The sequence below is a fragment of the Mesorhizobium silamurunense genome, from assembly GCF_014843825.1.
Lineage (GTDB): Bacteria > Pseudomonadota > Alphaproteobacteria > Rhizobiales > Rhizobiaceae > Mesorhizobium > Mesorhizobium silamurunense.
On record NZ_JHQR01000048.1, the window covers coordinates 1 to 57335 of the forward strand.

At 64.8% G+C, this 57335-nt stretch carries 53 protein-coding genes, 1 pseudogene and 1 riboswitch (1 of these 55 running past the window's edge); of the genes and pseudogenes, 31 read left to right on the forward strand and 23 right to left on the reverse strand.

From position 1 onward, the window contains the following. On the forward strand, positions 1-761 hold a 761-nt coding region (locus DH10_RS05060), incomplete at its 5' end, for an MFS transporter (RefSeq protein ID WP_192384368.1). Positions 762-819: 58 nt separating this feature from the next. After that, on the forward strand, positions 820-1242 hold the full coding sequence (locus DH10_RS05065) for a GNAT family N-acetyltransferase (protein ID WP_192254585.1): 423 nt from the start codon (positions 820-822) through the stop codon (positions 1240-1242). Here DH10_RS05065 and DH10_RS05070 read toward each other — a convergent pair. Continuing rightward, the gene (locus DH10_RS05070) at positions 1239-2354 is read right to left on the reverse strand and encodes an anhydro-N-acetylmuramic acid kinase (protein ID WP_192254587.1); all 1116 of its coding nucleotides are present in this window, start codon (positions 2352-2354) and stop codon (positions 1239-1241) included. The two genes, DH10_RS05065 and DH10_RS05070, sit on opposite strands and share 4 nt — an antisense overlap. A gap of 216 nt (positions 2355-2570) precedes the next feature. Between DH10_RS05070 and DH10_RS05075 the strand changes: the two genes are divergently transcribed. The 11 genes and pseudogenes from DH10_RS05075 (at position 2571) to DH10_RS05125 (ending at position 11842) form a co-directional block, all read left to right on the forward strand. Continuing rightward, positions 2571-3260 carry an SDR family NAD(P)-dependent oxidoreductase gene (locus DH10_RS05075; RefSeq protein WP_192254589.1) on the forward strand — a complete coding sequence of 230 codons (690 nt, stop codon included), beginning with the start codon at positions 2571-2573 and terminating at the stop codon, positions 3258-3260. A 216-nt stretch (positions 3261-3476) separates the two neighbouring features. Then, positions 3477-3842: an aspartate/glutamate racemase family protein gene (locus tag DH10_RS05080; RefSeq protein ID WP_312891314.1), complete on the forward strand. Its 366-nt coding sequence runs from the start codon at positions 3477-3479 to the stop codon at positions 3840-3842. 210 nt (positions 3843-4052) lie between these two features. Further along, on the forward strand, positions 4053-4904 hold the full coding sequence (locus DH10_RS05085; protein ID WP_192254591.1) for a MetQ/NlpA family lipoprotein: 852 nt from the start codon (positions 4053-4055) through the stop codon (positions 4902-4904). Between the two features lie 83 nt (positions 4905-4987). Beyond that, a pseudogene (locus DH10_RS05090) lies at positions 4988-6072 on the forward strand (methionine ABC transporter ATP-binding protein). Next, a complete protein-coding gene (locus DH10_RS05095) occupies positions 6053-6709 on the forward strand; it encodes a methionine ABC transporter permease (RefSeq protein WP_192254595.1) in 657 nt (218 codons plus the stop codon). The pseudogene DH10_RS05090 and the gene DH10_RS05095 overlap by 20 nt, the downstream one beginning before the upstream one ends. 170 nt (positions 6710-6879) lie before the next feature. Beyond that, complete coding sequence (locus DH10_RS05100) at positions 6880-7899, forward strand: isopenicillin N synthase family dioxygenase (RefSeq protein ID WP_192254597.1); 1020 nt, start codon at positions 6880-6882, stop codon at positions 7897-7899. Between the two features lie 626 nt (positions 7900-8525). Then, positions 8526-8930, forward strand: a complete 405-nt coding sequence (gene hpaR, locus DH10_RS05105) for a homoprotocatechuate degradation operon regulator HpaR (RefSeq protein ID WP_192254701.1) — start codon at positions 8526-8528, stop codon at positions 8928-8930. Positions 8931-8982: 52 nt separating this feature from the next. Beyond that, positions 8983-9153 carry a type 1 glutamine amidotransferase family protein gene (locus DH10_RS05110; RefSeq protein ID WP_246506401.1) on the forward strand — a complete coding sequence of 57 codons (171 nt, stop codon included), beginning with the start codon at positions 8983-8985 and terminating at the stop codon, positions 9151-9153. A gap of 167 nt (positions 9154-9320) precedes the next feature. Continuing rightward, positions 9321-10586, forward strand: coding sequence for an Nramp family divalent metal transporter (locus tag DH10_RS05115; RefSeq protein ID WP_192254599.1), 1266 nt, complete (start codon positions 9321-9323; stop codon positions 10584-10586). A 142-nt stretch (positions 10587-10728) separates the two neighbouring features. After that, the gene (locus DH10_RS05120) at positions 10729-11214 is read left to right on the forward strand and encodes a flavodoxin domain-containing protein (RefSeq protein ID WP_246506402.1); all 486 of its coding nucleotides are present in this window, start codon (positions 10729-10731) and stop codon (positions 11212-11214) included. A 178-nt stretch (positions 11215-11392) separates the two neighbouring features. Continuing rightward, entirely contained in the window at positions 11393-11842 is a 450-nt protein-coding gene (locus DH10_RS05125; RefSeq protein WP_192254601.1) for a pyridoxamine 5'-phosphate oxidase family protein, read from the forward strand. Between the two features lie 77 nt (positions 11843-11919). Here the strand turns inward: DH10_RS05125 and DH10_RS05130 are convergent, their stop codons facing one another. Beyond that, positions 11920-12822, reverse strand: coding sequence for a LysR family transcriptional regulator (locus tag DH10_RS05130; protein WP_192254603.1), 903 nt, complete (start codon positions 12820-12822; stop codon positions 11920-11922). Between the two features lie 102 nt (positions 12823-12924). Between DH10_RS05130 and DH10_RS05135 the strand changes: the two genes are divergently transcribed. From DH10_RS05135 to DH10_RS36665, 9 genes are all read left to right on the forward strand, one after another. Then, positions 12925-13911 carry a zinc-dependent alcohol dehydrogenase family protein gene (locus DH10_RS05135; RefSeq protein WP_192254605.1) on the forward strand — a complete coding sequence of 329 codons (987 nt, stop codon included), beginning with the start codon at positions 12925-12927 and terminating at the stop codon, positions 13909-13911. Positions 13912-14065: 154 nt separating this feature from the next. Next, positions 14066-14716, forward strand: a complete 651-nt coding sequence (locus tag DH10_RS05140) for a glutathione S-transferase family protein (protein WP_192254607.1) — start codon at positions 14066-14068, stop codon at positions 14714-14716. A 101-nt stretch (positions 14717-14817) separates the two neighbouring features. Then, on the forward strand, positions 14818-15861 hold the full coding sequence (locus tag DH10_RS05145; protein ID WP_192384370.1) for a LacI family DNA-binding transcriptional regulator: 1044 nt from the start codon (positions 14818-14820) through the stop codon (positions 15859-15861). A gap of 40 nt (positions 15862-15901) precedes the next feature. Continuing rightward, positions 15902-17170, forward strand: a complete 1269-nt coding sequence (locus DH10_RS05150) for an ABC transporter substrate-binding protein (RefSeq protein ID WP_192254613.1) — start codon at positions 15902-15904, stop codon at positions 17168-17170. Between the two features lie 89 nt (positions 17171-17259). Next, positions 17260-18105, forward strand: a complete 846-nt coding sequence (locus DH10_RS05155; protein ID WP_192254615.1) for a carbohydrate ABC transporter permease — start codon at positions 17260-17262, stop codon at positions 18103-18105. Further along, a complete protein-coding gene (locus DH10_RS05160; protein ID WP_246506403.1) occupies positions 18102-18965 on the forward strand; it encodes a carbohydrate ABC transporter permease in 864 nt (287 codons plus the stop codon). Before DH10_RS05155 ends, DH10_RS05160 begins: the two co-directional genes overlap by 4 nt. Positions 18966-18986: 21 nt before the next feature. After that, positions 18987-20027: an ABC transporter ATP-binding protein gene (locus DH10_RS05165; protein ID WP_192254617.1), complete on the forward strand. Its 1041-nt coding sequence runs from the start codon at positions 18987-18989 to the stop codon at positions 20025-20027. 16 nt (positions 20028-20043) lie between these two features. Further along, positions 20044-20700 (forward strand): MGH1-like glycoside hydrolase domain-containing protein, encoded by a 657-nt coding sequence (locus DH10_RS36660; RefSeq protein ID WP_246811491.1) that lies wholly within the window; start codon positions 20044-20046, stop codon positions 20698-20700. Further along, complete coding sequence (locus DH10_RS36665; protein ID WP_246811492.1) at positions 20673-21320, forward strand: MGH1-like glycoside hydrolase domain-containing protein; 648 nt, start codon at positions 20673-20675, stop codon at positions 21318-21320. The genes DH10_RS36660 and DH10_RS36665 overlap by 28 nt, the downstream gene beginning before the upstream one ends. A 48-nt stretch (positions 21321-21368) precedes the next feature. Here the strand turns inward: DH10_RS36665 and DH10_RS05175 are convergent, their stop codons facing one another. The 6 genes from DH10_RS05175 to mtnK form a co-directional block, all read right to left on the reverse strand. Then, the gene (locus DH10_RS05175; protein ID WP_192254621.1) at positions 21369-22094 is read right to left on the reverse strand and encodes an MgtC/SapB family protein; all 726 of its coding nucleotides are present in this window, start codon (positions 22092-22094) and stop codon (positions 21369-21371) included. Positions 22095-22198: 104 nt separating this feature from the next. Continuing rightward, positions 22199-22357, reverse strand: coding sequence for a peptide ABC transporter permease (locus DH10_RS05180; protein WP_192254623.1), 159 nt, complete (start codon positions 22355-22357; stop codon positions 22199-22201). A gap of 200 nt (positions 22358-22557) precedes the next feature. Beyond that, on the reverse strand, positions 22558-23622 hold the full coding sequence (gene fba / locus DH10_RS05185) for a class II fructose-bisphosphate aldolase (protein WP_059185845.1): 1065 nt from the start codon (positions 23620-23622) through the stop codon (positions 22558-22560). A gap of 160 nt (positions 23623-23782) precedes the next feature. After that, positions 23783-24250: a 6,7-dimethyl-8-ribityllumazine synthase gene (locus DH10_RS05190; protein ID WP_192254624.1), complete on the reverse strand. Its 468-nt coding sequence runs from the start codon at positions 24248-24250 to the stop codon at positions 23783-23785. A gap of 76 nt (positions 24251-24326) precedes the next feature. Next, positions 24327-24471: riboswitch (FMN riboswitch) on the reverse strand. Between the two features lie 104 nt (positions 24472-24575). Next, a complete protein-coding gene (gene mtnA, locus DH10_RS05195; protein ID WP_192254626.1) occupies positions 24576-25670 on the reverse strand; it encodes an S-methyl-5-thioribose-1-phosphate isomerase in 1095 nt (364 codons plus the stop codon). Continuing rightward, a complete protein-coding gene (mtnK, locus tag DH10_RS05200; RefSeq protein ID WP_192254628.1) occupies positions 25667-26935 on the reverse strand; it encodes an S-methyl-5-thioribose kinase in 1269 nt (422 codons plus the stop codon). The genes mtnA and mtnK overlap by 4 nt, the downstream gene beginning before the upstream one ends. Positions 26936-27072: 137 nt before the next feature. Here mtnK and DH10_RS05205 point away from each other — a divergent pair, with 137 nt between their 5' ends. The 3 genes from DH10_RS05205 to DH10_RS05215 all read left to right on the forward strand — a co-directional run bounded on the left by DH10_RS05205 (position 27073) and on the right by DH10_RS05215 (position 30754). After that, positions 27073-28584 (forward strand): sugar ABC transporter ATP-binding protein, encoded by a 1512-nt coding sequence (locus DH10_RS05205; RefSeq protein ID WP_192254630.1) that lies wholly within the window; start codon positions 27073-27075, stop codon positions 28582-28584. A gap of 78 nt (positions 28585-28662) precedes the next feature. Further along, a complete protein-coding gene (locus tag DH10_RS05210; RefSeq protein ID WP_192254632.1) occupies positions 28663-29658 on the forward strand; it encodes an ABC transporter permease in 996 nt (331 codons plus the stop codon). Positions 29659-29701: 43 nt separating this feature from the next. After that, the gene (locus DH10_RS05215) at positions 29702-30754 is read left to right on the forward strand and encodes a substrate-binding domain-containing protein (RefSeq protein WP_192254634.1); all 1053 of its coding nucleotides are present in this window, start codon (positions 29702-29704) and stop codon (positions 30752-30754) included. Between the two features lie 63 nt (positions 30755-30817). Here DH10_RS05215 and DH10_RS05220 read toward each other — a convergent pair whose 3' ends face one another. From DH10_RS05220 to DH10_RS05235, 4 genes are all read right to left on the reverse strand, one after another. Then, positions 30818-31888 (reverse strand): D-alanine--D-alanine ligase family protein, encoded by a 1071-nt coding sequence (locus DH10_RS05220; RefSeq protein WP_210325249.1) that lies wholly within the window; start codon positions 31886-31888, stop codon positions 30818-30820. A 30-nt stretch (positions 31889-31918) separates the two neighbouring features. Further along, positions 31919-32533 carry a hypothetical protein gene (locus DH10_RS05225; protein WP_192254636.1) on the reverse strand — a complete coding sequence of 205 codons (615 nt, stop codon included), beginning with the start codon at positions 32531-32533 and terminating at the stop codon, positions 31919-31921. A gap of 206 nt (positions 32534-32739) precedes the next feature. Beyond that, the gene (locus tag DH10_RS05230; RefSeq protein ID WP_192254638.1) at positions 32740-34794 is read right to left on the reverse strand and encodes a bifunctional aldolase/short-chain dehydrogenase; all 2055 of its coding nucleotides are present in this window, start codon (positions 34792-34794) and stop codon (positions 32740-32742) included. 82 nt (positions 34795-34876) lie between these two features. Beyond that, entirely contained in the window at positions 34877-35842 is a 966-nt protein-coding gene (locus tag DH10_RS05235; protein ID WP_192254640.1) for a sugar-binding transcriptional regulator, read from the reverse strand. Positions 35843-36045: 203 nt separating this feature from the next. On the opposite strand from DH10_RS05235, the gene DH10_RS05240 reads away from it, so the two are divergent. The 4 genes from DH10_RS05240 to DH10_RS05255 all read left to right on the forward strand — a co-directional run bounded on the left by DH10_RS05240 (position 36046) and on the right by DH10_RS05255 (position 43327). Next, positions 36046-37686: an acyl-CoA synthetase gene (locus DH10_RS05240; RefSeq protein WP_192254642.1), complete on the forward strand. Its 1641-nt coding sequence runs from the start codon at positions 36046-36048 to the stop codon at positions 37684-37686. Between the two features lie 356 nt (positions 37687-38042). Then, a complete protein-coding gene (locus DH10_RS05245) occupies positions 38043-38648 on the forward strand; it encodes a TetR/AcrR family transcriptional regulator (protein WP_192254644.1) in 606 nt (201 codons plus the stop codon). Positions 38649-38701: 53 nt separating this feature from the next. Beyond that, positions 38702-39868: an efflux RND transporter periplasmic adaptor subunit gene (locus DH10_RS05250; RefSeq protein ID WP_192254646.1), complete on the forward strand. Its 1167-nt coding sequence runs from the start codon at positions 38702-38704 to the stop codon at positions 39866-39868. A 309-nt stretch (positions 39869-40177) separates the two neighbouring features. Further along, positions 40178-43327 carry an efflux RND transporter permease subunit gene (locus tag DH10_RS05255; RefSeq protein WP_192254648.1) on the forward strand — a complete coding sequence of 1050 codons (3150 nt, stop codon included), beginning with the start codon at positions 40178-40180 and terminating at the stop codon, positions 43325-43327. A gap of 90 nt (positions 43328-43417) precedes the next feature. Here the strand turns inward: DH10_RS05255 and DH10_RS05260 are convergent, their stop codons facing one another. The 6 genes from DH10_RS05260 to DH10_RS05285 all read right to left on the reverse strand — a co-directional run bounded on the left by DH10_RS05260 (position 43418) and on the right by DH10_RS05285 (position 48843). After that, positions 43418-43570 carry a hypothetical protein gene (locus DH10_RS05260; RefSeq protein WP_485020587.1) on the reverse strand — a complete coding sequence of 51 codons (153 nt, stop codon included), beginning with the start codon at positions 43568-43570 and terminating at the stop codon, positions 43418-43420. Positions 43571-43601: 31 nt separating this feature from the next. Then, on the reverse strand, positions 43602-44387 hold the full coding sequence (locus tag DH10_RS05265; protein ID WP_192254650.1) for a glucose 1-dehydrogenase: 786 nt from the start codon (positions 44385-44387) through the stop codon (positions 43602-43604). Between the two features lie 12 nt (positions 44388-44399). After that, on the reverse strand, positions 44400-45164 hold the full coding sequence (locus DH10_RS05270) for an SDR family oxidoreductase (protein ID WP_192254652.1): 765 nt from the start codon (positions 45162-45164) through the stop codon (positions 44400-44402). 107 nt (positions 45165-45271) lie between these two features. Next, the gene (locus DH10_RS05275) at positions 45272-46780 is read right to left on the reverse strand and encodes a sugar ABC transporter ATP-binding protein (protein ID WP_192254654.1); all 1509 of its coding nucleotides are present in this window, start codon (positions 46778-46780) and stop codon (positions 45272-45274) included. Between the two features lie 31 nt (positions 46781-46811). Beyond that, positions 46812-47741 carry a sugar ABC transporter substrate-binding protein gene (locus DH10_RS05280; RefSeq protein WP_192384372.1) on the reverse strand — a complete coding sequence of 310 codons (930 nt, stop codon included), beginning with the start codon at positions 47739-47741 and terminating at the stop codon, positions 46812-46814. Positions 47742-47856: 115 nt separating this feature from the next. Then, positions 47857-48843: an ABC transporter permease gene (locus tag DH10_RS05285; RefSeq protein WP_210325257.1), complete on the reverse strand. Its 987-nt coding sequence runs from the start codon at positions 48841-48843 to the stop codon at positions 47857-47859. A 239-nt stretch (positions 48844-49082) separates the two neighbouring features. Here DH10_RS05285 and DH10_RS05290 point away from each other — a divergent pair, with 239 nt between their 5' ends. Further along, on the forward strand, positions 49083-50045 hold the full coding sequence (locus DH10_RS05290; RefSeq protein WP_192254660.1) for a sugar-binding transcriptional regulator: 963 nt from the start codon (positions 49083-49085) through the stop codon (positions 50043-50045). A 13-nt stretch (positions 50046-50058) separates the two neighbouring features. On the opposite strand, the gene DH10_RS05295 is transcribed toward DH10_RS05290, so the two are convergent. The 4 genes from DH10_RS05295 to DH10_RS05310 form a co-directional block, all read right to left on the reverse strand. Continuing rightward, positions 50059-51552, reverse strand: coding sequence for a xylulokinase (locus tag DH10_RS05295; RefSeq protein WP_192254662.1), 1494 nt, complete (start codon positions 51550-51552; stop codon positions 50059-50061). A 19-nt stretch (positions 51553-51571) separates the two neighbouring features. After that, a complete protein-coding gene (locus DH10_RS05300) occupies positions 51572-52894 on the reverse strand; it encodes an NAD(P)H-dependent oxidoreductase (RefSeq protein WP_192254664.1) in 1323 nt (440 codons plus the stop codon). Between the two features lie 400 nt (positions 52895-53294). Continuing rightward, on the reverse strand, positions 53295-54185 hold the full coding sequence (locus DH10_RS05305) for a DUF427 domain-containing protein (RefSeq protein WP_192254666.1): 891 nt from the start codon (positions 54183-54185) through the stop codon (positions 53295-53297). A 2-nt stretch (positions 54186-54187) separates the two neighbouring features. Then, positions 54188-55843 carry an ABC transporter substrate-binding protein gene (locus DH10_RS05310; protein WP_192254668.1) on the reverse strand — a complete coding sequence of 552 codons (1656 nt, stop codon included), beginning with the start codon at positions 55841-55843 and terminating at the stop codon, positions 54188-54190. A 125-nt stretch (positions 55844-55968) separates the two neighbouring features. Here DH10_RS05310 and DH10_RS05315 point away from each other — a divergent pair, with 125 nt between their 5' ends. Next, on the forward strand, positions 55969-56877 hold the full coding sequence (locus DH10_RS05315; RefSeq protein ID WP_192254670.1) for a LysR family transcriptional regulator: 909 nt from the start codon (positions 55969-55971) through the stop codon (positions 56875-56877). Between the two features lie 6 nt (positions 56878-56883). On the opposite strand, the gene DH10_RS05320 is transcribed toward DH10_RS05315, so the two are convergent. Beyond that, positions 56884-57335, reverse strand: part of the annotated coding region (locus tag DH10_RS05320; protein ID WP_192384374.1) for an ABC transporter ATP-binding protein (this coding region is incomplete at its 5' end). Its footprint extends 596 nt past the window's final position; 452 of its 1048 annotated nt are in view.

Below are 57335 nucleotides of genomic sequence, written 5' to 3' on the forward strand. Positions count from 1 at the left end.
GTGGCACCATCGGCGTCGTGCTGACCGGCTGGACGCTCTCCATGGTGGCCGGCGTCTCGCTGTCGGCGGTGCTTGCCGACCTCATCCACTGGCGCGCCGTCTTCGCCGCCGTTGCACTTCTGGCTGCGGCAGCCGTCGCCGGGTTGGCTGTCAGTTCGCTGCGCGACATGACGAAAAACGGCCCTGCGCCTTCGCCGCTTGGCGCGCTCGCCGTGCCCGGCATCCTGCCGCTGCTGGTCGCCTGCGGCGCCTTCATGACCGCCTTCTACGGCGTCTACGGCTATCTAGGCGATCACCTTCACCAGGGCCTCGGCGAGCCGGTCAGCGCCAACGGCCTTGCGGCGGTCGCCTATGGCCTCGGCTTCGGCGCGGCAGCACTGCTCGACGGCGTCATCGACCGCCTCGGCGCGCGGTGGGTCATGCCGTTCGCCTATCTCCTGGTGGCTGCCGTCTATGTCGCCATGGCCCTGGCAAGCGGCGGCTTCGGTCCGCTGATGGCGACCATCGCCATCTGGGGCCTGGCCAACCATTTCGGGCTGAATGTCCTGGTCATGAGGCTGACCGCGCTCGACCCCGCGCGGCGCGGCACCATCATGGGCCTGAACAGCGCGGTCACCTATCTCGCCGTGACCGTCGGCACCGCGGGCTTCGGCCCGCTCTACACAAGCCTCGGCTTCGCCAAATGCGCCCTGATCGCCGCCTTGCTGATGCTGGTGGCGGCATCGGCCGCGGCATGGCGGCAAGCTAGTGCCGTGCAATAGGCTTGCGTCTGCGTTCGCTCCTTCGCTAAGGCTGGCCTCCGAACCGCACGGAGCCACGATGAAGACGACGCTCGAGATCACCGACGAGCCCCTACCGCAGGACCTCGCCCGTGTCGGCGAGGGCTTGACCGCTTTCAACGACCACGATGTCGGAGCCTCAGGCCGCAAGTCGCTGGCCGTTTTCGTTCGCGACGATGCCGGCGCGATCGTCGCCGGCATTTCCGGCTACACCGCCTGGGGCTGGCTCTACGTGCAATGGCTCTGGGTCGACGAAAAGCTGCGCGGCCGGCGCATCGCCGCCAGCATGCTGGACGCCGCCGAACGGGAAGCTCTGGCGCGCGGCTGCCAAGCCGCCTGGATCGACACTTTCAATCCGACCGCGGCCAAGGTCTATCAGCGCCAAGGCTACCAGCCGTTCGGCACGCTTCCCGACTTCCCAGTCGGCCGCAGCCGCATCTTCCTGCAGAAGAAGTTGCCTTAACCCGCGAGCTTTCCGCCGCGCATCGGCCGCGGCACCCCGGTGGTGCTCGGAAAGCTGATCGGCAGCCCGCGCAGCACGCGGACCGCCAGGAAGGCGAAGCACTCCGCTTCCACCGCGTCGCCCTTCCATCCGAGCGTCTCGGCCTGCACCACTTCGACGCCGGCGCGGCGGCCGAGCATCGCCATCATCGTCGGGTTGCGGCGGCCGCCGCCGCTCACCGCCAGCCGCTTCGGCCGGCGCGGCAACAGGTCGAGCGCCTTGCCGACCGCCGAGACCGTGAAAGCCGTCAACGTCGCCGCTCCGTCCTCCACGCCAAGCCCATCGGCCATCGCCGCCGTGAAGTCGAAGCGGTCGAGCGACTTCGGATAAGGTTTTGTCAGATAAGGATGCCGCAGCAGCCGCTCGAGCCTTGCCTCGTCGACGGTGCCCGCAGCCGCCAGCTTGCCGTCTCGGTCCATCTCGCCGAGACTCTTCGACTTGATGAAATCGTTGACCGGCGCATTGGCCGGTCCGGTGTCGAAGGCAACGATATTGTCCTTGCCGTCCCACCAGGTGATGTTGCCGACGCCGCCGAGGTTGAGCACGGCGGTGTCGCCGCTGGAGTCCGCCTCCTTGAGCAGCGCCGCGTGGTAGGCGGCGGCCAAAGGCGCGCCTTGCCCGCCGGCTGCCACGTCGGCCGAGCGGAAATCATAGGCGACCTTGGTGCCGAGAAGGGCCGCCATCAACTCGCCGTCGCCGAGCTGGCGGGTCCTGCCGATCCGTCCCGGCTGCGGGGCGCGGTGCAGCACCGTCTGGCCGTGGAAGCCGACGACGCCGATATCGGCCATGGTCAGCCCATAGCTTTCGACAAGATGCTTGACCGCGGCCGACTGCGCGCGCGTCAACGTTTCCTCGGCCTCACGGAAGATCGCTGGTTCCGGCCCATCAAAATTCCAGGCACGCGCCTGGCGCAGCGTCTCTTCCAGAAGCGTGCGGATCGATTGCGGGTAGGGGGCCAGAGTATAGGTGCCGAAGTCGGCGATGCGCTCGCCGTCGGTCTTGATCAGCGCCACGTCGATGTTGCCGTCAAGCACCGTGCCGGTCATCAGGCCGACGGCCCAGATTGGTTCCATGGTCGCTCCTCGAATCGCCGTTGGTTCACGTGTCGGACGGATCGGCCCGACAGGCAAGTCTTTAGCGGGTGCCAGGACCTCTCACCCTATACCGCCAGCTTTTTGCGTCGGACGCCGAAATTGGAGCAACGTCGTTCTTGCCTCTTGCCGCCGAAGGCGCGAGCCTGTGCGACCATCGGCATCGGCCGAACATCGAAGGACACAAGGAGGAACGAGATGGCAGCCAATGTCGCAGTGATCGCAGGTGCAGGGCAGGGCCTCAGCGCCTCGCTGGCGCGGCTCCTCGGCAAGGAAGGTTTTCGCGTCGTCCTTGCCGCCCGCAACATCGACAAGCTCGCCGCGCTGGTTCAGGAGACCGGCGCGCAGGCGGTGGAGACGGACGTGTCGGATGCCGCTTCCGTCGCACGGCTGTTCGAGGTCGCCGACAAGGCCGGCCCGCTCGAAATTGCCGTCTTCAATGCCAGTGGCCGCACGCGTGGCCCGATCGCCGAGCTCGATCCGGAGGCGGTCAAGCAGGCCCTGCTCGTCGGCGCCTATGGTGGCTTCCTCGTCGGCCAGCAGGCGGCGCGCCGGCTTCTTGCACGCGGTTCCGGCTCGATCCTGTTCACCGGCGCGACCGCAAGCCTCAAGGGGTTCTCGGGCTCGGCCGGTTTCGCCATGCCGAAATTCGGGCTCCGCGGGCTGGCGCAGTCGATGGCGCGTGAGCTTAGCCCGAAGAACATCCACGTCGCGCATTTCATCATTGACGGCCAGATCGAGCCGCCCGCACAGGCAGCCGACCCCGACCGTCCTGATCGTCGCCTTTCGCCCGACGCGATCGCCGAAACCGACCTCGCGATCCATCGCCAGCATCGCAGCGCCTGGAGCTTCGAGGTCGAGCTCAGGCCATGGGTCGAGACATTCTGACGGCGCCAAGTGTTCTCCCTGAATGGCATTATGAGCCGCAGACCGTTCATGCCATTTATTCGTCAAACCGCTTTATCCCTCGCAGAGTCAGTGTGTTCGTGGAGGCGTTCGCATCGCACCTTCGGAAACTCGGATAGATGAATAGAAAATCGTTCTTCCTGGCGCCTTCGACTAAGGGCCGTAGTTGGCTCGCACCAATTCGGCTATCAGAACAGGATATCGGCGGCGGGATATGAGCCCTGCCTTCGTGCAAGCAGCGAGTTTCAGGAGCGCGTCGACAGCGCGATCGCTCTCAAGGCCGGGTCGATCGCGGAAGCAGCTGCCGAGACCGAGCGCGCGCTTCATCTCGCGCAATTGGCCGGCGCCGACGCCGCCCTGCTCGGCTGCACCGAACTGTCGGTGGTGGCCGCCGGTCTCAATGACACGAACGGATTGATCGTCATCGACAGCAATGCGGCTTTGGCGCGGGCTTGTCTGACGCGATTGGGCTTTGGGACGCAGGAAGCCGGAGGCCTGTCGACCATGTCGCCGCTGCGGGAACACGATGGATTGCCCTGGCCCGCTGCGCAGCGGGCTTCATAGGCGCCGCAGCTTCGACCTTTCGCCACGCCGAATGTCTGCCCGACGGCGGCCGGCGTTCTCCAAGTCATAAAATCTTTGAGAGAATATTTTCCGCCTCCCGTTCGATAGGAAATGAGCTTCTTTGCCCAGCCGGGCAGCATTGGTGATGCTGGCATCAAGGCTTCGCACTCCGCCAGGCCGAAATGAATTCAGGATCGCAAGGAACGCATCATGTCCGACCTCGGCAACGCTTCAAAATCTCTCGTTACGTCAATCACCAGGCGCGCCGGACTTGCCGCGCTTCTCGCCGCGACATTCGCCGTCATCGGCCTCACTGCGCCCTCTCCGTCCTTCGCCGACGACAAGAAGGCGATCAAGGTCGGCATCATCAGCGGCGAGGATGAGGACGTCTGGCGGGTCGTCACCGCCGAAGCGGCCAAGAAAGGACTGACGATCGAGGCCGTCGTATTCAACGACTACACCCAGCCCAACGAGGCGCTGGAGCGTGGCGAGATCGACGCCAATGCCTTCCAGCACAAGCCCTATCTCGACAACCAGATCAAGACTCAAGGCTATCATATCGTCCCGGTCGGCTATACCGGTGTCTGGCCGATCGGCCTCTATTCGAAGAAGCACTCCAAGGTCGCCGACCTGCCGGAAGGCGCCGTCATCGGCCTGCCCAGCGATCCCTCCAACGAAGGCCGCGCGCTGCATGTGTTGGAGCATGAAGGCCTGATCAAGCTGAAGGACGGCACCGGCATCCTGGCGACGACCGCCGACATTGCCGAGAACCCGAAGAAGCTCGAGATCAAGGAGCTCGACGCCGGTATCGTCGGCCGCTCGGTCGACGATCTCGACGCCGCTGTTGTCAACACCGACTGGGCGCTGAAGAGCGGGCTTTCGCCGGAAAACCGCATCGCGCAGGAGCCGGTGGCCGACAATCCCTACCGCAACTTCATCGCCGTCAAGGCCGGCAGCGAGAACGAGCCCTGGGTGAAGACCCTGGTCGCCTCCTACCAGAACGAGACGGTGAAGGCCGAGTTCGACAAGGTCTACAAGGGCACCGGGATCAGCGCCTATTGATCGGCGCGTGGCTGGCGGGAACTGGCGGTCCGCTCCTGAGCGGACCGCCGTCGCGTTTGCGCGACGCAGAAACGGAAGTAGAGATGAACCAGCACGTCACGGCCGATATCGCTGATCCGGTCCACATCCAACCCAAGGGGTTGGAAGATGTTGTCCGCCTCGTCGATCTGAAGCGCCGCTTCGGCGCGACGGCGGCGCTAGACGGCGTCTCGCTCACGTTGCGGAAGGGCGAGGTCCTCGGCATCATCGGCCGCAGCGGGGCCGGCAAGTCGACGCTGATCCGCTGCCTGAACGGCCTTGAGCGGCCCGATTCCGGCGAGGTCTTCATCGAGGGCCGTGAAATCAGCGGTTTGAGCGAACGCGACTTGCAGCCGCTGCGCCGCCGCATCGGCACCAGCACTTCAACCTTTTGTCGGCGAAGACCGTCGAGGAAAACGTCGCGCTGCCACTCAAGATCGAAGGCCGGCCGCGTGCCGAGCGCCTGGCGCGCGCGGCTGAGCTGCTGCAGCTTGTCGGCCTCTCGGAGAAAGCCAAGGCCTATCCGGCATCGCTGTCGGGCGGGCAGAAGCAGCGCGTCGGCATTGCCAGGGCGCTCGCCGCGCGACCGGCGCTGCTGCTTTCCGACGAGGCGACGTCGGCGCTCGATCCGGAGACGACGCGCTCGATCCTGGCGCTGCTCAAGGGCATCAATTCCAGGCTCGGCCTCACCATCCTGCTCATCACTCACGAAATGGAGGTGATCCGCTCGATCGCCGACCGCGTGGCGGTGATTGATGCCGGGCGGATCGTCGAGGAGGGCGCCGTCTGGCAGGTCTTCGCCAATCCGAAATCCGAGATCACCCGCAGCCTGCTCGGCGCGATCCGGCCGCAACTGCCCCCCGAGATCGCCAGCCGGCTTGCTGCGGGCGAGGGCGCGGAAACGATCCTCAAGGTCGATGTGGCCGGTGAGGCGGCGCGCGGTCCGCTGCTCTCTGACCTGAGCGCCGGCGTGCCTGCGCCGTTCCGCCTCGTGCATGGCGGTGTCGATCATGTCCAGGGACAGCCCATCGGAACGCTGTTCCTCGCCGTCTCCGGCGCCGACGCCGCGCTCCTCGCACAGACAATCGCATTACTGAAAGACCGCGGCGCGCGGGTGGAGGTCCTTGGCAATGTCGCCCGTCCTGTTTGAACTCCTGCTCCGCTCGATCTGGGAGACCGTGCTGATGACCGGCGCTTCCGGCCTCATCTCGCTGGTCTTCGGCTTGCCGCTTGGGCTGGCGCTGGTCGCCACTGATCGCGGCGGCATCGCCGAAAACCTCTGGGTGAACCGCATCCTCGGCGCTGTCATCAACGGCTTCCGTTCGGTCCCCTTCATCATCCTGTTGGTGGCGCTGATCCCGGTGACGCGGCTGATCGTCGGCACCTCGATCGGCACCTGGGCGGCGATCGTGCCGCTGTCGATCGCGGCCACGCCCTACTATGCCCGCATCGCCGAAGTGTCGCTGCGCGAGGTGGATCACGGCCTGATCGAAGCGGCGCGTGCGATGGGCGGCAACCGTTGGACGATCGTCCGCGAGGTGCTGGTGCCGGAGGCGCTGCCCGGCATCGTCGCCGGCTTCACGGTGACGCTGGTGACGCTGGTCGGCGCCTCCGCGATGGCCGGCGCCATCGGCGCAGGCGGACTTGGCGATCTCGCCATCCGCTATGGCTACCAGCGTTTTGAGACCAGCGTCATGATCGCCGTGGTCATTGTCCTGATCGTGCTGGTCTGCGGCATCCAGTGGATCGGCGACCGGCTGGTGGCGCGGCTGGATCATCGCGGATGAGCGACGCGCAGCAAGCGGTGGTCGCATCGAACGTTATTTGCCGCAAAGCCCGTGAATTGAGCGCCGGCTTGCTCCGTTCGCAATGAGATTGGTTGGTGCGTTTCTTCACCCGCAATGCCGCGCATGTCATCGTGCGACGGGGCGCCAATTGCCGCAAGAGGAGCCAGTCCATGGCCAGAATAATTCCGGTGCTCGATCTCGATCGCTTGGAACAGGGCGCGTCGGAACGTCGGACTTTCCTGTTTGATCTGCGAACGGCCGCCCGCGATGTCGGCTTCTTCTATCTCAGCGGCCACGGCATAACCCAGCCGGACACCGACGCGGTGCTCAATGCCGCGCGACACTTCTTTGCCTTGCCGGAATCCGACAAGCTTGGCATTGAGATGGTGAAGTCGCCGCAGTTCCGCGGCTATACGCGCGCCGGCGGGGAACTCACCAGGGGCAAGGCCGACTGGCGCGAGCAGCTCGACATCGGCGTCGAGCGTGCGACCATTTCGCAAGGACCGGGCGTGCCGGCCTGGACGCGGCTGCAGGGACCGAACCAATGGCCGGCGGCGCTGCCTGAATTGAAGCCGGCGCTGCTTGCCTGGCAGGCCAAGGTGACCGATGTGGCGATCCGCCTGCTCAAGGCTTTCGCCCTGTCGCTCGACCAGCCCGAAGACGCCTTCGATCCGATCTATCGCGGCGAGCCCAACCACCGCATGAAGATCGTGCGCTATCCCGGCCGTGACGCAACCGGCGACGACCAGGGCGTCGGCGCGCACAAGGATGGCGGTTTCCTGACCCTGCTGCTGCAGGACGAGAACAAGGGGCTGCAGGTCGAATATGACGGTAGCTGGGTGGATGTGGATCCGATCCCGCGAACGCTGGTGGTCAATATCGGCGAGCTGCTGGAATTGGCCTCGGACGGCTATCTGAGAGCAACGGTGCATCGCGTCGTCACGCCTCCGGCCGGCGTCGGGCGGATTTCGGTTCCCTTCTTCTTCAGCGCCCGCCTCGACGCGACGATTCCGCTGCTGGACTTGCCGGAGGAGCTGGCGGCCGAGGCGCGAGGCCCGGCCAGCGATCCCGACAATCCGCTGTTCCGCAACGTCGGAACCAATGTGCTGAAGAGCCGGCTGAGGTCCCATCCCGACGTGGCGCGGCGGCACTATGCCGACCTGTTGGAAAGGGCAGCGGCGGCTGGCTGAGCTTTGCCGCCGCCCGGGCGATATTTTTTCGCGTTTTGGCCAGTTTTTGGAATTCTATTCGTCGCAAACCGGCCGGCCAAGGCCCAAATAACGGGTGTTGTCCGGTGTTTTCCTCCCATTGCGCCGGACGATGTTTCCCTCTGAAGGTTATCACCTTCATTCTTGGCCGGGCCGCTTTCGAGCCCGGCCTTTTTCTTTTCCAAGCAATTCCAGGAAAAGTGCGAAACGGTTTTCCGTCCGGACGACGTCCTTACCCGTGATCGCGCCGTAGCGTGTCTTGCCGCCGGCGGTGAAGGTGGCGTCTGGGGAGATATCCGGCAGGACTGAGGGGCGCGACGGAACGCGATCATCGAACAGAATTATTACGGCGCGATGATCGGCGGGGCTGCTGGGTCGGACTGGCGCGGCGTCGGTATCGTTGATCGGTTAATATATGAGTTACATCTTTGCGACCGAATGTCAGGCGTCGTTCTCTATGCGGATGCAGCTTCCGGGGGTGGAATTGCCGCTCTCGGCAAAACCGCAGATACAGCTACGATCCGAGCGTTAAAATTTGCCGCAGGTTGTATTGGTTGGATTTTCGGAGACCTGAATTGCTACCGCCCAACACCCGCCGTTCTTTGCCGATGGCTCTTCTGCGTGCCCGAGAAATGATCATGGCGCATTTTCGGCCGATGCTTGCCCGCCACGACATCACTGAGCAGCAATGGCGCGTGCTCCGCGTGTTAGCCGAAACAGGACCGCTGGAAGCGACCGAGCTCGCCAACCGCGCCTCGATCCTGCCACCCAGCCTCACTCGCATCATCAGGGCGATGGAGGAGCGGGAGTTCATCATCCGCAACAAGGTCAAGGACGATGGCCGCCGCGCGCTGCTCGCCATCAGCCTCGCCGGTGTGGCGCTAATCGAGGAACTGGCACCTGAGCGCGCCGCCATCTACGACGCGATCGAAAAGCGCTACGGCGCCGAGCAGTACGAGCACTTGCTCGACATGCTGGAGAGCCTGATCCGGTCGGAGACGCCATCCGAGTAGGCTGGCCGGCGGAGACCGGGCTTCTCGATCATCGGCAGGCGACGACGACCTGGTGGCTCGCGCCGCTGTTTCGGCAGCGCTACCTGCTGTGCTGCTCGATGAATTCCGGATGCTGATGCCGACGGATATAGGCGTGACGGCAGGCGCCGCGATGGGGCATCTCGATCTGGCGCCGTGGCTGATACGCAAGGCCAGCCCCGAGCTGGCCTGCCATTCGACATGAGGAGTGCATAAGAACCCACTTCCAATGTATCAGTGCATGGCCAGGTGTTTTCATCGTTTGGACGGAATCAACGACCCGGTTACGTCAAACCAAATGCGCGCTGAAACGACACCGGAGCGGGACGCGTTACGGCGGGAAAGCGAGCTGAGATGGAGCATCAATCATCAATGTCGCCCGGTGACTCGCCGCGTCGGCGCACCAGCTTCCTGCGCACTTTGGGACCCGGCCTCATCACCGGCGCGGCGGACGACGATCCCAGTGGAATCGCCACCTACAGCCAGGTTGGCGCGCAATTCGGCTATACCCTCTGCTGGACAATACCCTTCAGCTATCCCCTCCTGGTCGTGATCCAGGGGATCAGTGCGGGCATCGGCGCCGTGACCGGTCAGGGCATCGCGCAGAACCTGCGGCGACACTATCCGCCGTGGGTGATGCGTTTTGCCGTTCTCCTGTTGCTCGTCGCCAACTTCATCAACATCGGCGCCGATCTGGCGGCGATGGGGGCGGCGTTGCAGCTTCTCGTCGGTGGTTCTCAGTTCCTCTACGCCGCCGCCTTCGGATTGCTCTGCGCCGGTCTTGAGATCTTCGTGGCCTACAAGCGCTATGTGACCATTCTGAAGTGGCTAACCCTCTCGCTGTTTGCATATGTCGCGGTGGTTTTGGCCGTGGACGTGCCGTGGGCAGTGGCGCTGCACGGCGCACTCATTCCGCAATTCGCCTTGGATCGCGACCATGCCATGGCCCTGGTGGCTGTTCTCGGCACGACGATCAGCCCCTACCTCTTCTTCTGGCAAGCCGGTGAGGAAGTGGAGGAACTGCATCGTCGCCACCTTGTACGGCTCAGCACCCATCCGCGTACGGCAGGTGCCGAGCTTGCACGCATTCGAACGGATACGCTTTTTGGCATGACATTCTCCCATCTCATCGCTCTCTTCATCATCATCGCCACCGCAGCCACGCTCCACGCCAGCGGCACGACGCAGATCGAGACTTCAGCGCAGGCGGCAGAGGCGCTCCGGCCGATTGCCGGCGAAGTTACCTTCGCTGTTTTCGCCGCCGGCATCATCGGTACCGGCATGCTGGCCGTTCCGGTTCTTGCCGGCTCGGCTGCCTATGCCGTGGCGGAGATGTTCCGCTGGCCGGAGGGGCTGGATCGGCAGCCCCGTGAGGCCAAGGCGTTCTATGCAACGATTACCGCAGCGACCCTCGGCAGTGTTGTAGTTAGTTTTACCGCTCTCGATCCAATCCGCGCGCTCTACTGGACAGCGGTCATCAATGGCATACTTGCGGTCCCGCTGATGGCAATCATGGTGATGATGGCCAGTAGCCCGCGCGTCATGGGAAGGCTCACCGCGCCGCGGTGGATGGTCGTGGTCGGATGGCTCGCGGTCCTGATCATGGCCTTGGCCACGATCGGGTTCTTCGTGCTCTAACCTAATGCATGTCGCCCAGAAGTGTGCAGCGGTTCTGGGGCAACGACATGCATCAAACAAAGACTTAAAGCGCGTCGACTGAATCCGTTTCAGCGCGACGCGCTTTAGGTCGCAGCGAAAAGCGGTTCGTGGAGACCGTTCCATGCGCTATAATACAGCCAATTGCTGTCATATTCGCGAGAACGGGCATCAAGTCGAGCTGCTGGATAGCGCAGCGCTCGCATCCGATTTGAAGCTCGGACACTTCGACGCGTTCGTCATTGCCGCGTCGGTCCACCAGGAGCACCATCAGGAAACCGTCACGAACTTCGTATTTGCCCATCACGAACCGCTGAACACCAAACCTTCGGCCCTCATATCCGTCAGTCTGTCGGCGGCGCTGGAAGACCAAAAGACAGAGGCTCAAAAATACGTGGATCGCTTCGTCTCCGTGACAGGGTGGCAACCACGCATGACGCTCCTCCTCGGGGGTGCTTTGCGCTTCACCAAGTACGATTACTTTCAGGAGCAGTTCGTCAAATTCGTCGTCATGAAGAGCGGCGGTCCGAGCCTGGAGCGCGATCACGAATTCACTGACTGGAACGCACTCGCTAGCTTCACTGATCGATTTCTTGAGACGGCCGGCTAAACAAGGAGGTGCCTGAGTCCGGCGAAGCTTGCATCGGCCCACCCCTTGGCCGTCCTTGCCGGCGTGGCGCATGGAACAGTAGCCCCCGCGAGCGATCGCGAATTTCAGTGCAGGAAGTCCGTTTCCGCGGGCATCGAGATGCACAGAGTGAAGCTCGCTCTTTCACCAGGGGAGTCCCGTGATCATCAGTGAGATGAATGCCCAAGAATGCAGGACGCACCTGGCCGCGAGCAGGGTCGGGCACCTCGCTTGCGTAAGAAACGGGATGCCGTACGTCGTGCCAATCAGCTTCGTTTACGAGAACAGCCACATCTACAGCTTCTCCCTGATTGGTCGGAAGGTCTGGGCGATGCGAGGACATCCTCAGGTTTGCTTCGAAGTCGACGAGATTCGCAGCCCTCGCAGTCGGTGGAGTGTCATTGCCTTCGGTCGCTACGAAGAACTCTCCGAGGCGGGCCTCCGGCAGAATGAGCGCGACCATGCATGGTCGCTGTTGCAGAAGGCGCGCCCCAATTGGTGGGAACCTGGCGGCGAGACGCCTCACTCAGAGGACAAGGTGGCCAGTCCGCCTCATCTCTTTTTCCGCATCAACATCGAAAAGATCTCTGGCCGTCGTGCGCTCGTCTGACCGGCCCCGGTCTTCATCGCCGGCGTCGCCGGCAGCCCCTATGCCGACCTGCGCTGACGCGCGGCGGCGCTTGGTGGCTAGGACATCATCTTCGGGAGTCCCGCCGCAAGCGCATCGACCGCCAGCCGCACTTTCAGCGGCAGATGCGGCGTCTGCAGCCAGAGCGCGTGGCAGTCGTAGAGATAGTCCGGCTGGTCTGGCAGCAGGCGGACTAGCGCGCCTTCCTCGACGCGCCGACGAACCAGCCAATACGGGAGCCAGGCGAGACCCATGCCCTCGGTCGCCGCGCCGGCGATGGCGTCGAGGTCGTCGAGCCGCAGCCGGCCGGCCGGGGCGATCTCCGTGATAGAGCCGTCGTCGCGCGGGAACAGCCATGGCTGCAGCGCCAGGCCGAGCCTGCGGTAGATGATCGCCTGATGGCTGGCGATATCTTCGAGCCAAAGCGGTCGGCCGAACCTCTCGATATAGGCGGGCGAAGCGCAAACGATCATGCGCTGGCGCACGATACGGCGCGCGATGACGCCGGCCCTGTCATCCAGTGCTCCCGTGCGGATCGCGAGGTCAAAATCGTCCTCGACGAGGTCGGCGAAACGATCGCTGAGCGACAGGTCCAACTCCAGCGTCGGATGGCGCCGGGCAAGATCGAGGAGGACCGGCGTCACGCAGTGCCTGCCGAAATGCGCCGGCATCGTCACGCGCAGTTTTCCGCGCGGCTCGGACAATTGGTCAGCCGCCAGCGCATCCGCGGCTTCGGCCTCCGCCAGCACGATCCTGCAGCGCTCGTAATAGGCACGCCCGAAATCGGTCAGGCTCTGCCGGCGCGTCGTGCGGTTGAGAAGGCGCACCCCCAGGCGCTCCTCGAGGAAGCGGACATGCTTGCCGACCATCGGCCCCGACAGGTCGAGCGCCGCCCCAGCGGCCGCGAACGAGCCGAGATCGACCGCCTTGACGAACACTTCCATGCTTTCGAGGCGATCCATATTCAAAACCAATCGTTTCGACTGTTCTGCCTGCAGCCGGATTTATCCCTCTGTTGCACGTCTGCATAGTCCATTCCGTCAATTGGATTTGGAGTTGCATGGATGGCAAGGGTTGTTCGCTTTCACGCTTACGGCGCTCCGGAGGTGCTGCGCATCGAGGATGTCGAGGTGCCTCCGCCGGGTCCGGGCGAGGTGCGGATACGGGTCAAAGCGCTGGGCTTGAACCGCGCCGAAGCCTCGATGCGCAAGGGCGGCTATATCGAGACGCCGACGCTGCCATCGGGCCTCGGTCTCGAGGCGGCGGGCATCGTCGAGTCGGTCGGCGACGGCGTCGACGCAGTCGCATTGGGCGATGCCGTCAGCATCATCCCGCCGCGCTCGATGGCGCGCTGGCCGGCCTACGGCGAGTTCGTCACCTTCCCGGCCGAGCTCGTCGTCAAGCATCCGCCGTCGCTCGGCTTTGAAGCGGCCGCCGCGACATGGATGCAGTATCTCACCGCCTATGGGGCGCTGGTCGACATTACCCGTCTCGGCCGCGGCGAGCCTGTCGTCATCACCGCCGCGTCGAGCAGCGTCGGCCTCGCCGCTATCCAGATCGCCAAAATGATCGGCGCCGTGCCGATTGCCGTGACGCGGACATCGGCCAAGACAACGGCGCTGCTCGATGCCGGCACCGCTTATGTCGTGACCTCGCAGGAGGAGGATCTCGAAGCACGGCTGAGGGAGATCGCGCCCGAGGGCGTGCGCGTCGTCCTCGACGCGGTCGGCGGCCCGATCTTCACGCCGCTGGCGGCGGCAATGTCACGCGGCGGCATCCTCCTCGAATATGGCGGCCTCAGCTCCGAGCCGACGCCGTTCCCGCTCCTCGATGTGCTGGCCAAGACGCTGACGCTGCGCGGCTATCTCGTCCACGAAATCACCGGCGATCCGGTGCGACTGGAAGCCGCCAAGGCCTTCGTTCTCGACGGCCTCGCATCGGGCGCGCTGAAGCCGGTGATCGCCAGAACCTTTCCGTTCGACAGGATTGTCGAGGCGCACCGCTTCCTCGAATCCGGCGAGCAGTTCGGCAAGGTCGTGGTGACGGTTTGAAGCCTGCGGTCAAAGAAAACGAGCTGAGCTGTCGGGAGCCGCGCCGGTCGTTCGTCCTCTGGATGCAAAGCGCAAGAACTGAATAGCTGGAAGAGATCGTTGCAATCATGCACATCAGTCTCGCCGGCATCATGCAATCACTCGGAGCCCGCCAATGACCCCCACCATCACAGCGTTTCAACGGTCGCCCGATGGCGGCAGGGGCCAGGCACGCGACATGCGCGTGCGCTGGGCGCTCGAGGAAGTCGGCCAGCCTTACGACGTTCGTCTTGTTTCGTTCAGCGCGATGAAGCAACCCGCGCATCTCGCGGTTAATCCGTTCGGCCAGATTCCGACTTATGAGGAAGGCGATCTCTGCCTGTTCGAGTCGGGATCGATCGTGTTCCACATCGCGGAGCGCCACGCCGGGCTGCTGCCTGAGGACGCAAACGCCCGGTCGCGCGCCATCACCTGGATGTTCGCTGCCCTCAACACAATGGAGCCGCCGATCCTGGAACTCGTGACCGCCGTTATCCTCGAGCGCGACGCGCCGTGGCACGCTGCGTGCCTGCCCCTCGTCGAGGATCGCATACGCAAACGGCTGGCCGAACTCTCCCGCTGCCTGGGCGATTCCGACTGGCTCGACGGCGCGTTCAGCGCCGGTGACCTGATCATGGTCGCAGTGCTGCGCAGGCTGAACAGGTCAGGGCTGCTGGACGAATTCCCGAACCTCGCCGCCTACGTCGCCCGCGGCGAAGCGAGGCCGGCGTTCAGGCGCGCTTTCGATGCTCAATTGGCGGTTGCCGCCGCCGCGGCAGCCGGGTGATGAGGCTCGCCGCAGTCGCTCGCTTGCGCAAAAATTTAAAACGTTTGCAATTTTGCAAAAGGTGATTACAAACGTTTCAACTTTGCGCTCGGGAGGAACGATTGCCGGCTCGTGTCACCACGCTGAAGGAGCTTGCCGCGAGCCTCGGCCTGTCTATCACGACGGTGTCGCGGGCGCTTGCCGGCCATCAGCAGATCGCGCCGAAGACGCGCGAGCGTGTCGCCAAGGCAGCGCGCCAGGCCGGCTATGTTCCCAACACCGCGGCGCGCGCGCTGGTTTCCGGCCGCAGCGGCTTCGTCGGCCTTGTGCTGCCGATCCGCGTTCCCAACCTGGTCGATTCCTTCCTCGGCGAGTTCGTCACCGGGCTCGGCGAGGGGCTGGTGTCTCATGGCGCCGACCTGATCCTCGCCACCGCGGCGCAGGACCAGGCAGAACTTGACGTGCTGCGCCATGTCGTCGAATCCGGGCGTGCCGACGGCGTCGTCGTCACGCGCATCGCCGAGGTCGACGAGCGCCTCGCCTACCTGCGCCGGCGCGGCTTTCCCTTCGTCGCCCATGGCCGGCTGCTCGACAGCGACTTTGCCTACAACTGGCTCGACACCGACGGTGCGCACGCCTTCGGCGAAGCCTTCGACATGCTCTACGATCTCGGCCACCGCCATTTCGGCCTGGTCACGATTTCCGAGCCGATGACCTTCAGGCATCTCAGGCAGGACGGTCTCGCTGCTGCCATCAGTCGCCGTGGCGACCCGTCTGTGCGACTCGATGTGGCGACTGCGCCGCGCTTCGACCGCGGCGCCCGCATTCAGGCCGTCAACCGGATGCTGCAGGGGCCGGACCGGCCGACGGCCATCGTCGCTCTGTTCGACGAGCTGGCGCTGACGGTTATGGAAGAGGCGGCCCGCGCCGGCCTTACCGTGCCGCGCGACCTCTCCGTCATCGGCTTCGACAACATCGTCGCCTCGGCCTATGCGCCGCCTGGCCTCACCACATTCGATGCCTCGATCCGCCAGTGCGCGCGCGAGATCGCCGACATGCTGCTCACCGTCATCGCCGACAAGCCCGCCGAGCCGCTGACGCGGCTGATCCGGCCGACACTGGTGCCGCGGGCAAGCCATGGACCCGCACCAAGGAAAACAAGCTGACGCCGCGATGACGGCGCCCCACCCAGGGAGGAAGAACACGATGAATACGTTGAAGAAACTGGCCGGCGCCGCGCTGGCGCTGTCGCTTGCCGCGGGCAGCGTGCACGCCCAGCAGGTTTTGTTCTGGTCGACACAGGCGCGCCCGGTCGAGGAAACGCAGAAGATGCGCGACCAGGTGCTGAAGGGCTTCGACGGCCCGGTCGATTACCAGGTCGCCGAGGACGGCCCCTGGCTCACCCGCCTGCAGGCCGAATTGCAGGCCGGCTCCGGCACGATCGGCGTGCTTGGCGGCCTGCACGGCGACTTCTCCACCGTCGGCGCCAACCTTGTCGATCTGTCCGCTGTCGATATCGGCCAGGTCAAGGTCAACGAGGTCTATAAGAAGCTCGGCATGCTCGGCACCGGCGGGCAGAAATACCTGCCCTGGATGCAGGCCACCTTCCTGATGGCGGCCAACAAGCAGGCGCTGCAATATCTGCCGGCGGGCGTCGACCTCAATAAAATCACCTATGATCAGCTGATCGAATGGGCGAAGAACATCGCCGAAAAGACCGGCTCGCCTAAGCTCGGCTTCCCGGCCGGCCCCAAGGGGCTGAAACACCGCTTCTTCGAGGGCTTCCTCTACCCGTCCTATACCGGTTCGATGGTGACGAAGTTCCGCTCGCCCGAAGCCGAGACGGCCTGGAACAAGTTCAAGGAGCTGTGGCAGTACACTAACCCCAACTCGACCAACTACGCCTTCATGCAGGAGCCGCTCCTGACAGGCGAGGTCTGGATCGCCTTCGACCATGTCGCGCGGCTCGCCGATGCCTTCAACCAGAAGCCCGACGACTTCGTCGCCTTCCCGGCGCCGGCCGGACCCGCCGGCCGCGGCTTCATGCCGGTAGTGGCCGGCGTCGCCATCCCGAAGACGTCGCCGGATGTGGACAAGGCCAAGGCGCTGGTCGCCTATATGCTGAAGCCGGATACGCAGATCGCGACGTTGAGGGCGACCAATTTCTTTCCTGTGATCGACGTCAAGCTGCCTGACGACATGCCGGCCTCGGTGAAAGCCTTCAGCCCGGCGATCGCCGCCATGACAAGCGCGCCCGATGCGCTGCCGGCGCTGCTGCCGATGGGGCTCGGCGATCTCGGCGGCAAGTTCAACCAGATCTACAGCGACAGCTTCGAGCGCATCGTGCTCGGCGGCGAGGACGTGCACGGCGTGCTCGAAGAGCAGGCGGCTGCGCTCAAGGCGATCATCGACCAAGCCAAGGCGCCATGCTGGGCTCCCGACAAGCCGTCTGAAGGCGCTTGCCCGGTGGAATAGATCGTCAACGAGGATCCTCCCGAGGGGGCGCCCGGAGCTTGTTGCGCTCCGGGCGCCCAGACCGCAGCACAGCACAAAGGACAAGCACCATGAACGGCAAGGCTCTGCCCTATCTGCTGCTGATGCCGGCGACCTTGTTCCTGTGCGTCTTCTTCCTCTACCCGTTCGCTCTCGTCGCCTTCGAGGCGTTCACCCGCGACGGCGCCTTCACGCTCGACAATTTTCGCACCATGGCGGGCAGCTGGAAGTTCCCGGCCACGGTGCGCAACACGCTGCTGCTTGCGGCAATCGTGGTGCCGATCCAACTCGCCATGGCGCTCTTGATGGCGAGCGTCGTGTCGCGGCTGGAGACCGGGCGCAGTGCTGCACTCTACATCTTCGCCATTCCGCTCGGTATTTCCGACCTTGCCGCCGGCCTGATCTGGCTTGCGATCTTCGACCAGTCCGGTTTCCTCAACACGCTGCTTTCAGACCTCGGCATCGTCGACCGGCCGATCATGTTCCTCGGCTATCAGAGCAAGCTCTCCATCTTCATCGCCGTGGTGCTGGCGGAGATCTGGCGCGCCACCGCGATCATGATGGTCATCCTCGTCGCCGGCATGGGGCTCATCCCTAGGGAGTATCACGAGGCGGCGGAGGTCTTCGGCGCGAGCCCGTGGAAACGCTTCGTCCGCATCACGCTTCCGCTGCTTCGCCCCTCGCTGCAGACGGCGATCATCCTGCGCGTCATCCTCGCCTTCGAGGTCTTCGCGGTGGTCGCCGCCCTTGGCGGCACCAATCTGCCGGTGCTGATGGGCGAGACCTTCAACTGGCAGTTCACATTGCAGGACCGCAATGTCGCCGCCGCCTCGGCGCTGCTTATCCTCGCCATCTCGATCGGCTTCACGCTGCTCTTCCTCAGGGTTCTGCGCGTGCCCCGGGAGGCGCGGATATGACAGGCACGCATATGAGCGCCATTGCCGAAGCGCCTGCCGCCGCCGCAACCGCCGATGCACGCAAGGCCGGCGACTGGCTGCTCGTCGCCACCGCTATCCTGCTTTGCGTCTGGGTGCTGCTGCCGATCTATCTCCTGATCGTCAACGCGCTGTCGTCGCCCCAAGAGGTGACCGCCTTTCCCAAGCGCTTCTTCCCGTCCTTCGATATCGGCAGCCTCACCTTCTTCATCAATTTCGCCGGTGTCGCCAGAGCGTTGTGGAACTCGGTCCTCGTCGCCACGCTGACGATGATCCTTTCAATCGGCTTCGGCGCTCCGGCCGGCTACGCGCTGTCGCGCTTCGATTTCCCGGGCAAGGAAACCTTCCGATTCCTGGTGCTGATGACGCGCGCCTTCCCGCTTCCGCTTTTGGCTTTGCCGCTGGCTGTGATGTTCATCCGCACCGGACTCGACGACACCGCGATCGGCCTGGCGCTGGTCCACACCACGCTCGCGCTGCCCTTTGCCGTGCTGATCACCTTCTCGCTGTTCTCCGGCATCCCGGTCGAGCTCGAGGAGGCGGCCTGGACGCTCGGCTGCACGCGATGGCAGGCCTTTCGCAAGGTGATCCTGCCGCTGGCCCTGCCTGGCATCGCCGCCTCCGCCGTCTTCGCCTTCACTATCTCCTGGAACGAAGTGTTCGCCGCCGCCGTGCTCACCATCGAGAACCGCACGCTGACCGCCTTCCTGCTGCAGAGCCTTGGCGAGTCGCCGCTCTATCTCAAATTCGCTGGCGGCGCGGCTCTGGTCGTGCCGGCGCTGATCTTCATCTTCGCCGTCAGGAAATACCTGTTCGCGATGTGGGGGATCGCCAACCGATGACGCAGGGCAGGGAGAACGCTCATGGCTGAAATCGCGATCAAGGGAGTGGCCAAGCGCTTCGGCGGCTTCACTGCGCTGCATCAGGTCGACCTCACCATCGCCGACCAGGAATTCATGGTGCTGCTCGGCGCCTCCGGCTGCGGCAAGACCACGCTGCTCAGGATCGTCGCCGGGCTGGAGACACCGAGTCAGGGCGAAATGTGGATCGGCGGCCGCCGCGTCGACCATCTGCCGCCGCGCGACCGCGGCATCGCCATGGTGTTCCAGAACTATGCCGTCTTTCCGCATCTGACCGTGTTCGAGAACATCGCCTTCGGCCTGCGCATGAAAAAGCTGCCGCAGCAAGAGGTCGAGCGCCGCGTCAACCGCACCGCCGAGCTGATGCATATCGAGCAGTTGCTCAAGCGCTATTCCGGCCAGCTTTCGGGCGGCCAGCGCCAGCGCGTCGCTGTCGCCCGCGCGCTCGCCATGGAGCCGGACGTCATCCTGATGGACGAGCCGCTGTCCAACCTCGACGCGCTGCTGCGGCTGGAGATGCGGGCCGAGCTCAAGGGCGTGCTCGCCGCCTCGAAGACCACCACCATCTATGTCACGCACGACCAGGTCGAGGCGATGAGCCTCGCCGACCGCATCGCCGTCATGCATCAGGGCCGCATCGTCCAGGCGGCTTCGCCGGTCGAGGTCTACCGCAACCCGGCCGCCCGCTTCGTCGGCTCCTTCATCGGCAACCCGCCGATGAATTTCCTACCCGCGGCGAAGGCCGCGAACGGAAGCTGGAGCGTCGCCGGGCTGACGCTGCCGGGACCGAAGTCGGATAGGCAGGCGATCGAATTCGCCATCCGGCCCGAAGATGTCGAGGCCGGCGAGGCCGGCTTGCCTGCCATCGTGCGCGTTATCGAACCGCTCGGGCCGCACACGCTGGTCACTTGCGATGTCGAGGGCGGCCTGTTCCGCGCGGTGCTGGAGTCCAGCGCCACCGTCGCCGTGGGCGACCGCTTGCGGCTTGCCCCCAAGCCCGAGCGCATCCGCTGGTTCGATCCTGAAACGACGCATGCCATCTGAAAGACCTGAAGCCGCCATGACCGCATCCGCCGCAAAAGACATCATCGCTCGCGCCGTCGAGGTGCTGAAGGAGAACGATCACGGCGCCTACACCATCCCGACCAAGGGTCTCTATCCCTTCCAGTGGAACTGGGATTCCTGCCTGACCGCGCTTGGCCTCGCCCATTACGACGAGGTGCGTGCCTGGACCGAGATCGAGACCTTGTTCGCACATCAATGGCCCGACGGCATGGTGCCGCACATCGTCTTCCACGTCTGGAGCGATGGTTATTTTCCTGGACCTGAGGTCTGGCGCACCGGCCGCCCGACGGCGACCTCCGGCATCACCCAGCCGGCCGTCGCCGGCTTTGCCGTGCGCCGCCTGTTCGATCGGGCAAGCGACAAGAAGCTTGCCACGGAGCGGGCGCGCGCGCTGCTGCCCAGGATCGACGCCTGGCACCGCTGGTTCTACGAAAACCGCGATCCGAAGGGCGAAGGCCTTGTCGCGATCATCCATCCCTGGGAGTCCGGCCGCGACAATTCGATCGACTGGGACGAGGCGTTCGAGCGCGTGCCGACCGAAGGTGTCGAGCCCTACACACGCCGAGACATCCTGCACGCCGACCCGGCGCACCGACCGACCAAGGCGCAATATGACCGCTATCTATGGCTGGGCAGCATTTTCGCGGGCTAGGATGGGACAATGCCAGGCTGCATGGCGCCTCGCCATTCCAGATCGTCGATCCGGGCTTCAACGCCATCCTGATCCGCGCTTCGGCCGACCTTGCCGATCTCGCCGAAACGCTTGGCGACACCGGGATCGCCAAAGCTAATCGCGCCCGCGCCAAAAAAGGCCTGGCGGCGATGGAGCGGCTGTGGAGCGAGGCGCATGGCCAGTATCTCTGCCTTGACCGCATCACCGGAGAGCTAGTCGACAGCGCCTCAGTCGGCGGCATCCTGCCGGCCTTCGCGTCAATCCCGAAGGCTCGTGCCGCGGCGATCGCCGCAAGGGTCGAGCGCCTCGCCGGCAAGGCCCGGCACATCGTGCCCTCGCACGATCCCGACGACCCGCGCTTCGACGCCAAGCGGTACTGGCGCGGTCCGGTCTGGCTGGTCGTCAACTATATGATCGCCGACGGACTTCTCGCCGCCGGCCATGCGGAGGTTGCCAAGCGCATCACGCAGTCCAGTCTCGACCTGATCACCGAAAGCGGCTTCGCCGAATACTACGATCCCCTGACCGGTGAACCGCTCGGCGGCGGCCGTTTCACCTGGACGGCGGCCATGGTGATCGAGTTCTTGCGCGGGGTGTAAGCATGCCACCAGAGGCGTCTCGGCCACGGCACCGAAATTCGGGACGGTTCAGAACATCTTCTCGTCGATCATCTCGAACCGCTCGACCTCGCAGTGCCGGCCGACCAGCGCCAGAACGTCCGTGGAGGGCTCGACTGCATCGGGCTGTCTCCATCCGAGCTTGAAGGAGAACACGAAGCGGTCGCGGCCGGTGTCGTGTTCCATACCGATCAAGCGGGCATCGTAGCCGAGCGGGCTCACCATCTGCAGGAGATCGGGCGGAGAGGCGTTCGGCCATGAGACCGAGATGATGGCGTGGTGGTCGCGCCGGATCTTGAGATCGACCCATTTCAAAGCCTGCAGCGTCACCAGGGTCAGCACCGTCGCAATCGCGCCGAGGCTGAACTGGCCGCCGCCGAAGGCCAGCCCGATCATCGTCATGATCCACATCGTGGCGGCGGTGGTGACGCCGGTGACGAGATCGCCGCGCCTCAGGATGGCGCCGCCGCCGATGAAGCCGACGCCGGTGAGCACGCCGAGCGCGAAGCGCATCACATCCATGCGCACGAAGGAGTCCGGCCCCTTGCCGGATACATCGAGCAGCATGTTGGCCTGGACCATGGCGACGCAGGCCGCCAGGCCGACCAGTATCGTCGTGCGCAGCCCGGCGGAGTGGCCGCGCGCTTCGCGGTTCAAGCCGATGAGGAAGCCTGCGAGCAACGTCAGCAACAGCCGCAAGACGAGATCCGGCCAGGTCGGATGAAGCGGCATGTCGCAGCAAAGCGGCTCGAACATCCTCGGTCAGGGCAGGGTCGGTGCCTTGTCCTCGATTGCGTTGGACGTTCAACTAAACTCCGCTGCGGATGGTTCCTGGCCGACGTCGCTCAGTTGTACCCGGTTCAGCGGATGGCGAGACTGAGCACCAGCGCCAGCACGACAGCGCCAACCAGCCCGGCAATGAAGATAATGCGCTGAGCGCGCGTGTGCAGGATGATCTCGCCCTGCCTGGCGTCCCGGCCGGAAAAGACCGGTCGTTCCTTGTCTCGATCCTCGCTCATGATCTGCTCCTTCCCTGCGGGTGGGCACGGGAGGTGTCAGGACAGGAACCGATTTGCCGGCGTGAAGGTTCCGCCGGATTCGCGCCGGCGGACGGGTAGGCTCCCGCGACCGGGTTTTCAGCCGGCCGCGGGGCAGGGCGGGTTAGAGCAATTCCAGGAAAAGTGTGAAACGGTTTTCCGTCCGAATTGCGTCAAAACAACTAGCCGAACTTCGGGTCGAGGCTGCCCGACTTGTAGCGCTTGGCCATGTCCGACAAGGGGATCGGCTTGATCTTCGGCGCGTTGCCGGCGGTGCCGAACTGCTCGAAGCGCTCCTTGCAGAGCTTCTTCATGGCGGCCATCGCCGGCGTCAGATATTTGCGCGGATCGAACTCCGACGGGTTCTCGGTCAGCACCTTGCGGATCGCGCCGGTAAGCGCCATGCGGTTGTCGGTGTCGATGTTGATCTTGCGCACGCCGTGCTTGATGCCGCGCTGGATCTCTTCCACCGGCACGCCCCAGGTCGGCTTCATCTGGCCGCCATATTTGTTGATGATCTCCTGCAACTCCTCCGGCACCGAGGACGAGCCGTGCATGACGAGATGCATGTTGGGCAGGCGGCGGTGGATCTCCTCGATCACGTTCATCGCCAGCACTGCGCCGTCCGGCTTGCGCGAGAACTTGTAGGCGCCGTGGCTGGTTCCCATGGCGACGGCCAGCGCATCGACATGAGTGTCGCGCACGAACTGCTCGGCCTGCACCGGGTCGGTGAGCAACTGATCGTGGCTGATCGCGCCTTCGACGCCATGTCCGTCTTCCTGCTCGCCGCCGCCACTTTCCAGCGAGCCGAGCACGCCGATCTCGCCCTCCACCGAGACGCCGCCCCAATGCGCCATGTCGACGACGCGCCGGGTGATGCCGGAATTATAGGCGTAGTCTGCCGGCGATTTGCCGTCCTCCTTCAGCGAGCCGTCCATCATCACCGAGGTGAAGCCGTACTGGATCGCGGTGACGCAAGTCGCTTCATTGTTGCCGTGGTCGAGATGCATGCAGACCGGGATGTCGGGGTGGATTTCGACCAGCGCGTCGATCAGCTTGGCCAGCACCACGTCATTGGCATAGGCGCGCGCGCCGCGGCTCGCCTGCAGGATGACCGGCGACTTGGTCTCCTCGGCCGCCTCCATGATGGCGAGGCCCTGTTCCATATTGTTCATGTTGAAGGCAGGCACGCCATAGCCGTGTTCGGCGGCATGGTCGAGCAATTGTCTCAGTGTGATGCGAGCCACCCAATAGTCTCCCGTATCTGGTTTCGAGCCGTGTTCAAAAAAGGGCCGCCCAGCGTCGGGCGGCCCGTTGCTTCTGGCCGGATTTCGCAGTTACCGCAACCTTTTGCAGCCTTTTCGGCCGCAATTCTTGTTGCAGGGCTGAAATCCGGCCCTGTTGAGCCTAAGCAGCGATCCGCTCGCGCGCGGCAAGGATCTCGACGCAGGCCTTCGCCGCCTCCTTGCCCTTCACCCGAAAGTGCTCGTGGAAGAAGCGGTGGTGCTCGGCGCTCTCATGGTAGTTGTGCGGCGTCAGTACGGCCGAGAGCACCGGCACACCGGTCGCGAGCTGCACATTCATCATGCCGTCGATTACGGCGCTTGCGACGAAGTCGTGCCGGTAAATGCCGCCATTGACGACGAAGGCGGTGCCGAGGATGGCGGCATAGCGGCCGGTTTCGGCGAGCGTCTTGGCATGCAGCGGGATCTCATAGGCGCCCGGCACATCGAAGGTCTCGACGGCGAAGCCGCCGAGCGCGGCAAGTTCCGCCTCGAAGGTCGTCACGCACTGGTCGACGATATCGGCGTGCCAACGCGCCCGGATGACGGCAACACGGCGGGTTTCTTTGTCTTTGGGGAAATGCTGATTCATGGGTCCTTCCTTCCGTTTCGAACCAGAATCAGGACGCACGACGCAAAATCCGGCCCCCGCGAGCGAGCCGCCTTGCGTACGTTCTCTTCCATCCGGACTGTAACCGTCGGCTCCGGAATCACACCGGATCTGCTGACCCTCCCGTTTCCGGGAGGCGCTCGCGGGCTCGGGTCGAGACCCTTACCGCCGGTGGGGACTTTCACCCCGCCCTGAGAACTTAACGGTGGAGGTATGGGAAGCGGGCGGCGCGCTGTCAACAGCAAGCGTGCTTGCCTGCGGCTCTGGAACAATAATCCGTCCGATCTGCCTTGCGGCCTGAAATGGGTCAGCCCCGCTCGGGAAACATCGCCTTCAGCCCCTCGCGCGAGGCCCTGGCCACACCGCGCTCGGTGATCAGGCCGGTGACCAGCCGCGCTGGCGTCACGTCGAAGGCCGGGTTCGCCGCCGGCGTCGCGTCGGGCGAGACGCGCACCTGGGCGACCTTGCCGTCTGCCGTCTTGCCCCAGACCAGTGAGACCTCGTCGCCGGAGCGTTCCTCGATCGGGATCTCGGCAAGCCCGTCGGCGACGGTCCAGTCGATGGTGGGCGAGGGGAGCGCGACGTAGAAGGGCACGTCATTGTCGGCTGCGGCAAGCGCCTTGAGATAGGTGCCGATCTTGTTGCAGACGTCGCCATTGGCGGTCGTGCGGTCTGTGCCGACGATCACCATGTCGATGTCGCCGTGCTGCATCAGGTGGCCGCCGGCATTGTCGACGATCAGCGTGTGCGGCACGCCGTGGCCGGCCATCTCCCAGGCCGTCAGCTGGGCGCCCTGGTTGCGCGGCCTGGTCTCGTCGACATAGACATGGACCGGAATGCCCGCCTCGGTCGCCAGGTAGATCGGTGCCGTGGCGGTGCCGTAGTCGACGGTCGCCAGCCATCCGGCGTTGCAATGGGTGAGGATGTTGACGGTCTCGCCCGGCTTCTTCTTCGCCGCGATTTGCCTGATGATGGCAAGCCCGTTCTCGCCGATGGCGCGGTTGAGCCCCACATCCTCGTCGGCAATCTCGGCGGCGCGCCGGTAAGCCGCCTCGGCGCGCTCTCCCGGCGCGAGTGGCTTAAGAAACCGCCGCATCTCGTCCAGCGCCCAGCGCAGGTTGATCGCCGTCGGCCGCGTCTTGTGCAGCGTCTCCCACACCGCATCGAGCGCTTCGTCCGACGCATCGTCGGTCATCTGGATGGCGACGCCATAGGCGGCGGTGACGCCGATCAACGGCGCGCCGCGCACCCACATGTCGCGGATCGCGGTGGCGATGCCGGCGACGGTTCCGATCCTCTCGACGCGGAACTCGTGCGGCAGCCAGCGCTGGTCGATGATCTCGACCGAACGCTTGTCGTCACTTAGCCAGATGGTGCGGTAGTGGCGTTCGCCGACGTTCAAATTCTATTCTCCTGTTCGATCAGCGCGGCCAGGGTGTTGACCTCGTCGATACCGTGGATCTGACGCCGGTTGACGGCGATATGCCTGCCGAAGCGCAACGCCTTGGCCTCACATCTGGCGCGCAGGTCGGCATCGGCAATGGTCTCGAAATCGGCATTGTGGGCGAGGCCGAGGATGCGCCGGTGCACCTCGATGCCGGCGAAGCCGAGCAGGTCGGTCCAGATGCCGGAGAGCATGTGGTCGAGCGCCTGTTCGGCGCCGAGCCGATCGTCCTGATTCTCGAACAGGCTCTTCTGGTAGAGCATGCCGGTGCGTTCGGTCCGCCACAGATGCGAGAACTCGGCGCGGAAGACGGCCCAGGTCTCGGCCGTGACCTTGAGCAGGTAGGCACGCATCGAGTCCCGGCTGCCTTTCTCCTCGTGGCCGCGCTGCGAGAAGAAGGCCATCCAGAAATTGGCAAGCAGCATTCCGACGTCGAAGGCGATCGGGCCGTAGAAGGCGAACTCCGGATCGATCATCCGGGTCTCGCTGTCGGTCACCATGATCGAGCCGGAATGCAGGTCGCCATGCAGCAGCGTCTCGGCATTGGCGGCGAAGAGGTGCTTCAGCCGCTGCGCCTCGACCTTTAGGTCGCGGTCGGCGCGCAATTCGGCCACCAGGCCGTCGAGCTGCGGGCTGGTGTGCCGGTTCATTTCGGCGTCGAAATAGGGGTCGGAGAACACCAGGTTCTCGGTGATGTCGCAGAGCTCGACATTGTCGGCAAACAGAGCAAGATCAGCCTTGCGCTCTCTGGTCACCATCGACAGGTCCGAGCCGCGGAACAGCGTGCGGGCCATGAACAGGCCGATGTCGCGCGCGATCTTCGGCAGCTCGCGGCCGTCGATCAGCGCGCGCCGCAGGATGATGTGCGGCGGCGCCAGATACTCCATGACGATAAGCGCTTGGGTCTCGTCGAAATGATAGATCGCCGGCACCGAGCCGGGCGCTCGGCGCTCTTGCCTGGTCAGCGCGTGATATTCGAAGAACGAGCGCTTCAACGGCAGCGGCCAGCTGTCGCCGACCAGCCGCACATAAGGCAGTGCCTGCTTGACGACCGCGGCGCCCTTGTCGCCCTCGACGATGAAGACAAGGTTCAAATTGCCGTCGCCGACCTCGCGGACTTTCCAGCGGCTGGCGTCCTTGCCGATACGCTCGCTCAGCGCCGTGGTCTCGCCAAGGCGCTTCGGCAGCGTCTCCACCGACAATGCTTCGAACTTCCCGGTCATCCTCACCCTCCTGCGTGTGGTCTCCAACGATAGCGGAGCCACGGCGGCGTGGCCAAGCTAGGGAGCGCTCTGGCAATTGTCAATCGTGTTGACAATTGCCGAGTGAGCCCATAGCGTCACGAACCAGGGAGGAACGAATGGGCGCAGATGCCGTGTTCCGTGTGGAAGGCCTGAGGAAATCCTTCGGCCAGAACGAGGTGCTTGGCGGCATCTCGCTCGATCTGTTTGCGGGCGAGGTCACCGTGCTGATGGGCGCCAACGGCGCCGGCAAATCCACCTTGGTCAAGATCGTCAGCGGTGTCTACGAGCGCGGTGCCGGCACGATGCGGCTAGCCGGCCAGGCTTTCGATCCCAGCACGCCGGCGGAAGCCATCCGCGCCGGCGTCGTCACCGTGCACCAGAACATCAATGACGGCGTGGTGGCCGATCTCGATGTCGCCACCAACCTGACGCTGGACCGGCTGAGCGGCAAGGGCGCATCGTTGCTGTTCAAGCCTGCCAACGTCCGCGCCGAAGCCTGGGCCGTCGCCGATCGTATGGGGCTTGCCATCGACCTCAGGGCGCGTGTCGCCGACCTCTCGCTCGCCGACCGGCAGATGGTGGCGATCGCCCGCGCCATGGCGCACCAGCCGAAAGTGCTGATCCTGGACGAGCCGACCTCGTCGCTGTCGAGCGCCGAGGCCGACCGGCTGTTTTCGCTGATCGACCGGCTGCGCGGGCAGGGCGTCGCCATCCTCTATATCTCGCACCGCATGTCCGACATCAGGCGGCTTGCCGACCGCATCGTCTCCATGCGCGACGGCATCATTTCCGGCACCTTCGACCGGAAGCCGCTCGACTATGAGGGCGCCGTCAACGCCATGCTCGGCCGCAAGATCCATCTCGACCGGGTCGTCGCCAGAAACTCGGCGCGCGTGGTCTTCACCGCCGAAAGCCTGCAACTGGCGCAGGGCGCCAAGCCGATCTCGATGACGCTCGGCGCCGGCGAGGTGGTGGCGGTCACCGGTCTTGTCGGCGTCGGCAAGACGGCGCTGGCCGAGACGCTGTTCGGCGTGCGCAGGCCGCTGGCCGGCACCATGCATATGGACGGCCGGCCCTATGCGCCAGGATCGGCGCGCGAGGCGATCGCTGCCGGCGTCTTCCTCGTTGCCAAGGACCGCGCGATGAGCGGCATCGTTGGCGGCTTCAACATCGAGCGCAACATCAGCCTGCCGTTCCTCAAGCGCATGTCCGGCTTCGGCGTCATGAAGAAGCGTGTCGAGCGCGCTGCCGCGCGCCGCCAGATCGACGAGTTCGGCATCGTCTGCCGCTCCGAGAAAGATGAGCTGTCGGCGCTCTCAGGCGGCAACCAGCAGAAGGTGATGGTGGCGCGCTGGATGTCGCAGGCCTCGCGCCTGTTCATCCTCGACGAGCCGTTCCAGGGCGTCGATATCTCGGCAAGGCGCGACATCGCAGCCAAGCTGAGGGCAAGTGCCGACGGCCGCGCCACACTGCTCTTCGTCACCGAAATCGACGAGGCGCTGGAGACCGCCGACCGCATCCTGGTGATGTCGGAGCAGACGATCGTCGGCGAGCACAGGAACGATGACATCGATCTCGATCGGCTGCTGGCTGAAGTGGCCGGCGGGCCGCTGCACAGCGCGGCGTGAGATCGCACGGATGACGAGACTTGGAGTGCAGGCATGAGTTCCAGTTTGGCGGAGAGGGCGACAGCGCGGGAGCGTTCGATGACATTGCGTGACCATGCCATCCGCTATGGCTTCATCGTCCTTCTGGTCGGGCTGATCGCCTATTTCGCGGTCGCCGCCGACGGGTTCGTCTCGCCGCAAAGCGCGGTCTTCATCTTCCAGTCGGTGGCCATCACCGGCGTGCTGGCGCTCGGCGTCACAGCAACGCTCGTCGTCGGCGGCTTCGACCTTTCGATCGGCTCGGTCGCCACCAGCGCCATGATGGCGGCGTCCTATGCCATGGTCGTGCTGGAGCAGAACGCCATCGTCGCCGTCATCGCCTGCCTGGTCATCGGCGTCGTCGTCGGCCTGATCAATGGCTGGCTGATCGTCTATATGCGCGTGCCCGATCTTCTGGCGACGCTCGGCATGATGTTCCTGCTGCTCGGCCTGCAGCGCATCCCGACCGAGGGCCGTTCGATCGCCACCGGCATGACCATGCCCGACGGCTCGGTCGCCAACGGCAAGTTCAGCGAGGCCTTCCTGGCGCTCGGCCGCCACCGCATCGACTTCTTCATCCCGAGCCTGATCCCGGTCTCGGTGGTGGTGCTGGTCGTGCTCGCCGTGCTGATCTGGTTCTTCCTCGAATACACCCGCTTCGGCCGCATGATGTATGCCGTCGGCAGCAACGAACGCGCCGCAGAACTCGCCGGTGCGCCTGTCAAGGCATACAAAATCTGGGCCTACGTCATTTCAGGAGTTTTTGCCTCGATCGGCGGGATTTTGCTCGCCGCCCGGCTTGGACGCGGCGACATCGCCTCGGGTAATAATCTCTTGCTCGACGCAGTAGCGGCGGCGCTCATCGGCTACGCGGTGCTCGGCGCCGCCAAGCCCAACGCCTTCGGCACCGCCGTCGGCGCGGTGTTCGTCGGCGTCCTGCTGCAAGGCCTGACGATGATGAACGCCCCTTACTACACGCAGGATTTCGTCAAGGGCGCGGTTCTCGTCGTCGCCCTTGTCTTCACCTTCGCCCTTTCCGGCAGGGGCAAGAGATAGTTTCGACCGGGGCATTGATGAGAACACAACGGAGGACAACGACGTGAGCATCACAAGAAGACTTTTGGGGAAGGCCGCACTCGGCCTCGCGGGCGCGGCGCTGCTGATGCAGGGGTCGGCATTGGCAGCTGACCGTCCGGCGCCATTCGACAAGCCGGGCGTCAAGATCGCGCTGGTTCGGTACCTTTCGACAGGTGACTTCTTCCAGGCCTATCTCTCCGGCGTCGAGGCGCAGGCCAAGGCGCTTGGCGTCGATTTGCGGGTGCTGGACAGCCGCCAGGACGCGGCCCTCCAGGCCGACATGGTCGACCAGGCCATCGCGCTCGGCGTGCAAGGCATCATCATCCAGCACGGCCTGACGGAATCGATGAAGGACGCCGCCCAGCGCGCGGTCGACGCCGGCATCAAGGTCGTCGCCTTCGACGTCAATGTCGAGAACCCGAAGATCCCGCAGATCGAGCAGTCCGACCGAGACCTCGCCCGCCTCGCCCTCGAGCAGGCGGTCAAGGACAATGGCGAGAGCTGGAAGGCCGGCTATGTCTATGTCGCCGGCATCGCGCCGCTCGACCGCCGCAACGAGACCTGGGTCGACGTGAAGAAGAAATTTTCGGGCATCAGCGAGGTCGCGCAGTTCGGCACGCTCGACAATCCGATCGCCAACTCGGTCGCCAACCAGGCGCGCTCGGTGCTGCAGGCGCATCCCGACATCAAGGTCATGTTCGCGCCCTATGACGAGTTCGCCAAGGGCGTGAAGATCGCCGTCGACGAGGCGGGCCTCAACAAGGGGATCAAGATCTATTCGGCCGACATCTCGACCTCCGACATCGCCGCGATGCGCGAGGCGGACAGCGCCTGGGCGGCGACCGCCGCCACCAATCCGGCCGTCGTCGGCCAGGTATCGGTGCGCGCGCTGGCGCAGCTGCTCGCCGGCGAGGATCCCGGCCACAACGTCATCGTGCCGCCGACGCTGATCACCCAGAAGGAGCTCGTCGACAAGGACATCAAGAACATGGAGGACCTGTCGGCCAAGCTGCCGCAGTTCGCCCATGCCGATGTCGCCATGCCCGCCTGGATGCCGAACCCGAACGCCAAGTAGCGTTCGGCCATCCGCCAAAGGAAAGAGCGGCTCTCGGGCCGCTCTTTTTGTTGCGTCGGTCGCTCAGGCCGATCGGGCGGCGCGGGCGAGGCCATGCGCCACCAGCCGGTCGATGACCTCCGGATAGCTGACGCCGCTCGCCGCCATCGCCTTGGCGTACATGCTGATGTCGGTGAAGCCTGGAATGGTGTTGAGCTCGTTGATCAGGAACGTCATGTCCGGCCTGACGAAGAAGTCGACGCGGGCCATTCCGTCGCAGCCGAGCGCGCGAAACGCCTTCGCCGCCGTCTCGCGGATATCGCCTTCGATCTTCTCGGGCAGTTCGGCGGGCACCTTAAGTGCCGCTCCATCCTTGTCGATGTATTTGGCGTCGTAGCTGTAGAAGCCGTGGCTTTCGGCCGGCACGATCTCGCCGGGGCGGGACGCGAAGAGGCCTCCTTCCGTGTCCTCCAGCACGCTGCATTCGATCTCGCGGCCGCGAATGAATTCCTCCGCCAGAAGCTTGCCGTCGTGCCTGAACCCTTCGGCGAGCGCTGTCTCGTAACCCTTTTCGTCGGAGACCTTGCTGACGCCGACGGAGGAGCCCTGGCGGGCCGGCTTGATGAAGACCGGAAGCCCTAGCGCCTGCTCGATCTCCGCGAAGGCGGGCACCGCCTCGGGCAGGATCGTGATGGACCGTGCAACGGGCAGCCCGGCCGCCTTCAGCAGGCGCTTGGCGATATCCTTGTCGAGCGCTGTGGCCGAACCGAGGATGCTGCAGCCTGCAAGCGGCACGCGCGCCACTTCCGCCAGGCCCTGCGCGGCGCCATCCTCGCCATGCAGCCCGTGCAGGACGGGGAACAGGATGTCGATGCCGGGCAGTTCGTGTGGCGGTCCATCGACCGGAACTGCGAGCATTCGTCCATGCCCGCCGGGCACCAGACAGATCTCCATGCCGTTTGAAGGTGTCGTCAAAGCGCCGTCCTGGAAGCTGCTCAGCAGCCATTGCCCCTGGCGGGTGACGAAGATCGGAACGGCATCGTATTTCGCGGGATCAAGCGCGAGCATGACATTGGTCGCCGAAAGCAACGAAACCTCATGCTCGGCGGAGCGTCCGCCGAAGAGCACGCCAATACGCAGTCTTTTCTCGGCCATCGATATCTCCGGAATGGTCAAGTTGGAGGATTAGAAACCGACCGCGATGCCGCGCCGGGCAAAAAAGCGGTCGAAACTGGCCAGCGGCAGCGTGACGTCCGCCTGGCTCTGCCGGTCGTGGCCGGACGGGTTGTGGAAGCGGATTTCCCCGGGCGAGGCTGCCGTCACCAGCACCAGATGCCCGCCCTTCGATGGCGGCTCGCGCTCGGGCCAACGAATCCCGGGATGCACGGAGGCGATGAAATAGCGCCACCCGGAAAGAAGCCCGGGCACCATCGTCATATCGACATTCGTCATCGTCTCGGCGGGGAGGCCGAAACGTTCGCGGACGAACCTGACGAAGGGCTCGTAGATCAGCCCCTTGATCGAACCGTCTCCTTCATTGACGACATAGCCGCCATAAGCGGTGCATGCGCGGGCGAGTTCGAGCGTCGGATGGATTTCACCACGCGCGGCAAGGATCATTTTCAGGCAGGCCATGCCGCAGACATTGACGGCCCAGCGCGCATAGTCCTCGACCGTCTCGGCGCCGGAATTGCGCCATAACGGATCGCGATGCAGAACCGATGGTCCCTCCGCCAAGAGCGGCAAAGTCATGCTGGGCGATTCCCACTGGCTGAAATAAGGCACTTCCCTGGATTGCATACCGGCTCCAGCCTTGCATCTCGCATACGAGGCGCAAGGCACCCTTAAAGCTGTTCGAGCAATAAGCGAAGGATTTGAGCGGATTTTGACCAGTTAGAGCAGTTTTCCAGCAGAAGTGTGAAACCGTCCGGAACTGCGTCAAGACGAGATCGAGCGGTTCGTCGTTTTCATCAAACGACGAACCGCTCCGGGATGCCCTTGCTTCGTCAGCGCAGCGCCGCAGCGATGTTGCCGCCGTCCACCGTCGTCACGTCCGCCGTGGTGCGTTCGGCGAGCGCCTGGTGCAGGAAGGCCTGCGCCACGTCGTCGGCCGTCACTTCCTGTCCGAGCAGGTTGCCGGACATGTATTCCTTTTCCGAGACGCCGCGCGCCCCGGAACGGCTGGCGATCATGGCGTCGGTCAGAAGGCCGGAGCGGATGCGGTCGGCGTTGACCGCGTTGGAGCGGATGCCCTGCGCGCCGTAGTCGAGAGCGTATTGCCTGGACAGGAAGAGCGTCGCCGCCTTGGGCAGGCCGTAGGCGCCGAATTTCGGTCCGGGATTGACCGCCTGCTTGGAGGTGTTGAACAGCAGCACCCCGCCCGTGCCCTGCTCGAGCATGATGCGCACCGCGTTCTGCGCCGCCGATTGGTGTGCGAAGAAGTTGAGCTCGAAACTTTTGCGCAGAAGGGCATCGTCGAGTTCGCCGATCCGGCCTTCCCAGGCGGCGCCGGCATTCGAGACCAGGATGTCGACGCCGCCATAGACGGCGACTGCCTTGTCGAAGGCGGCGCGCATCTCGGCCGGATTGGTGATGTCGGCGCCGACGCCGATCGAGTTGTTGCCGGCTGCCTTCGCCGCCTCGGCGGCTTTGGCCGGGTCGAGGTCGACGATGACCGCATGCGCGCCATTGGCCGCGAAGAGCTTCGCCGTCGCGGCGCCGATCGCGCCGGCGCCGCCGGTGATCAGCACCACCTGGCCGGTCAGCGGCTTCGGCTTGTTCGAGGCGAGCTTTGCCTGCTCCAGCGACCAGTATTCGAGCGGGAAGAGATCTGCTTTGGACAGCGGCTGGAAACTGCCGATGGCTTCCGCGCCGCGCACCGCCTCGATCCACATCTCGCCGACATCGGAAGCGATCTTTGCATCCTTCAGCGTGCGGCCATGGCCGAACATGCCGAGGCCGGGCACCAGCGTCAGCCGCGGCATCGGGTCGAGCATGGTGCGCTTGACGTTGTCCAGCGCGTCGTTGGTCTCGAAATAGGCGCGGTAATCCTTGGCGAAGGCTTCGACATGGCCGCGGATGACGGCCTTGTAGTCGCCGAGCTTGTCGGCATCGGGCGCCGGCACAGCCATCGGCCCGGTCTTGATGCGGATCGACAGGTCCGGCGTCGAGACGCCTTGGCCGGCCAGGTCGGCGATCTTTGCCGAATTGATGAAATCGACGATCGCGTCCGAGGTGCGGAAGTCGCTGATCATGCGGTCGAAGCGGCCTTCGCCGCGCGCCACCGCGACGGCGCCGCGCAGCGTCGGCGCGATATCCGCCGGCCTGGCGAGCTTCGCCGGCAGCGCTGCCTTGGCCGCCTGCGGCTTGCCGTTCCTGGCAACATAGTCCTCGGCGACGTTCACATAGTGGATCATCCGGTCATAGGCCTGCCTGGCGTCGTCGCCGAAGGTGAAGATGCCGTGCTTGTCGAGGATCAGGCCTTCGAAGCTCGGGTCGGCGTCAAAAACGTCCGCCGCGGCCTTGGCGAGGTCGAAGCCGGGCTTGATATAGGGCACATAGCCCATTTTGCTGCCGAACACCTTTGCCACCAGCGCCTTGCTGTCCTCCTGGTCGACGATCGCGAGAATTGCGGTCGAATGCGTGTGGTCGACGAATTTGTGCGGCAAGAAGGCATGCAGCAGGGTTTCGACCGACGGGTTGGGGGAGGCGGGGTCGATGAGGTTGGAGCGCTGCAGCGCCACCATGTCCTCGTCCGAGAGCGTGTCCAGCGCGCGCGCCTTGAGCAGCGCGCCCATTTTCACCGCCGGCAGGCCTTGCGGCTCGATGACGGCCATATCCCAGCCGCTGCCCTTGACGCAGAGCACGTCCCATTCGTCGCCGACCAGATCGGTGGCCCTGGCCTTGCAGGAGGTGTTGCCGCCGCCATGCAGCACCAGCCGCGGCTCGCTGCCGAGCAGGCGGGTCGTGTAGACGCGCAGCGCAAGGTCGCGGCCGACGCCCTTCTTCGCGTAGTCGGCCACCATCTTTTCCGCGTCGGCGTCGTTCCAAAGGTTCTTCATGTCGTTCCGTCCGATTTCGTCTTTTGCTGCTCATGAACAGGAAGCCGCGACGTCTTGATGACAGAGGCGGCGAGGATAATTTTTAGGAGGCCTTTTTGCTGGCCGCGCCCGCGTGATCGAGAAGACGCCCGGCCATATGCGCGCCGATCACCAAATGCGTGCACAGCCCGCCGGCGATTGCCGCCAGCAGCGGCTCGAACTTGCTGTCCTCCTGCACCACCATCAGCCGCTTCCCGATGGCGCGCAGCGAGGCGAGTTCGGCGGAAATGACGCGTCGGTTGTAGTCGCAGTCGAGCACCTCGCCATCGGCGTCGATGACCTGCCCGGCAATCACGCCGGCCGCACCTTGCCCACGCAGTGCCGACATTTCAGCCGGCGACAGCGCGCCGCATTTCACCAGATGGCTGTCGGCGTCGACCGCGCCGACGGAATAGAGCGCGAGATCGCAGTCCCCGATGCCGGCAAGCTGGTCGCGGATCACCGGTTCGGCGCGCAAGCCTTGTGCCAGCCCTTCCGTCGACAGCACCAGGGGCGCGTAGAAATTCAGGCCCTTGGCGTTCAGCCGCCGGGCGATCTCCATCGTGCACTGGTCGGGCCGGTAGGAATAGGGCGCGCCGAGATTGCCGCACAGCTGCACCACGGTTACGTCCTGCAGGTCGGCATAGGACATGATGTCGGCGATGGTGTAGACGGTGCGGCCCCAGGCGACGCCGATGCGGTCGCCCTTCTTCACCAGTTCCAGAAAGACGCTTGCCGCCAGCACCGCGATGTCGGTCGAGGCGTCGGCCACATAGGCGTTTTCCGGCGCGATCCAGACGGCGTCGAGCTTGAAGGCATCCTCCAGCTGGCGCGCCATGACGTCGTCGGTGAAAAGCTGCGTCGACGTCGAGATGTTGACGATGCCGGTCTCGCGCGCCTTGCGCAGATACATGGCGACCGATGCGCGCGAAATCTTGAGCTGGTTCGCCACTTCGTCCTGGCGAAGGCCATGCGCATAGTAAAGCCAGGCGGCCTTATGGATGAGCTGTTCTGCCGGTCTGATCGCCATGCCGCCTCCTCGGCTGACATTAGTCACGGCTCTCGACAAAAGTCAAATCTGGGTGGTTGGGTGCAATCGCCTTCCGGCGCGGCCGGATCGAGACAGCCATTCTACCGGGCGCTCATATCATAGCATTTCCCGATCGTTCGGGGGGATGGCATGATGGCTGACCAGTGGTTAGAAAGCACGAAAAGACTTTTGGGGAGGATGGGATGGCCAATCCCTACGAACAGGACCTCGACAGGAACGCCGCCAACCACCAGCCGTTGACGCCGCTCACCTATCTGGAGCGTGCGGCCAAGACCTATCCCGACCACGTCGCCATCATCCATGGCAGCCAGCGCATCTCCTATCGCGATTTCTGGCGACGCTCGCTGAAGCTAGCCTCGGCGCTGTCGCGGCGCGGCATCGGCAAGGGCGACACGGTGACGGTGATGCTGTCCAACACGCCCCCGATGCTGGAAGCGCATTTCGGCGTGCCGATGACCAAAGCGGTGCTGCATTCGCTGAATACCCGTCTCGACGCCGCCGTCATCGCCTTCCAGCTCGACCATGCCGACACCAAAGTGCTGATCGTCGACCGCGAGTTCTCCGGTGTCGTCAGGGAAGCGCTGGCATTGGCCAAGGCCAAGCCATTGGTCATCGATTATGACGATCCGGACTACTCGGGTGATGCTCCCTATCCGAAGGGCGAGCGGATCGGAACGCTCGACTATGAGGACTTCGTCGCCGGCGGCGACGAGGCCTTTGCCTGGTCTATGCCCGATGATGAGTGGGACGCCATCTCGCTCAACTACACCTCAGGCACCACCGGCAATCCGAAGGGCGTCGTCTACCACCATCGGGGTGCTGCGCTGATGGCCTACACCAACACCATCCATGCCGGCATGGCCAAGCATGCGGTCTATCTCTGGACGCTGCCGATGTTCCACTGCAACGGCTGGTGCTTCCCCTGGACGCTCGCCGTGCAGGCCGGCACCCATGTCTGCCTGCGCTGGGTGCGGGCCAAGCCGATGTATGACGCGATTGCCGACCACGGCGTCACCCATCTCTGCGGCGCGCCGATCGTCATGTCGGTGCTGATAAACGCGAAGGACGAGGACAAGCGCCAGTTCCCGCAGACCGTCACCTTCAACACGGCCGCCGCGCCGCCGCCGGAGGCGGTGCTTTCCGGCATGGCCGATGCCGGCTTCGCCGTCACCCATCTCTACGGCCTGACCGAGACCTACGGGCCGGCCGTCGTCAACGAATGGCACAATGAGTGGGATGCGCTGGAAAAGGGTCCGAGGACGGCGAAGAAGGCGCGCCAGGGCGTGCGCTATGCCGCGCTCGAGGGGCTGACGGTGATGATTCCCGAGACGATGACGGAAACGCCGGCCGACGGCGAGACGATCGGCGAGGTCATGTTCCGCGGCAACATTGTCATGAAGGGCTATCTGAAGAACCGCAAGGCAACCGACGAAGCCTTTGCCGGCGGCTGGTTCCACTCCGGCGATCTCGGCGTCATGCATCCCGACGGCTACATCCAGCTCAAGGACCGTTCCAAGGACATCATCATCTCGGGCGGCGAGAACATTTCGTCCATCGAGGTCGAGGACGCGCTCTACAAGCATCCTTCCGTCGCCTCCTGCGGCGTCGTCGCCCGTGCCGACGAGAAATGGGGCGAGGTGCCGGTCGCCTATGTCGAATTGAAGCCGGGCAAGACCGCGACAGAGGCGGAGATCATCGAGCATTGCCGCGGGTTGCTTGCTCGCTTCAAGGTGCCGAAGGCTGTGGTCTTCGCCGAGATTCCGAAGACCTCGACGGGGAAGATCCAGAAGTTCCGGCTGCGGGAGATGGCGAAGGGGGTGTAGCTCTTTCAAGTTGGCTAGGTCGAGTTCCCGGCCACCCCCTCTGTCCTGCCGGACATCTCCCCCGCAAGGGGGGAGATCGGATGTCGCCCCTGCTTTCGCTAATCGCCCAACGTTGCAGGTTAAAGCGCCGCCAACGAAGCTGCCAATCTCCCCCTGCGGGGAGATGGCCGGCAGGTCAGAGGGGAGTGGACGGAACGCAGCGCCGGAAAGTTGCCCTCCTGCCTCCTTCACCACCTGCTCAATGTCACCATCTGTCACCATTTTGTACGCGTACATCGATTTCGCGTTGACTCTTCGCTCCTTTCGATTTACGAGTGACGAAAGTTGAAATTCGTCACTCGTAAAACGAAAGCGCCATGTCAGAAGCCGCCAACATAGTGGCCGACCCCGCCAGACAGGAGAATGTGACGCGCATTCTCGACTGCGCCGAGCGCCTGTTCCGGCACTACGGCTACGGCAAAACCAACGTTGCCGACATCGCCCGTGAGCTCGGCATGTCGCCGGCCAACATCTACCGCTTCTTTGCCTCCAAGGTCGAAATCCACCAGGCCGTCTGCGGTCGTATGCTCGGCGCCAGCTACGCGATGGCTTACGAGATTTCGCGCCTGCCGATCAGCGCCGAGGAGCGGCTGCGCCGCTACGTGCAGGCGCAGTACAAGATGACGCTGGAGGTCATGCTCGACGACCAGAAGGTGCATGAGATGGTCATCGTCGCGCTCGAGCGCGACTGGGGCGTCATCGACAAGCATGTCGACCGCATCCACGACCTGCTGGCGGACGTGATCCGCGAGGGCATAGAGGCCGGCGAGTTCAGGAAGCAGGATCCGGTCATCGCCTCGCGCTGCTTCGGCGCCTCGACCGTCATCCTGTGCCATCCGCAGATGGTCGCGCAGTGCCTTGCCAAAACCAACAGGGCGATGCCCGACGACCTCATCGACTACGCAATCAGAGCCTTGAAATAGCCGCCGCCCGCCGGGTGCCGGTCGACATTCATCTCCAGTTCGGGAGTGCTAAGGTGTCTTTGTCCAGTTCCATCCTCCGCAGGCTGCCGGCCGCCGGCCTCCCAGGCGTCGGCATCATTGTCGCGGCGCTCGGCCTTGCCGGCTGCAGCCAGGAAAAGGCAGCGGTCGTCCAGGAAGTCGTTCGGCCGGTGAAGGTCGTCGAGATCGGCGAGGCGCAGACCACCCGCCAGCTCGATTATTCCGGCTCGGTGCGCGCCCGCACCGAGATGAATCTCGGCTTCCGCATCGCCGGCAAGGTTACCGAGCGTCTTGTCGACATCGGCCAGCACGTGAACGAGGGCGACGTGCTCGCACGCGTCGACCCGTCCGACTACGAGCTGTCGGTGAAGAGCGCCGAGGCGAGCCTCGACGCCGCCGAGCGCCAGGTCGAGACCGTCGATCTCACCAGGAAGCGCGCCGAGCAGCTTTATGCCAAGAACTTCGCGCCGAAGTCGCAGCTCGATCAGGCGGCGCTGAGCTATGATCAGGCGGTGGCGACGCGCGATGCCGCCCGTTCGACGCTGGCCCAGGCGCAGAACCAGGTCCACTACACCGATCTCAAGGCCAGCAAGGCCGGCATCGTCACCGCCATCTCGGCCGATATCGGCCAGGTGGTCGGCGCCGGTACGCCGGTGATGACGGTTGCCGTCGACGGCGAGAAGGAAGTGCTGATCGCGGTGCCCGAAATGGACATCGCCGGCTTCCGCCCGGGCAAGGACGTCAAGGCGAGCTTCTGGTCCGACGACGCGCTCACCCTGGACGGCAAGGTCCGCGAGGTCGCCGGCAGCGCCGATCCGCAGTCGCGCACTTTCGCGGTCCGGGTCTCGCTCCCCAACGATCCGCGCGTGTTGCTCGGTATGACCGCCAATGTCGAGGCGACAGTCGGCAGCAAGGCGCAACTGGTGTCGATCCCGCTGACCGCTATGACCGAGAAGGACGGCAAGCACATCGTCTGGACGGTCGACCGCTCCTCCGACACGGTGCATCCGCGCCCGATCAAGGTGGCGAACTTCACCGCCGACGGTGTCGCCGTTGCCGATGGCCTGAAGCAGGGCGACGTGGTGGTTGCCGCCGGCACGCAATTCATGACCGAGAACCTGAAGGTCAAGCTTTCCGGCGACATCGCCCAGCAATCCGCTTCGGCGGAGGACAACGTCGCTACCACTAGCAGCCTGCGCTGATGCTTGTCGCCCAAAAGTGCGAAGCGGTTTTGGGGGAACGACATGCATCAAACTAAGACTTGAAGCCAGGCGAAAGAACGCCTTTCCCGTCCTCGCTGCGCGAGCCGCGAGCCGGGGAGGGCATGGGTTCCGGGCGGCGAACGCGCCTGATCGACGAGACGCCGGCTGTTGGTATCCCCCGCACCACGGCCGCGTCCAGCGCGATTGCGAGTCTCTCTCCGCTTGAGGTGCTCGCCGCCCGGAAGCCACCGAGCAATTCATGAGTAATGGCAAGCGTGCCTTGCCGGCCAATTGGACTGGACTTGCGCCATGACCACGGACAGCAGCACTGAAAAGCGGCCTTTCAATCTCTCGCGCTGGGCGATCGGGCATCCGAGCATCGCGCGCTTCCTGTTCGGCCTGATCATCCTGGCCGGCGCGCTCGGCCTGATGCGCATGGGCCAGAAGGAAGACCCCGACTTCACTTTCCGCGTCATGGTGGTGCAGGCTGTCTGGCCGGGCGCCTCGATCCAGGACATGGAAGACCAGGTGGTCAACAAGATCGAGCGCAAGCTGCAGGAAACGCCGCATCTCGATTTCGTCCGCTCCTACACCCGCGCCGGCAGCGCCATCATCACCTTGCAGGTCAAGGGCGACACCAATGCCGAGCAGGTGAAAGACGCCTTCTACCAGGTGCGCAAGAAGGTCGGCGATATCGCCAATGAACTGCCACAGGGCCTGCTCGGCCCCTATTTCAACGACGAGTTCGGCGACACCTTCATCACGCTGCATTCGATCAGCGGCGACGGCTTCACCTATCCGGAGCTGAAGAAATTCGCCATCCAGGCGCGCGACATGTTGTTGACGACGCCCGGCGTCGAGAAGGCCGTCATCATCGGCGACCAGCCCGAGAAGATCTATATCGACGTCTCCTCCAAGGCGCTCGCCGAGCGCGGCCTGACCATCCTCGACCTGCAGAACGCCGTCAAAGGGCAGAACGCCGTCGATCCGGCGGGCTCGGTCGACACCGGCCTGCGCTCTGTGCGCATCTCTGTCGAGGGCGACGTCACCAGGGCCGCCGACATCCGCGAGCTGAGGCTGCGCGCCGGCAACCAGGTGACGCGCCTCGGCGACATCGCCACCGTCACCTCGGGTCTCGAGGATCCGTATCAGCGCAAGTACCGCTTCAACGGCCACGAGAGCGTCCAGGTCGGCGTCGTCATGGCCAAGGGCTTCAACGTCAGGGACGTCGGCAAGGATGTCGAGGCGACCTACAAGCGCTTCGAGGAAGGGCTGCCTTACGGCGTTGCGGTCGACCAGATCTCCGATCAGCCCGAGGTGGTCAAGGACGCGGTGAACGAGTTCATGGAGGCGCTCGGCGAAGCGCTGCTGATCGTGCTGGTCGTCTCGTTCCTGTCGATCGGCTGGCGCTCGGGCCTGGTGATCGCGATCGCCATTCCGCTGGTTTTGGCCGCCACCTTCGCCATCATGTACGAAATCGGCATCGACCTGCAGCGCATCTCGCTCGGCGCGCTGATCATCGCTCTCGGCCTTTTGGTCGATGACGCCATGATCGTCGTCGAGATGATGGAGCGAAAGCTGGAGGAGGGGCTGGTCAAGATCGAGGCGGCAAGCTTTGCCTATTCCTCGACCGCCTTCCCGATGCTCACCGGCACGCTGATCACCACCGCCGGCTTCATCCCGGTCGGCTTTGCGGCCTCCACCGCCGGCGAATATGTGCGCACGCTGTTCTATGTCGTCGGCATCGCGCTGGTCGTGTCGTGGTTCGTGGCGGTCTATTTCACGCCGTGGCTGGGCTACATGATCCTGAAGCAGCGCAAGCACGCCGGCACCCATCACGACGTCTTCGATACGCGCTTCTACCGGCGGCTGCGCTCGACGGTCACCTGGGCCGTGCGCCACCGCATCATCGTGCTGGTGATGACGCTGGTCACCTTCGGCACCAGCCTGTGGGCCTTCCAGTTCATTCCGCAGAACTTCTTCCCGCAGTCGTCGCGTCCGGAAATCCTCGTTGATCTCTGGCTGCCCGAGGGCACCAGCATCAAGGAGGTCGAGAGCCAGGCCAAGGCGCTGGAAGCCAGGATGATGGACGACCAGGACAAGCGCTTCATCGCCACTTACATTGGCGAAGGCGCGCCGCGCTTCTTCCTGCCGCTCGACCAGCAGCTCAGGAATCCGAACTTTGCCCAGCTCCTGGTCATGGCCAAGGACGAGCCGGCGCGCGAGCGGCTGATCGTCAAGCTGCGCTCGATCCTTGCCAAGGACTTCCCCTCGATCCGCGGCAAGGTCGATCGGCTGTTCCTCGGACCGCCGACCGGCTGGCCGGTGCAGATGCGCGTCATGGGTCCGGACCGCCAGGAAGTGCGCCGCATCGCCGACGAGGTGAAGGCGAGGTTCCAGGCGAACCCGCTGCTCGGCGCCGTGCATGACGACTGGCTGGAGCCGGTGCCGGCAATGAAGCTGGTGATCGACCAGGATCGCGCCCGTGCACTCGGCGTCACCTCGCAGCGCATCCGCCAGATGCTGCAGGCCACCATGTCCGGCGCGCCGCTCGACGATTTCCGCGATGGCGAGGAGACGGTGTCTATCGTCGCCCGCGAGCCGGAGGCGAGCCGCCGCCTGCTGTCCTCGGTCGACTCTGTCTATATCCCGACGGACTTCGGCGGCTCGGTGCCGCTGTCGCAAGTGGCCAAGGTCGTGCCCGTCATGGAGCAGGGCGTCGAATGGCGGCGCGACCGCCTGCCGACCATCAGTGTGCGCGCCACGCTGCCGGACGGCGTGCAGTCGAACGACGTCGTCACCAGGATGTACAACGACATGAAGGGACTGCGCGACGGTCTCGCGCCCGGCTACAAGATCGAGATCCAGGGCGGCGCGGAGGATTCGGCCGAAAGCCAGGCCTCGATCGCGGCCAAAGCGCCGATCATGCTCGCCATCATCGTCATATTGCTGATGGTCCAGCTGCAGCATTTCGGCAAGTCGATGCTGGTGCTGGCCACCGGTCCGCTTGGCATCATCGGCGCCGCGGCAGCACTTCTGATCAGCGGCGCGCCGTTCGGCTTCGTCGCCATCCTCGGCGTCATCGCGCTGCTCGGTATCATCATGCGCAACTCGATCATCCTCGTCGACCAGATCGACCAGGACATCGCGGCGGGCATGGAGCGATCGGAGGCGATCGTCGGCGCGGCCGTCCGCCGCTTCCGCCCGATCATGCTGACGGCGCTGACCGCCGTGCTGGCGCTGATCCCGATCTCACGCGCCGTCTTCTGGGGACCGCTGGCCTACGCCATGATGGGCGGCATCCTCGTCGCCACCGTGCTCACCATCCTGGTGCTGCCGGCGGGCTACGCCCTGTTCTTCGGCCGCGAGCCGAAGAAAGCCAAGACCGACGAGCAGGCGCCGGAGCCGGAGCAGATCGAAGGCATCGAAAGGCCGCAGCTGGCGCTGGCTGCGGAATAAAAGGTGGCAACCTCGGATCATCCGCCATCGGCGAAAGCCGGTGGCGGATGATCTGCGTTGAGGGGCGTGCGAAAGTCGGCTGACCGGCCGTCAGCCGAGCTCTCCAGAATACGCGATCGCGACGCCGAATTCAGCGGCCGCATCGCGCATCGTGTGCCAGAGGCTCTCGGCGAAGGTCGCGAACACCAGGAGGTTGAACACGACCTGGCCGTCTTTCCGGTCCTTGCCGCGCCACAGCGTCACGCTTGTGGTCCATCGACGGCCGTCGGCCCCCTCACGACATGATCAGGCCGCCGTCGACATTGATGGTCTGTCCGGTGATGTAGGCCGCGTCGTCGCTGGCAAGGAAGCTGACCAGCCCGGAGACATCCTCGCCACTGCCGGCGCGGCCCATGGGGATGTTTTTCACCCATTCCGCCATCAGTTCGCCCGGCTTGTAGTCGCCGAGCAGTTTGCCCCATGCGGTGTCGTTATAGGCCCACATGTCGGTGTCGATGATGCCGGGGCAGATGGCGTTGACGGTGATCTTTTCCCTGGCCACTTCCTTGGCCAGGCTCTGGGTGATGCCGACGACGCCGAACTTCGAGGCGGCGTAGTGCGGCGTGTAGATGAAACCCTGCCGCGCCTGGCCGGACGCGGTGTTGATCAGCCGGCCGCCCTCGCCATGTTTGCGCATGCGTCCGATCGCTTCCTGGCAGCACAGGAACACGCCCTTGGTGTTCACCGCCATCACCTTGTCCCACTCGGCTTCCGTCATCGCCTCGATCTTGGCGATGGTGATGACGCCGGCGTTCTGAACCGAGATGTCGACGCGGCCGAACTGCTTTTCGGCGAGATCGTAGAGGGCTGCGACCTCATCCTTCTTCGTCACGTCCATGCGCATCGAGGCGACCTTCGCGCCCGCAGCCTTCAGGCCGGCAGCGACCTCGTCGACGCGCGGGTCGATGGCGCTTATCACGACCGTAGCACCCTCTGCCGCGAAGCGTTTCGCCATGGCCGCACCTATGCCGCCACTGGCGCCCGTGACGACCGCTGTCTTTCCTTCAAAACGCTTCTGCACCTTTTCTTTCTCCTACCAGCAGACGAAGCCGCCATCGACGATGAGGTCGATGCCGGTGACGAAACTTGCGGCCCGGCTCGCCAGGAACACGGTAGGGCCGACCATCTCCTCCGGCGTCGCCATGCGGCCCATCGGCGTGTCGCGCTCGAAGATTTTCACCTGCTCGGCGACTTCCGGCCGCTTGTTCATCGGCGTCAGCGTGTAGCCGGGGCTCACCACATTGACGCGCAGGCCGCGATCGGCCCACTCCATGGCGAGGCTCTTCGACATGTGGATCACCGCCGCCTTGGATGAATTGTAGTGCGCCTGCGTCAGGCCGCGGTTGACGATCGAGCCGGACATCGAGGCGATGTTGACGATCGAGCCCTTGCGGCGGGGCAGCATCACCCGCGCCTCGGCCTGACAAGAGAGGAACACGCCGCTGACATTGACGTCGTAGAGCTTCTGCCACTTTTCCATCGGCAGCGTCTCGGCCGGTTCGGCTCCCGCGACGCCGGCGTTGTTGACCGCGATCGTCAGCGCGCCGAGTTCCTTTTCGATACGCTCGACCGCCGCCGCGAGGTCGCTCTCGGAAGTCACCGTGCCGGTCAGCACCAGCGCCTTGCGGCCGAGCGCCTTGATCTTGCCGGCCGTCTCCTCCAGCCCGCCTTTCGAACTGTGGCCGAAGCAGGCGACATCGGCGCCGGCTTCCGCGAGCCCGATGGCGATCGCCTGGCCGATGCCGCTGCCGGCGCCCGTCACCAGCGCCACGTCGCCATGAAGATCGAACAGTTTCATCTCTCTCCCCTCTCTCTGAAAGAAGGGGCGCCAGTCCTGCTGGCGCCCCGCGCGGTCCGGTGCTTGGGAGGGTATCACCTGCTGCGCTTTGTTCCCATGTGTCGTCCTCAGCTTGTCGCGAGTTCCATCACCGCGATGTTGCTCGCCTCATCGCGATCGAGGATGCCGCGCTGGCGGCCGCGGCTCAGCACCAGCACGCGATGCGAAAGCCCCAGCACCTCCTCGAGGTCCGAGCTCACCACCACCACCGCCATGCCCGAGCGGGCGAGGTCGGCGATGACGTCGTAGATCGCGGCGCGCGCGCCGACGTCGATGCCGCGCGTCGGCTCGTCGAGGATGAACACCTTGGGCGGCCGCGACACCCATTTGGCGATGATCACCTTCTGCTGGTTGCCGCCGGAAAGTTTTGAGACCGCCTGGTTCGGCCGGCCCTTCACGCCGAGCCTCGATATGCCGGCCTCGGCGAACCTCTGCACCGCTTTGGGAAACACCCAGCCCTTCGGGGCCACATGGTCGAAATTGCCGATCGCGAGGTTCTCGCCGATCGTCTGTTCCAGCACCACGCCCTGTTCCTTGCGATCTTCCGGCACCAGCACGACGCCGGCCCTGATCGCCGCGGCCGGGCCGCTGAGGTGGACTGGCTGGCCGGCGACGCGCACCGCACCAGACGAGATCGGATCGGCGCCGGCGATCGCCCGCACCAGCTCCGTGCGGCCGGCGCCGATCAGCCCGGCGATGCCGAGGATCTCGCCCGACTTCACCGAGAATGAAACGTTGTTGAAGCTGCGCTCCGGCGAGGACAGGTTCTCGACTTCGAGCACCGTCTCCGTGCCCGGCGCCGACAGCTTCGGGAACATGCGCTCGACGCTGCGGCCGACCATCTGCTCGACCACGGTGCGCACCGGGATGTCGGCGCGCTCGTGCCGGGCGACGATGCGGCCGTCGCGCATCACCACCACGCGATCGGCGATCTGCGCGATCTCGTCGAGGCGGTGGCTGATATAGACGAAGGACATGCCTTCGGCCTTGAGCTTGCGGATCTGCTTGAAGAGGAGCTCCGTCTCCTCGCCGCCGAGCGCCGCCGTCGGCTCGTCGAGGATCAAAAGCTCGGCGTTCAGCGTCAGCGCCTTGGCGATCTCGACTTGCTGCTGAGCCGCGACGCGCAGCGTGCGCACCTTGCGCTCCGGCGAGACGTCGAGGCCGAGGCGCTTCAACTGCGCCGAGGCCTTCGCGTTCATGGTCGCGCGGTCGATGCGGCCGCCGCGCATCGGCAGGCGCCCGACATAGACGTTCTCCGCCACCGACAGGTCCGGCAGCAGCTTCAATTCCTGATGGATCATGCCGACGCCGGCCTCGATGGCCGCGGCGGGGTTGGCGGGGGAGTAGGGCTTCCCCCGCCAGATGATGGTGCCGGCGTCGGGCCTGGTCGAACCGGCGATGATGTTCGAGACGGTCGACTTGCCGGCGCCGTTCTCGCCGAGCAGCGCCACGACTTCGCCCGGCCGCACCTCGAAGCTCGCATCGGCCAGGACCTGCACCGGTCCGTAGCTCTTGCAGAGGCCGTTGACGAAGAGCCCGTTATGCGGGCTTTCGCCGGTGTGGGGGTCAAGGGACATCGTGGCGCTCTTTTAGGTACTCAGCTAGCCCTCAGGGATGCTTCTCGATGAACTGCGCGACATTGTCCTTGGTGGTCAGCGTCGCGTCCTGCAGCTGGTCGGCGGGCAGCTTGTCGCCGGCCACGATCTTGATCGCCGAGTCGACGGCGAGCCGGCCCATGCCCTGCGTCTCGGTCACGTCGAAGACGCCATCCTTCAACGCCTTCAGCGCCGCCACGTCGCCGTCGAAGCCGGCGATCCAGACCTTGTGGTCGGGATTGGCGACCTTGACCGCCTGCGCGGCGCCAAGCGCCAGGGCGTCGGCCTGGCCGAAGATGATCGAGACATTGGGATGGGCCTGCAGCAGGTCCTGCGCCAGCTTGAAGCCTTCGTCCTGGTGCCACTGGTCGCTCCACAGCTCGCCGACCACCTTGATGCCCGGATAGGCCTTCAGCGCCTCGCCGCAGCCCTTCGAGCGGTCGACTTCCGGCGTCGTGCCCTTCTGACCGTGGATGATGACCATCTCGCCCTTGCCGCCGGCCTGCTTGGCGATGTAGTCGCACACGCCCTTGGCGGAGTTGACGCTGTCGGTGGCGATGAAGGTGTCGCCGGGCGCGCCGTCGGCGTTACGGTCGACATTGACCACCGGGATGCCGGCGGCCTTGGCGGTCTTGGTCGGAACGGTGGCGGCGGTGGCGCCGGCCGGGATGTAGATCAGCGCGTCGATGTTTTGCGTGACGAGGTCCTGCACCTGGCTGACCTGCGTTGCCGAGTCGCCCTTGGCGTCGACGGTGATGACCTCGATGCCCTTCTCCTTGGCGTAGGCTTCGACCGACTGTTTGATCTGGTTGAAGAAGTCCGCCTGCAGATTGGCGACGGCGAGACCGAGCTTCTTGGCGTCCTTGGCCGAGGCGGCATCGGACAGGCCGAGCAGCGGGACAATGGCCGCGGCCGCAAGCAGCAGTGAACGTTTGGTCAGCATGTTTTTCCTCCGTTGGTGTTCAATTCCGTCCAGCCTGCGCATCGCGGCGCCCCCGGCCGGACAGTCCCAGTCTCGGATCGACCGATCCGTTCCGCCCGGACATCCGGGCGAATTCCTATTGCCTGCGGCGCCGCCAGGTGTCGGTGGCAACCGCCAGCGCGATCACCACGCCGATCACCACCTGTTGGATGAAGGGCGAGACGCCGAGCAGGTTGAGCCCGTTGCGCAGCACGCCGATAATGAGGACGCCGATGGCCGTGCCGCCGATCGAGCCGATGCCGCCCGAAAGGCTGGCGCCGCCGATCACCACTGCGGCGATCGTGTCGAGCTCGTAGCCGACGCCTGAGCTCGGCTGCACGGAATCGAGCCGTGCTGCGAGCACGATGCCGGCGAGTCCCGCCAGCAAACCGCAGATCGCATAGACCCAGTTGGTCAGCGATTTAACCGGAATGCCGGAGAGGCGGGCGACCTCGGCGCTGCCGCCGATCGCGTAGAGGCTGCGACCGGTGGCGCGATAGTTGAGGAAGATGGCGAAGACGATCGCCAGCACGATCATCAGGCCGACGGTGACCGACAGGAAGCCGAAATGGCGCACGATCGACAGGTTGGTGAACCAGTCGGGAAAGCCGACGATCTGCGAGCCGTCGGTGATCATGTTGGCGAGGCCGCGCGCCACCGACATCATAGCGAGCGTCGCGATAAAGGGCGGCAGCTTCGCCACCGTCACCAGCAGCCCGGAGACCAGGCCGCAGGCGCCGGCGACGATGAGCGCTGCGGCAATGCCTACCGGCACACCGAGGTTGAGATAGTCGGGGTAGGCGACATAGCCCATCACCATCGAGGCCAGCGCCAGCACCGAGCCGACGGAAAGGTCGATGCCGCCAATCAGGATGACCAGCGTCATCCCGATCGCCATGATGCCGAGCACGGTCACCTGGTCGAGCACGTTGAGGATGTTGCGGACCGTCAGGAAGGTATCGGTGGTCAGCGCCAGCGCCAGGCACAAAAGCGCCAGGCCGATCAGCGGTCCCATCGTTCCGGCAAACAGGGCCGAAAGCTTTGCACCGGAAGCGCCCTGCGCGGCACCGGTGCCGGCCTTCAACTCGCTCGTCTCGTTGCTCACGGCCACTTCGTCTCCTCCGTCAGCGGGCCGGCGTGCCTCGCCGTCCGCTCTTGTTCACCAGGCATCCTCCCTTGTGAACAATTTATCTTTGATATGCAATTTTGTTCAGCTAAAACGTTCATCAGAAAATTGTCAAGTGCCGCCGACGCTTTCGGCGGCGGTTTGCGCGAGCCGACGGTTTGCCATAGGGAAGTCCAGCGCATGCGGGAGGCATAAGGATGGCGGCGATCGAGAACGAGAAGGCTTCGCGCTTCCCGGACGCCGAGCTCAAGGCCCGCGCCGCCTGGCACTATTATGTCGAAGGCCTGACGCAGGAGCGGATCTCGGAGATCCTCGGCGTCGGTCGCATCAAGGTGCACCGGATACTCTCCGCCGCGCGCGAGGAGGGCGTGGTCCAGTTTCGCATCCGCGACAGTGTCGTCGAATGCGTGCAATTGGAGGAAAGCCTGAAGCAGCGCTTCGGCCTCAGCCACGCCGTGGTCGTGCCGTCCGCCGCCGACAGGAGCAACGCGCCGCTGATGATAGGCCATGCCGCCGCGGCCTATCTCGCCGACAACGTCAATCCCGGCGACGTGATTGCGCTCGGCTGGGGCCGCACGCTGAAATTCGCTATCAACGAATTGCCCAGACGGCCGATCGCCAGGACCACGGTGGTCTCAATGCTTGGCGGCCTCACCCACGCGCAGCCGCTCAATCCGACCGAGAGCGCCTGGGAGCTTGCCGAAAAGATCGGCGCCGAATGCTACCTCTTGCCGGTGCCCGTCTATGCCGACCGGCCGGAGCAGCGCGATGCCTTCATGAGCCAGCGCAGCGTCCAGGACGTCGTCTTCCGCGCGCGGCGCGCCAACATCGCCGTGCTCAGCGTCGGCTCCTTCTCCAGCGACAGTCCGATCGCCAATTACGGCTTCATCAAGCCGAGCGAATTGGAGGAATTGCAGGCGGCCGGCGCGGTCGGCGACATCCTCTGCCATTTCATCGACGCCGAGGGCCACATCGTCGACCATGAGGTCAACCGCCGCGTCTGCGCCTATCCGCTCCAGGATCTGTCCGACATCCCGACCACTATTCTGGTGTCAGGCGGGCAAGAGAAGATCGCCGTCATGCGCGCAGCACTCGCCAACACGAAGGTCTCGGTGCTGATCACCGACGAGGACGCGGCCAAGGGGCTGCTCAATCGCTAAGGTCTGGACCTAATTACACCTGCCCAATATCACTGAGCCGCGCATGGATATCGCGCGTCGCGTGATAGAGGTCGCGGTAGATCGCCTTGCGGGCGCGGTAGGTCGGGATCAGGGCCTCGACAGGATCGACCTGCCTTGCCGGCGCCGCGGCCATCGCCTTTGCGGCGTCCTCCGGCGAGGCGAACCAGCCGATTGCCGTGGCCGCGAGCATGGCCGCGCCGAGTGCCGCCGCCTCGTTGACCGGCGAGACGAGGAGCGGCCGCTCGAGCACGCTCGCCATAATCTGCATCAGGAGCGTCGAATTGGTGCCGCCACCGGCCGCGATCATCGCGCCGGCCTTGCCGGTCTGCTCCTCCATCGCATCGGTGGCGATCGCCTGCTCGAAGGCAATGCCTTCCAGAGTCGCGCGGAAAAGATGCTCCGGTCGATGATCGAGCGACAAGCCGACGATGGCGCCGCGCGCCGCGCCGTCCCAATAGGGGCTCATGACGCCGGCCCAATAAGGCATGACGAGCAGGCCGTCGCTGCCAGGGGCGACCGTCATTGCCGCCTTTTCCAGCACGGCGGCCGAAGGCGATCCGGTGGTGCGCACGATCCAGTCGACCAACTGCATGCCGGAGCGAAGCACGGTTTCCAGCATGAAGCCGGTGCCGGTCGGGGAGACCAGCGTGCGAAACGCATCCGATGTCGTGACCGTGGCGGAATAGTTTCCGCTGACGACGCCCGAGCCCAGCGACAGATAGCTTTTGCCGGGACCGTAGACGCCCATGCCGAGACCCATCGCCTGGCCGTCGCCGGCGCCGGCCACGACCGGCGTGCCGGCCTTCAGGCCGGTCGCCGCAGTGATATCTTCGGAAAGCTTGCCGCAGATCGCGCCGGGCGCAGCCAGTTCCGGCAGTTGCTCTGGCCGCAGGCCTGCCGCCTCGACCAGCCGCGGATGCCAAGTGCAATGCGCGATGTCGAGCAACCCGAGCGGATCGGCGCTCGCCGTGCTGGTGACGAGACGCCCGGTCAGCCGGTGGATGAAGAAAGCATGCACGTCGACGAGCGCTGCCGCATCAGTGAGTGCCCACGGCCTGTGCTCCATGAGCCAGGCCAGCGCATAGAGCGCCGGCGTCGGGTCCGGCGGCTTGCCGCTCCAGTCGCGGATCGCTTCGCGGCCGAGCTCTTCTGAAAGCCGCGCCACCTGGCGGCGGGCGCGTTCGTCGAGCCACAGGATGGCGGGGATGAGCGGCTTGCCGGCGCCGTCGATAAGCGTGAAGCTCTCGCGCTGGTGGGCTATCGAAATCGCCTTCACGCGCGACGCGCCGATCTTGTCAGCGACCTGTTTCAGCGCCGATAGCAGCGCCGTCCACCAATGCTCGGCGTCCTGCTCGAAATGACCTGGCGCCGGATTGGAAAGCGGATAGGTCTCGCGTGCCTGGAAAAGCTCCGTGCCGTCGCGCGCGAAAGCGATCGCCTTCACGGCCGTCGTCGAGGCGTCGATCCCGATTACGACATCGTCCATCAGGCGGGGATCCGGAAGGTCAGGCCGCGTTGGTTACGAACCGCCCGTCCGACTGGTCGAGACGACGGCGGATCTGGGTTATCACCATCGAATCGTCGGGTACACAGTTTTCATAGGTGAGGAAGTCGCCGGCCTTGACCGGCTTCACCACCTTGGCGCGCTCGGCAAGGCCGAGCGGCAGGGCGCCCTTGGCGCGCGCGTCCTCCCAGGTCATGGCGAAGCCGCGATAGTCGTTCTCGCCGATCATGCCGAGCGACTGTCCGGTGCCGAGATTGGTTTTGGCGACCGCCACAGCCTCGGCAACCGGATGGTCGAGCGGCTCCATGTCGGCGCGCTTGTAGACCACGGCGCGCGCCGCCGACAGCGGCACTTCCAGGCTGGTCAGGTGATAGGGGCGGAAGATCGTGAAATAGGGACCCTTGCCGACCTTGAGGTCGATCATGCGCTCCAAGACGCGCGGGTGCTTGGTCTCGATGATGCAGAACACGCCAGGTGCCACACCCTTGCCGATCGAATAATCGACCACGCCCTTGCGATGCAGCACGCCTCCGTCCTCGCGCGGGCAGAGCACGCTGGCCAGCTCCTCCAGCGTCGCCGTCGGGCCGTGCATGCCCGGCACGTCGGGCACCAGGCCGGTGGCGTTGGCGATCGCCACCATCTCGATCGCCGTCTTCGAGCCGTCGACGAACTCGACCAGCATGCGCGCATTCATGTTGCGCTCGGCCGCCTCCTTCTCGTAGTCGGCGGGCACTGCGTCGAACTTCAGCGGATTGTTCTTGCCCTTGCCGGCGGCAACGATGTTGAAGCCAAGACTCTTGGCGAAGCCGATGATCTCCAGCGTGCAGGCTGGTTCGTCGCCGGCCGCGCCGGTGTAGACCACGCCGGCCTTGCGCGCTTCCTCTTTCAAGAAACGCCCGATGGTGATGTCGGCCTCGACGTTGAGCATGACGATATGCTTGCCGTTCTTCATCACTTCGAGCGCGAACAGCGTGCCGATGTTGGGATTGCCTGTCGCGTCGATGATGACGTCGATGCGGCCGGCGGCGGCAAGCGCGTGCAGGTCCTCGGTGACGGCAATCTTGCCGGCCTCGATGGCGCGGTCGATGGCCGAGGCATTGGGTGCCTGCACGATGTCGGAACGGTCGTGGCCGGCGAGAAGCGCGGCGTCGATCGCCGCCTGCGGCCTGACTTCGGAAATGGCGCCGATGCGCATGCCCGGCATGAGTGCTACCTGGACGACGATATCCGTTCCCATCTGCCCGGCGCCGGCGAGCCCGATGGTGATCGGTCCCTGTTTTTCAGCGCGCTGCAGGAGTTCCGCTGCGAATTGCGGATGGGACATGTCGCTTCCTCCGGTTCCGGGCGCCGCCGCGCCGCGATCATCGTTTGAACATTCCTATTTCTATTTGAAAAATATTTCAACCGGCATTTCGGCAGACGCTGCATGAACTTTTTGATGCTGGCGGGACAGCGCGCTGTCCTGCCCGTCCTCCGCAGCAGCCGCGCTGCAGGACCGGACATCTCCCTCACAAGGAGGGAGATTAGCCGTCGCGCCATCTTCGCTATTTTTTCAATGTTGCAGGAGTGAGCGGAGCGCCCGAACTGCCAATCTCCCCCCAAAGTGGGGGAGATGTCCGGCAGGACAGAGGGGGGCGCGAGGGATCGCGGCGCTGCTATTCCGCACCGCTGAGCAGCGCTGCGCTCTTGTTCCGCTCCGGGATCATAAGACAGAGAAGCGCCGCTCAAAAATACCCGTCGGACGCGGCGGTCGCTTCCTTCGGGATCTCCACCCCGTCGACCAGAATCTTGTCGACCAGTTCGTGGTGGAAGCACACCAGCCCCTTGATGCGCTCAGCCTCGTGCACCGGCTCCGGATAATACCAGACAAGGTTCTCGTGCCGCTTCTTGGGGGTCGTCACATGGTAGTAGTTGGAGATACCCTTGTAGGGACAGCGCGAGATGTAGCGGCTGGGCGAGAACATATCGAGCCGGGTATCCGATATCGGCAGATAATGGCGCACCGGGTGGCCGGTCTCGAACAGGAACACGCCGCGCCGGGAGTCGGCGACCTGCTCGCCGTCGAGAATCACCTGGACGCGCCGCGAAGAAGGCAGGCAGTCGACGCGCCGGAACGGATCGCGGGCATGGACGAAGATCTCCTCGTCTTCCTCCCACCAATGCGTCATCTTCGGCCAGTAAAAAGAGATGTAGTCCGCGATCGGCGGGCAGCCCTTGACCGGATCGAGATAACGCCAGGCGCCATCCTCGACCAGCGTGATACCGGTATTCAGCGAGTAGTGCGTGGCGACACCCTTGAACGGATCTTCCGTGGTCGTCCTGCCCGGCAGCAGGAACTCCTCGCGCACGTCGCTCATCGGGAAGTAGTAGACCGGCAGATGGTCGCTCTCATAAAACACCAGCGCCTTGGTGGTGTCGGCAACGATCATCGGTCCGACCTGCACGCGCAGCCGTTTGGGTGAGGGCATGGTGAAGGCGACATAGCCCGGCTCGAACTCATATTGCACTATGTTGTCGAGCAGCGGGAAATGCGGCCCGCGGCCGCGCAGATGAGGCTTGCGAATGGTACTCGTCCTTTTCTCGTCGTTTGCCGCCAGGTTCTTGCGCGCAATCATGATCAACCTACCGATACGCGATCGAGCAACAGCCCGGCGGCGATCGGCGGCAGGCCGCTGACGTTCTTGCGCACCGGCACGAGCAGATCCGGGAAGTAGCTGAAGATCACCGGGGTCTCATCGAGCAGCAGTTTTTGGATGTCGGAAGCGGCCTTGCGTTGTGAGTCGAAGTCGAGCGCCTTGAGATAGCCGGTGACTAGCCCGTCATAGGTGGCGTTCTTGAAATGCGCGGCGTTCCACGGGCCGTCGCTGACCAGTGGGCTTTTCAGAAAGACGTTCGGCACGCTGCGGTGCGCGTAGTCGGTTATGCCGAGCGGGCTGTCCAGCCAGTCCGACTGGCCGAACACCGCCTTGCCGTAATATTTGTCCTGGTCCTCGATGTTGAGCGAGATGCGCGCGCCGATCTCCTTGGCGAAGTTCTGGAATAGCTGCGCGTAGCCCGGAATGTCGGAATAGCGCAGCGTGGTCAGCGTCATGTCGAAGCCGCTGGCGAGGCCGGCGGCTTCCATCAACTGCTTGGCCTTGGCGATGTCCTGCGTGCGCTGCGGCACCGATTTGTCGGTGGCGGGGAAGGCGGGCGCGAACGGGCTGTCATTGCCGGTCGCCGCCATGCCGCGGCAGAGACCGTCGACCAGCTTGGAGCGGTCGATCGAGAGCGCCAGCGCCTGGCGTACGCGCTTGTCGGTGAAAGGCGCCATGTCGCAGCGCATATGGAGCTGGCGATGCGCGGTGGACGCGACGCGCAGTACCGTGATGTCGGGATTGCCGAGCACCACCTGGCTGACGTCGAGCGGGATGGCGTCGAGCACGTCGACCTCGCCGGCCTGCAGCGCCAGTATGCGCGGCTGCACGTCGGCGTAGAACTTGAATTCGAGCCGGTCGGGCAGCGCCTTCTCGCCCCAGTAGTCGGGATTGCGCACGAAGCTCGCGCCGACCTTCGGCGTGTAGCTTTCGAGCCGGAACGGGCCGGTGCCCTCGAAGGTCTTCTCGTAGTCGCCCTTGTAGCTCGCCGGCAGGATGACGGCGTTGTAGTTGTCGATCGACACCGAATAGGGAAAGCTGCCGTTCGGCGCGTCGAGATGGAATTCGACGGTGTGGTCGTCGACCTTGCGCGTGCCGCCCTTCGACAGCAGGCCCTTGAACACCGACAGCGCGTTGGAGGCGCCGTTCGGATCGGCAAGCCGATCGAAGGTCGCCACCACGTCGTCGGCCCTGAAGTCCTCGCCATTGTGGAATTTCACGCCCCTGCGCAGCTTGAAGGTCCACACACTGCCGTCGGCGTTGGGCGACCAGCTTTCCGCCAGCACCGGCTTCAGCGTGAGATCCGGCTGCGTCACGCACAGGAATTCGGCCGTCTGGAAGACGAGCTGGTAGCTGCCGCTGTCATAGAAGGTCACCGGGTCGATGGCGCCGCCGGGCACGGCGACGCCAGCGCGCACCGTGCCACCCGGCTTGCCTTCGGCGCGCGCCTCTGGAGCGTCAAGGCCGATCGCCGAGGCGATGCCGCCAAGCAAGGGCAGCGACAGGCCGAGCACACTGCCATGGCGCAGGAATTCACGCCGGCCGATCCGGCCGGCAAGCAATTCGTCGATAGCGGAATTCTCGATTGCGCTGAGATTTCCGCGAGCGGCGTCGATCGTCCTGAAATGCTTCGGCATGGCTGCATTCCTTGGCTGGCGTGGGGCTTTGCCATCTAGTTCATTGTTGACCACGGCCGAAAAGCGATATTTTTTGATGAGGGCCATCGGAAACTTCGATCGCCGCCAAGCCGGAAGCGAAAACCATGGATACCGAGAATCTGCGCAGTTTCCTCGAGGTCGCGGAGCATGGCAGCTTCACCATTGCCGCCCATCGGCTGAACCTTGCCCAGTCCACCGTCAGCGCGCGCATCCGCGGGCTGGAAGAACAATTGGGGCGCAAGCTGTTCGTCCGCGACAGCGACGGCGTCACGCTGACGCCGGCCGGCCGGCAGTTCCTGCCGCATGCCTCCACCATCACCCGCACCTGGGAGCAATCGCGCCAGGACATCGCCGTTCCCGATGGCTACGAGATGCTTCTCAGGCTCACCGCGCCCGCCTATCTCTGGGACAGCATCACCTCGCCTTGGATCAGCTGGATGCGGGCGAAGCGACCGAATGTCGCGCTGCGGCTGGAAGGCAGCTTTCCGGATCTCGCGATCGACCAGATGGCCGAAGGCCTGCTCGACATCTGCATCCTCTATCTGCCCAAGCCGCATCCCGGCATCGTCTATGAGACATTGGCCGTCGACCAGGTGGTTCTCGTCCAGCATACGGCGCAGGCCGGGCCGTGGACGCAGAATTACATCCTGATGGACTGGGGGCTGGAATTCCGCGTCGAGCACGACCGCGTCTTTGCCGGCAGGGTGAAGCCGGCTATCTCGGCCGGGCTGGTGTTCATCGGCCTGCAGCACGTGCTGTCGCAACGGGCGGCCGCCTATCTGCCGCTAAGCGCCGTCAGCGCCCATATCGAGCGGGGCGAGTTGAGGCGCGTCGAGGATACGCCGGTGTTCCAGCGCCCGATCTACCTTGCCTATCCGGAGAACCCGGCATCTTCGGATGCCCTCGACATCGCCCTGACCGGCCTGCGCACGCTCGCCAGGAACCTGTCCGGCGATCAGGCTTTCGCGGAGAGCGACCGCGCCTTCAGCATGGCAGGTGCGGCGGCATTCTGACGGCGATCACGCCGGCTCCACTGCCTTGGGTTTCTGCAGCCGTGCCAATTCCTCGAAAGGAATATGGCATCGGATGGTGTGGCCGGCCTCGGCCTCGGTCAGCTCCGGCTCCTGCGTCTCACAGATCGCGCCGATCTTGCGCGGGCAGCGCGTGTGGAAGACGCAGCCTGTCGGCGGGTTGGCCGCGCTCGGGATTTCTCCGTCGAGACGGATGCGCGACCTCTCCGTCCGGTCGAGTTTCGGCACTGCCGACAACAGCGCTTCGGTGTAGGGGTGGTGCGGCCCGGAAAACACCGCTTCCGACGGCCCGAATTCCATGATGCGGCCGAGATAGAGCACGGCGATCTTGTCGGAGAGATAACGCACCACGCCGAGGTCGTGCGAGATGAAGATGTAGCTGACGTCCTGCTTCGACTGCAGGTCGGCCAAAAGGTTGAGGATCGCCGCCTGAACCGAGA

Bases quoted from the DNA above. Each gene is read 5' to 3' on its own strand.
- DH10_RS05065 (WP_192254585.1), top strand. From the start codon at position 820: ATGAAGACGACGCTCGAGATCACCGACGAGCCCCTACCGCAGGACCTC.
- DH10_RS05070 (WP_192254587.1), bottom strand. From the start codon at position 2,354: ATGGAACCAATCTGGGCCGTCGGCCTGATGACCGGCACGGTGCTTGAC.
- DH10_RS05075 (WP_192254589.1), top strand. From the start codon at position 2,571: ATGGCAGCCAATGTCGCAGTGATCGCAGGTGCAGGGCAGGGCCTCAGC.
- DH10_RS05085 (WP_192254591.1), top strand. From the start codon at position 4,053: ATGTCCGACCTCGGCAACGCTTCAAAATCTCTCGTTACGTCAATCACC.
- DH10_RS05095 (WP_192254595.1), top strand. From the start codon at position 6,053: ATGTCGCCCGTCCTGTTTGAACTCCTGCTCCGCTCGATCTGGGAGACC.
- DH10_RS05100 (WP_192254597.1), top strand. From the start codon at position 6,880: ATGGCCAGAATAATTCCGGTGCTCGATCTCGATCGCTTGGAACAGGGC.
- hpaR (WP_192254701.1), top strand. From the start codon at position 8,526: ATGGCTCTTCTGCGTGCCCGAGAAATGATCATGGCGCATTTTCGGCCG.
- DH10_RS05115 (WP_192254599.1), top strand. From the start codon at position 9,321: ATGTCGCCCGGTGACTCGCCGCGTCGGCGCACCAGCTTCCTGCGCACT.
- DH10_RS05120 (WP_246506402.1), top strand. From the start codon at position 10,729: ATGCGCTATAATACAGCCAATTGCTGTCATATTCGCGAGAACGGGCAT.
- DH10_RS05130 (WP_192254603.1), bottom strand. From the start codon at position 12,822: ATGGATCGCCTCGAAAGCATGGAAGTGTTCGTCAAGGCGGTCGATCTC.
- DH10_RS05135 (WP_192254605.1), top strand. From the start codon at position 12,925: ATGGCAAGGGTTGTTCGCTTTCACGCTTACGGCGCTCCGGAGGTGCTG.
- DH10_RS05140 (WP_192254607.1), top strand. From the start codon at position 14,066: ATGACCCCCACCATCACAGCGTTTCAACGGTCGCCCGATGGCGGCAGG.
- DH10_RS05150 (WP_192254613.1), top strand. From the start codon at position 15,902: ATGAATACGTTGAAGAAACTGGCCGGCGCCGCGCTGGCGCTGTCGCTT.
- DH10_RS05155 (WP_192254615.1), top strand. From the start codon at position 17,260: ATGAACGGCAAGGCTCTGCCCTATCTGCTGCTGATGCCGGCGACCTTG.
- DH10_RS05160 (WP_246506403.1), top strand. From the start codon at position 18,102: ATGACAGGCACGCATATGAGCGCCATTGCCGAAGCGCCTGCCGCCGCC.
- DH10_RS05165 (WP_192254617.1), top strand. From the start codon at position 18,987: ATGGCTGAAATCGCGATCAAGGGAGTGGCCAAGCGCTTCGGCGGCTTC.
- DH10_RS36660 (WP_246811491.1), top strand. From the start codon at position 20,044: ATGACCGCATCCGCCGCAAAAGACATCATCGCTCGCGCCGTCGAGGTG.
- DH10_RS36665 (WP_246811492.1), top strand. From the start codon at position 20,673: ATGGCTGGGCAGCATTTTCGCGGGCTAGGATGGGACAATGCCAGGCTG.
- DH10_RS05175 (WP_192254621.1), bottom strand. From the start codon at position 22,094: ATGTTCGAGCCGCTTTGCTGCGACATGCCGCTTCATCCGACCTGGCCG.
- DH10_RS05180 (WP_192254623.1), bottom strand. From the start codon at position 22,357: ATGAGCGAGGATCGAGACAAGGAACGACCGGTCTTTTCCGGCCGGGAC.
- DH10_RS05190 (WP_192254624.1), bottom strand. From the start codon at position 24,250: ATGAATCAGCATTTCCCCAAAGACAAAGAAACCCGCCGTGTTGCCGTC.
- mtnK (WP_192254628.1), bottom strand. From the start codon at position 26,935: ATGACCGGGAAGTTCGAAGCATTGTCGGTGGAGACGCTGCCGAAGCGC.
- DH10_RS05205 (WP_192254630.1), top strand. From the start codon at position 27,073: ATGGGCGCAGATGCCGTGTTCCGTGTGGAAGGCCTGAGGAAATCCTTC.
- DH10_RS05210 (WP_192254632.1), top strand. From the start codon at position 28,663: ATGACATTGCGTGACCATGCCATCCGCTATGGCTTCATCGTCCTTCTG.
- DH10_RS05220 (WP_210325249.1), bottom strand. From the start codon at position 31,888: ATGGCCGAGAAAAGACTGCGTATTGGCGTGCTCTTCGGCGGACGCTCC.
- DH10_RS05225 (WP_192254636.1), bottom strand. From the start codon at position 32,533: ATGCAATCCAGGGAAGTGCCTTATTTCAGCCAGTGGGAATCGCCCAGC.
- DH10_RS05230 (WP_192254638.1), bottom strand. From the start codon at position 34,794: ATGAAGAACCTTTGGAACGACGCCGACGCGGAAAAGATGGTGGCCGAC.
- DH10_RS05235 (WP_192254640.1), bottom strand. From the start codon at position 35,842: ATGGCGATCAGACCGGCAGAACAGCTCATCCATAAGGCCGCCTGGCTT.
- DH10_RS05240 (WP_192254642.1), top strand. From the start codon at position 36,046: ATGGCCAATCCCTACGAACAGGACCTCGACAGGAACGCCGCCAACCAC.
- DH10_RS05245 (WP_192254644.1), top strand. From the start codon at position 38,043: ATGTCAGAAGCCGCCAACATAGTGGCCGACCCCGCCAGACAGGAGAAT.
- DH10_RS05255 (WP_192254648.1), top strand. From the start codon at position 40,178: ATGACCACGGACAGCAGCACTGAAAAGCGGCCTTTCAATCTCTCGCGC.
- DH10_RS05270 (WP_192254652.1), bottom strand. From the start codon at position 45,164: ATGAAACTGTTCGATCTTCATGGCGACGTGGCGCTGGTGACGGGCGCC.
- DH10_RS05275 (WP_192254654.1), bottom strand. From the start codon at position 46,780: ATGTCCCTTGACCCCCACACCGGCGAAAGCCCGCATAACGGGCTCTTC.
- DH10_RS05280 (WP_192384372.1), bottom strand. From the start codon at position 47,741: ATGCTGACCAAACGTTCACTGCTGCTTGCGGCCGCGGCCATTGTCCCG.
- DH10_RS05290 (WP_192254660.1), top strand. From the start codon at position 49,083: ATGGCGGCGATCGAGAACGAGAAGGCTTCGCGCTTCCCGGACGCCGAG.
- DH10_RS05295 (WP_192254662.1), bottom strand. From the start codon at position 51,552: ATGGACGATGTCGTAATCGGGATCGACGCCTCGACGACGGCCGTGAAG.
- DH10_RS05300 (WP_192254664.1), bottom strand. From the start codon at position 52,894: ATGTCCCATCCGCAATTCGCAGCGGAACTCCTGCAGCGCGCTGAAAAA.
- DH10_RS05305 (WP_192254666.1), bottom strand. From the start codon at position 54,185: ATGATTGCGCGCAAGAACCTGGCGGCAAACGACGAGAAAAGGACGAGT.
- DH10_RS05310 (WP_192254668.1), bottom strand. From the start codon at position 55,843: ATGCCGAAGCATTTCAGGACGATCGACGCCGCTCGCGGAAATCTCAGC.
- DH10_RS05315 (WP_192254670.1), top strand. From the start codon at position 55,969: ATGGATACCGAGAATCTGCGCAGTTTCCTCGAGGTCGCGGAGCATGGC.